Origin of the sequence: Nocardiopsis suaedae, from assembly GCF_027706745.1 — a bacterium.
Taxonomy (GTDB): domain Bacteria; phylum Actinomycetota; class Actinomycetes; order Streptosporangiales; family Streptosporangiaceae; genus Nocardiopsis_A; species Nocardiopsis_A suaedae.
In genome coordinates this window covers 1-55,635 of record NZ_JAQFWP010000032.1, presented here as the reverse complement: position 1 = coordinate 55,635, position 55,635 = coordinate 1, and the positions used below count along the sequence as shown (strand labels likewise).

At 73.8% G+C, this 55,635-nt stretch carries 52 protein-coding genes and 2 pseudogenes (1 of these 54 only partly in view); 22 read left to right on the top strand and 32 right to left on the bottom strand.

The features are described from left to right. The 5 genes from O4U47_RS17415 to O4U47_RS17395 form a co-directional block, all read right to left on the bottom strand. On the bottom strand, positions 1–267 hold the 5' end (the start) of the coding sequence (locus O4U47_RS17415; RefSeq protein ID WP_270678934.1) for an ABC transporter ATP-binding protein. It extends 912 nt beyond the left edge of the window; the window shows 267 of its 1,179 coding nt (coding positions 1–267); the start codon lies at positions 265–267; its stop codon lies beyond the left edge, outside the window. Between the two features lie 11 nt (positions 268–278). Further along, a complete protein-coding gene (locus O4U47_RS17410; RefSeq protein ID WP_270678933.1) occupies positions 279–1,730 on the bottom strand; it encodes an aminobutyraldehyde dehydrogenase in 1,452 nt (483 codons plus the stop codon). 296 nt (positions 1,731–2,026) lie between these two features. Continuing rightward, complete coding sequence (locus O4U47_RS17405) at positions 2,027–3,088, bottom strand: CDP-alcohol phosphatidyltransferase family protein (RefSeq protein WP_270678932.1); 1,062 nt, start codon at positions 3,086–3,088, stop codon at positions 2,027–2,029. 451 nt (positions 3,089–3,539) lie between these two features. After that, positions 3,540–4,175, bottom strand: coding sequence for a response regulator (locus tag O4U47_RS17400; RefSeq protein ID WP_270678931.1), 636 nt, complete (start codon positions 4,173–4,175; stop codon positions 3,540–3,542). Next, a complete protein-coding gene (locus O4U47_RS17395; protein ID WP_270678930.1) occupies positions 4,172–4,624 on the bottom strand; it encodes a sensor histidine kinase in 453 nt (150 codons plus the stop codon). Before O4U47_RS17395 ends, O4U47_RS17400 begins: the two co-directional genes overlap by 4 nt. A 112-nt stretch (positions 4,625–4,736) precedes the next feature. Here O4U47_RS17395 and O4U47_RS17390 point away from each other — a divergent pair, with 112 nt between their 5' ends. From O4U47_RS17390 to O4U47_RS17365, 7 genes and pseudogenes are all read left to right on the top strand, one after another. Next, complete coding sequence (locus tag O4U47_RS17390) at positions 4,737–6,011, top strand: beta-ketoacyl reductase (protein WP_270678929.1); 1,275 nt, start codon at positions 4,737–4,739, stop codon at positions 6,009–6,011. Then, positions 5,971–6,252, top strand: a pseudogene (locus tag O4U47_RS31305) (hypothetical protein); the annotation flags it as partial. The gene O4U47_RS17390 and the pseudogene O4U47_RS31305, both read left to right, overlap by 41 nt. Next, positions 6,134–6,739, top strand: coding sequence for a thioesterase II family protein (locus O4U47_RS17385; RefSeq protein WP_408638990.1), 606 nt, complete (start codon positions 6,134–6,136; stop codon positions 6,737–6,739). The pseudogene O4U47_RS31305 and the gene O4U47_RS17385, both read left to right, overlap by 119 nt. A gap of 111 nt (positions 6,740–6,850) precedes the next feature. Beyond that, positions 6,851–7,117, top strand: a complete 267-nt coding sequence (locus O4U47_RS17380; RefSeq protein ID WP_270678927.1) for a hypothetical protein — start codon at positions 6,851–6,853, stop codon at positions 7,115–7,117. 82 nt (positions 7,118–7,199) lie between these two features. Further along, positions 7,200–7,826 carry a flavoprotein gene (locus O4U47_RS17375; RefSeq protein ID WP_270678926.1) on the top strand — a complete coding sequence of 209 codons (627 nt, stop codon included), beginning with the start codon at positions 7,200–7,202 and terminating at the stop codon, positions 7,824–7,826. A gap of 10 nt (positions 7,827–7,836) precedes the next feature. Continuing rightward, a complete protein-coding gene (gene lanKC, locus O4U47_RS17370; RefSeq protein WP_270678925.1) occupies positions 7,837–10,485 on the top strand; it encodes a class III lanthionine synthetase LanKC in 2,649 nt (882 codons plus the stop codon). Between the two features lie 57 nt (positions 10,486–10,542). Continuing rightward, complete coding sequence (locus O4U47_RS17365; protein ID WP_270678924.1) at positions 10,543–11,256, top strand: GAP family protein; 714 nt, start codon at positions 10,543–10,545, stop codon at positions 11,254–11,256. 393 nt (positions 11,257–11,649) lie between these two features. On the opposite strand, the gene O4U47_RS17360 is transcribed toward O4U47_RS17365, so the two are convergent. The 3 genes from O4U47_RS17360 to O4U47_RS17350 all read right to left on the bottom strand — a co-directional run bounded on the left by O4U47_RS17360 (position 11,650) and on the right by O4U47_RS17350 (position 13,609). Then, on the bottom strand, positions 11,650–12,432 hold the full coding sequence (locus O4U47_RS17360; protein WP_408638988.1) for a crotonase/enoyl-CoA hydratase family protein: 783 nt from the start codon (positions 12,430–12,432) through the stop codon (positions 11,650–11,652). 8 nt (positions 12,433–12,440) lie between these two features. After that, positions 12,441–13,214 (bottom strand): SDR family NAD(P)-dependent oxidoreductase, encoded by a 774-nt coding sequence (locus O4U47_RS17355; protein WP_270678923.1) that lies wholly within the window; start codon positions 13,212–13,214, stop codon positions 12,441–12,443. 113 nt (positions 13,215–13,327) lie between these two features. Then, the gene (locus O4U47_RS17350; protein WP_270678922.1) at positions 13,328–13,609 is read right to left on the bottom strand and encodes a hypothetical protein; all 282 of its coding nucleotides are present in this window, start codon (positions 13,607–13,609) and stop codon (positions 13,328–13,330) included. A 413-nt stretch (positions 13,610–14,022) separates the two neighbouring features. Between O4U47_RS17350 and O4U47_RS17345 the strand changes: the two genes are divergently transcribed. Continuing rightward, positions 14,023–15,732, top strand: a complete 1,710-nt coding sequence (locus O4U47_RS17345; protein WP_408638987.1) for an ABC-F family ATP-binding cassette domain-containing protein — start codon at positions 14,023–14,025, stop codon at positions 15,730–15,732. 112 nt (positions 15,733–15,844) lie between these two features. Beyond that, entirely contained in the window at positions 15,845–16,423 is a 579-nt protein-coding gene (locus O4U47_RS17340) for a Uma2 family endonuclease (protein ID WP_270678949.1), read from the top strand. A 290-nt stretch (positions 16,424–16,713) separates the two neighbouring features. Here the strand turns inward: O4U47_RS17340 and O4U47_RS17335 are convergent, their stop codons facing one another. Continuing rightward, complete coding sequence (locus tag O4U47_RS17335) at positions 16,714–17,241, bottom strand: ATP-binding protein (protein ID WP_270678921.1); 528 nt, start codon at positions 17,239–17,241, stop codon at positions 16,714–16,716. Positions 17,242–17,465: 224 nt separating this feature from the next. On the opposite strand from O4U47_RS17335, the gene O4U47_RS17330 reads away from it, so the two are divergent. Both O4U47_RS17330 and O4U47_RS17325 read left to right on the top strand, forming a co-directional pair. Further along, positions 17,466–18,329: a helix-turn-helix domain-containing protein gene (locus O4U47_RS17330; protein WP_270678920.1), complete on the top strand. Its 864-nt coding sequence runs from the start codon at positions 17,466–17,468 to the stop codon at positions 18,327–18,329. Between the two features lie 14 nt (positions 18,330–18,343). Continuing rightward, on the top strand, positions 18,344–18,535 hold the full coding sequence (locus O4U47_RS17325) for a DUF397 domain-containing protein (RefSeq protein WP_270678919.1): 192 nt from the start codon (positions 18,344–18,346) through the stop codon (positions 18,533–18,535). A 96-nt stretch (positions 18,536–18,631) separates the two neighbouring features. Here O4U47_RS17325 and O4U47_RS17320 read toward each other — a convergent pair whose 3' ends face one another. The 11 genes from O4U47_RS17320 to iolC form a co-directional block, all read right to left on the bottom strand. After that, on the bottom strand, positions 18,632–19,507 hold the full coding sequence (locus O4U47_RS17320; protein ID WP_270678918.1) for a sugar phosphate isomerase/epimerase family protein: 876 nt from the start codon (positions 19,505–19,507) through the stop codon (positions 18,632–18,634). Between the two features lie 40 nt (positions 19,508–19,547). After that, positions 19,548–20,552 carry a Gfo/Idh/MocA family protein gene (locus O4U47_RS17315; RefSeq protein WP_270678917.1) on the bottom strand — a complete coding sequence of 335 codons (1,005 nt, stop codon included), beginning with the start codon at positions 20,550–20,552 and terminating at the stop codon, positions 19,548–19,550. 69 nt (positions 20,553–20,621) lie between these two features. After that, positions 20,622–21,530 (bottom strand): ATP-binding cassette domain-containing protein, encoded by a 909-nt coding sequence (locus tag O4U47_RS17310; protein WP_270678916.1) that lies wholly within the window; start codon positions 21,528–21,530, stop codon positions 20,622–20,624. Positions 21,531–21,535: 5 nt separating this feature from the next. Beyond that, positions 21,536–22,600, bottom strand: coding sequence for an ABC transporter permease (locus O4U47_RS17305; protein ID WP_270678915.1), 1,065 nt, complete (start codon positions 22,598–22,600; stop codon positions 21,536–21,538). Positions 22,601–22,606: 6 nt separating this feature from the next. Then, on the bottom strand, positions 22,607–23,593 hold the full coding sequence (locus O4U47_RS17300; protein ID WP_270678914.1) for a substrate-binding domain-containing protein: 987 nt from the start codon (positions 23,591–23,593) through the stop codon (positions 22,607–22,609). Between the two features lie 143 nt (positions 23,594–23,736). Beyond that, positions 23,737–24,657 (bottom strand): TIM barrel protein, encoded by a 921-nt coding sequence (locus O4U47_RS17295; RefSeq protein ID WP_270678913.1) that lies wholly within the window; start codon positions 24,655–24,657, stop codon positions 23,737–23,739. A 50-nt stretch (positions 24,658–24,707) separates the two neighbouring features. Beyond that, positions 24,708–26,204: a CoA-acylating methylmalonate-semialdehyde dehydrogenase gene (locus O4U47_RS17290; protein ID WP_270678912.1), complete on the bottom strand. Its 1,497-nt coding sequence runs from the start codon at positions 26,202–26,204 to the stop codon at positions 24,708–24,710. 35 nt (positions 26,205–26,239) lie between these two features. Further along, a complete protein-coding gene (gene iolD / locus O4U47_RS17285) occupies positions 26,240–28,141 on the bottom strand; it encodes a 3D-(3,5/4)-trihydroxycyclohexane-1,2-dione acylhydrolase (decyclizing) (protein ID WP_270678911.1) in 1,902 nt (633 codons plus the stop codon). Further along, positions 28,141–29,052, bottom strand: a complete 912-nt coding sequence (gene iolB / locus O4U47_RS17280) for a 5-deoxy-glucuronate isomerase (RefSeq protein ID WP_270678910.1) — start codon at positions 29,050–29,052, stop codon at positions 28,141–28,143. Before iolB ends, iolD begins: the two co-directional genes overlap by 1 nt. 43 nt (positions 29,053–29,095) lie before the next feature. Beyond that, positions 29,096–29,971: a Cgl0159 family (beta/alpha)8-fold protein gene (locus O4U47_RS17275; RefSeq protein WP_270678909.1), complete on the bottom strand. Its 876-nt coding sequence runs from the start codon at positions 29,969–29,971 to the stop codon at positions 29,096–29,098. Continuing rightward, positions 29,961–30,947 carry a 5-dehydro-2-deoxygluconokinase gene (gene iolC, locus O4U47_RS17270; RefSeq protein ID WP_408638986.1) on the bottom strand — a complete coding sequence of 329 codons (987 nt, stop codon included), beginning with the start codon at positions 30,945–30,947 and terminating at the stop codon, positions 29,961–29,963. Before iolC ends, O4U47_RS17275 begins: the two co-directional genes overlap by 11 nt. Before the next feature lie 296 nt (positions 30,948–31,243). Between iolC and O4U47_RS17265 the strand changes: the two genes are divergently transcribed. Continuing rightward, positions 31,244–32,290 (top strand): LacI family DNA-binding transcriptional regulator, encoded by a 1,047-nt coding sequence (locus O4U47_RS17265; RefSeq protein ID WP_270678908.1) that lies wholly within the window; start codon positions 31,244–31,246, stop codon positions 32,288–32,290. A 273-nt stretch (positions 32,291–32,563) separates the two neighbouring features. Here O4U47_RS17265 and O4U47_RS17260 read toward each other — a convergent pair whose 3' ends face one another. Then, on the bottom strand, positions 32,564–33,586 hold the full coding sequence (locus tag O4U47_RS17260) for a Gfo/Idh/MocA family protein (protein WP_270678907.1): 1,023 nt from the start codon (positions 33,584–33,586) through the stop codon (positions 32,564–32,566). Positions 33,587–33,833: 247 nt separating this feature from the next. Between O4U47_RS17260 and O4U47_RS17255 the strand changes: the two genes are divergently transcribed. Continuing rightward, positions 33,834–34,574: a GntR family transcriptional regulator gene (locus tag O4U47_RS17255; protein WP_270678906.1), complete on the top strand. Its 741-nt coding sequence runs from the start codon at positions 33,834–33,836 to the stop codon at positions 34,572–34,574. 36 nt (positions 34,575–34,610) lie between these two features. On the opposite strand, the pseudogene O4U47_RS31220 reads toward O4U47_RS17255, so the two are convergent. Further along, positions 34,611–34,895, bottom strand: a pseudogene (locus O4U47_RS31220) (DUF397 domain-containing protein); the annotation flags it as partial. A gap of 144 nt (positions 34,896–35,039) precedes the next feature. On the opposite strand from O4U47_RS31220, the gene O4U47_RS17245 reads away from it, so the two are divergent. Beyond that, positions 35,040–35,321 (top strand): SEC-C metal-binding domain-containing protein, encoded by a 282-nt coding sequence (locus O4U47_RS17245; RefSeq protein ID WP_270678905.1) that lies wholly within the window; start codon positions 35,040–35,042, stop codon positions 35,319–35,321. Positions 35,322–35,348: 27 nt separating this feature from the next. Here the strand turns inward: O4U47_RS17245 and O4U47_RS17240 are convergent, their stop codons facing one another. From O4U47_RS17240 to O4U47_RS17225, 4 genes are all read right to left on the bottom strand, one after another. Further along, positions 35,349–35,636, bottom strand: coding sequence for a helix-turn-helix domain-containing protein (locus tag O4U47_RS17240; protein WP_270678904.1), 288 nt, complete (start codon positions 35,634–35,636; stop codon positions 35,349–35,351). After that, positions 35,636–36,244 (bottom strand): DUF2975 domain-containing protein, encoded by a 609-nt coding sequence (locus tag O4U47_RS17235; RefSeq protein WP_270678903.1) that lies wholly within the window; start codon positions 36,242–36,244, stop codon positions 35,636–35,638. The genes O4U47_RS17240 and O4U47_RS17235 overlap by 1 nt, the downstream gene beginning before the upstream one ends. A 287-nt stretch (positions 36,245–36,531) precedes the next feature. Beyond that, positions 36,532–37,821 (bottom strand): M20 metallopeptidase family protein, encoded by a 1,290-nt coding sequence (locus O4U47_RS17230; RefSeq protein ID WP_270678902.1) that lies wholly within the window; start codon positions 37,819–37,821, stop codon positions 36,532–36,534. Positions 37,822–38,227: 406 nt separating this feature from the next. After that, positions 38,228–38,998, bottom strand: coding sequence for an SDR family NAD(P)-dependent oxidoreductase (locus tag O4U47_RS17225; RefSeq protein WP_270678901.1), 771 nt, complete (start codon positions 38,996–38,998; stop codon positions 38,228–38,230). A 183-nt stretch (positions 38,999–39,181) separates the two neighbouring features. On the opposite strand from O4U47_RS17225, the gene O4U47_RS17220 reads away from it, so the two are divergent. Beyond that, positions 39,182–39,658: a hypothetical protein gene (locus O4U47_RS17220; protein ID WP_270678900.1), complete on the top strand. Its 477-nt coding sequence runs from the start codon at positions 39,182–39,184 to the stop codon at positions 39,656–39,658. A 200-nt stretch (positions 39,659–39,858) separates the two neighbouring features. Next, a complete protein-coding gene (locus O4U47_RS17215) occupies positions 39,859–40,893 on the top strand; it encodes a cytochrome c oxidase assembly protein (protein ID WP_270678899.1) in 1,035 nt (344 codons plus the stop codon). A 71-nt stretch (positions 40,894–40,964) separates the two neighbouring features. Here the strand turns inward: O4U47_RS17215 and O4U47_RS17210 are convergent, their stop codons facing one another. Continuing rightward, a complete protein-coding gene (locus tag O4U47_RS17210) occupies positions 40,965–41,921 on the bottom strand; it encodes a LysR family transcriptional regulator (RefSeq protein WP_270678898.1) in 957 nt (318 codons plus the stop codon). 39 nt (positions 41,922–41,960) lie between these two features. Here O4U47_RS17210 and O4U47_RS17205 point away from each other — a divergent pair, with 39 nt between their 5' ends. Further along, positions 41,961–42,722, top strand: a complete 762-nt coding sequence (locus tag O4U47_RS17205; RefSeq protein WP_270678897.1) for a CTP synthase C-terminal region-related (seleno)protein — start codon at positions 41,961–41,963, stop codon at positions 42,720–42,722. 45 nt (positions 42,723–42,767) lie between these two features. Here O4U47_RS17205 and O4U47_RS17200 read toward each other — a convergent pair whose 3' ends face one another. Both O4U47_RS17200 and O4U47_RS17195 read right to left on the bottom strand, forming a co-directional pair. Further along, the gene (locus O4U47_RS17200) at positions 42,768–43,637 is read right to left on the bottom strand and encodes an ABC transporter permease subunit (RefSeq protein ID WP_270678896.1); all 870 of its coding nucleotides are present in this window, start codon (positions 43,635–43,637) and stop codon (positions 42,768–42,770) included. A gap of 101 nt (positions 43,638–43,738) precedes the next feature. After that, complete coding sequence (locus O4U47_RS17195) at positions 43,739–44,668, bottom strand: ABC transporter ATP-binding protein (RefSeq protein ID WP_270678895.1); 930 nt, start codon at positions 44,666–44,668, stop codon at positions 43,739–43,741. Positions 44,669–44,839: 171 nt separating this feature from the next. Here O4U47_RS17195 and O4U47_RS17190 point away from each other — a divergent pair, with 171 nt between their 5' ends. Then, positions 44,840–46,210 (top strand): sensor histidine kinase, encoded by a 1,371-nt coding sequence (locus O4U47_RS17190; protein ID WP_270678894.1) that lies wholly within the window; start codon positions 44,840–44,842, stop codon positions 46,208–46,210. Beyond that, positions 46,207–46,857 (top strand): response regulator, encoded by a 651-nt coding sequence (locus tag O4U47_RS17185; protein ID WP_270678893.1) that lies wholly within the window; start codon positions 46,207–46,209, stop codon positions 46,855–46,857. The genes O4U47_RS17190 and O4U47_RS17185 overlap by 4 nt, the downstream gene beginning before the upstream one ends. A gap of 23 nt (positions 46,858–46,880) precedes the next feature. On the opposite strand, the gene O4U47_RS17180 is transcribed toward O4U47_RS17185, so the two are convergent. Continuing rightward, the gene (locus O4U47_RS17180) at positions 46,881–48,398 is read right to left on the bottom strand and encodes an APC family permease (protein WP_270678892.1); all 1,518 of its coding nucleotides are present in this window, start codon (positions 48,396–48,398) and stop codon (positions 46,881–46,883) included. A gap of 212 nt (positions 48,399–48,610) precedes the next feature. On the opposite strand from O4U47_RS17180, the gene O4U47_RS17175 reads away from it, so the two are divergent. After that, positions 48,611–49,084 carry a hypothetical protein gene (locus O4U47_RS17175; RefSeq protein WP_270678891.1) on the top strand — a complete coding sequence of 158 codons (474 nt, stop codon included), beginning with the start codon at positions 48,611–48,613 and terminating at the stop codon, positions 49,082–49,084. 233 nt (positions 49,085–49,317) lie between these two features. Here O4U47_RS17175 and O4U47_RS17170 read toward each other — a convergent pair whose 3' ends face one another. After that, the gene (locus tag O4U47_RS17170) at positions 49,318–50,358 is read right to left on the bottom strand and encodes an ROK family glucokinase (protein WP_270678890.1); all 1,041 of its coding nucleotides are present in this window, start codon (positions 50,356–50,358) and stop codon (positions 49,318–49,320) included. Between the two features lie 285 nt (positions 50,359–50,643). On the opposite strand from O4U47_RS17170, the gene O4U47_RS17165 reads away from it, so the two are divergent. Continuing rightward, a complete protein-coding gene (locus O4U47_RS17165; RefSeq protein ID WP_270678889.1) occupies positions 50,644–52,269 on the top strand; it encodes a DHA2 family efflux MFS transporter permease subunit in 1,626 nt (541 codons plus the stop codon). A gap of 94 nt (positions 52,270–52,363) precedes the next feature. Here the strand turns inward: O4U47_RS17165 and O4U47_RS17160 are convergent, their stop codons facing one another. Beyond that, positions 52,364–53,704 carry a KamA family radical SAM protein gene (locus O4U47_RS17160; protein WP_270678888.1) on the bottom strand — a complete coding sequence of 447 codons (1,341 nt, stop codon included), beginning with the start codon at positions 53,702–53,704 and terminating at the stop codon, positions 52,364–52,366. 443 nt (positions 53,705–54,147) lie between these two features. On the opposite strand from O4U47_RS17160, the gene plsX reads away from it, so the two are divergent. Beyond that, positions 54,148–55,173: a phosphate acyltransferase PlsX gene (gene plsX / locus O4U47_RS17155; protein ID WP_408638989.1), complete on the top strand. Its 1,026-nt coding sequence runs from the start codon at positions 54,148–54,150 to the stop codon at positions 55,171–55,173. The last annotated feature ends 462 nt before the right edge of the window (positions 55,174–55,635 follow it).

Genomic DNA, 55,635 nt, shown 5'->3' with positions numbered 1-55,635 from the left:
GCCCTTGAGCCGGACGGTCCCCTCGGTGGGGTCCTCGAACCCGGCGATCATCCGCATGGTGGTGGTCTTGCCGCACCCGGAGGGGCCGAGGAGGGAGAAGAACTCGCCCTGGGCGATCTCCAGGTCGATCCGCGAGACCGCGTGCACCTCCTCGCGGCCGGAGCGGTAGGTCTTGGCGACCCCCTCCAGCGCGATGGCGGGCACGTCGGGGGTCGGGGGCGGCGCCTCGGCGGCGCCGGCGGGGGTGGGCTCGGTCATGCTCTCCATCGTGCCCTCACCTAGTCCCGGCCGATGTGGCTCATGACGTGCTTGACGCGGGTGTACTCCTCCAGGCTGTACAGGGAGAGGTCCTTGCCGTAGCCGGAGTGCTTGAACCCGCCGTGCGGCATCTCGGCGATGAGCGGGATGTGGGTGTTGATCCACACGCACCCGAAGTCCAGGCGGCGGGAGACGCGCAGCGCACGGGCGTGGTCGCGGGTCCACACGCTGGAGGCCAGGCCGTAGCGGACCGCGTTGGCCCATTCGACGGCGGTGTCCTCGTCGGGGACCTGCTGCACGGTGATGACCGGGCCGAAGACCTCGTCGGTGACCATCTCGTCGCCCTGGCGGAGCCCGGCGACGACGGTGGGCTCGAAGAAGTACCCGGCCTCGCCCGAGCGCCTCCCGCCCGCGAGCACCTCGGCGTGGCCCGGCACCCGGTCGAGGAAGCCGGAGACGCGGGCGAGCTGGTCGGGGTTGTTCAGCGGGCCGAAGTCGGCGCCGGTGTCGTCGGGGCCGCCGGTGCGGGTCGTGCGCGCCCGCTCGGCGAGGGCGGTGCAGAGGCCGTCGTAGACGCCGGGCGTGGCCAGCACGCGGGTGGCGGCGGTGCAGTCCTGCCCGGCGTTGAAGAACCCGGCCTCGGCGATGCCCTGGGCGGCCTTGGCCGCGTCGGCGTCGTCGAAGACGACGACCGGGGCCTTGCCGCCCAGCTCCAGGTGGAGGCGCTTGAGGTCGGTGGAGGCGCTCTGGGCGACCTCGAACCCGGCGCGGGTGGAGCCGGTGAGCGAGATGAGCCGGGGGACCGGGTGCTCGACCAGGGCGCGGCCGGTGCCGCGGTCGCCGCAGACGACGTTGAACACCCCGGCGGGCAGGAACTCCGCGGCGATCTCGGCGAGCAGCAGGGTGGACATGGGGGTGGTGTCGGAGGGCTTGAGCACGACGGTGTTCCCCGCCGCGAGGGCGGGGCCGATCTTCCAGGCGGCCATCGCCATCGGGTAGTTCCAGGGGGTGATCTGCCCGACGGGGCCGATGGGCTCGCGGCGCACCCAGGAGGTGTGGTCGGCCAGGTACTCGGCGGCGGCCCGGCCCTCCAGGGTGCGGGCGGCGCCGGCGAAGAACCGGAGCGCGTCGGTGACCTGCCACAGCTCCTCGTCGCGGGTGGAGGCCACCGGCTTGCCGCAGTTGGCGACCTCGGCGGCGACCAGCTCGTCGGCGCGCTCCTCCACGGCGTCGGCGAACCGGTTGAGGGCGATCTGGCGGTCGGCGGGGGTGCTGTCGCGCCAGGAGCCTTCGAAGGCGGCGAGGGCGGCCTTGAAGGCCGCGTCCACGTCGGCCGCCGAGGAGACCGGCGCCTGCGCGACGACCCGCCCGGTGGCCGGATCGACGATGTCGCTCGTGCGCCCGTCGGCGGCCTCGGCGTGGTCGCCGTTGACGAAGTTCCGCAGCTGGCGCGGCCTGGCCTGCTCGGTCATGCGTGGCACTCCCTGACGAAGGTGATGCAAGGCACATTTGCTGTCCTCGGTACCTTGACAGAGCACACAGGCCTACGACAAGGGATTCCGTTGTAAAAATCGAGTTTCGCCATCGATCCCTCACGCGACGGCGACACCAACCACTGTTTCCTTTAGCGTGCGGGGTCACCGTCACGCTTCGCGGTGCTCAGGCCGCGCGGCGGGCACCCGCGGGGCCGCGCCCCGGCGCCGCGGAGACGCGCGGGGCGGGCGCCGGCAGGGTGCCGGTGCCCGCCCCGCGACGGCTCGGACCGCCCTTACACGGCGGCCTTCTCCCCGGCCCGGCCCGCGTTCGGCGGCTCGGCGCCGTCGCCGGCCGCGCTCAGCACGAGCTCGTCCAGGACGACCGCCTCGCGCTCATAGCGCCGCGACGCCTGCCAGAGCCGTCCCACGATGAAGGACTCGAAGAACAGCAGGCCCGCACAGGAGGCGCCCACGACCCACAGCATGGCGCCCGGGAAGAAGGCGCCCACCAGCGGGGCGACGATGAACACGCCCATCTGGAACTCGATGCCGCTGAACAGGTGGGGGCGGACGCGGTGGCGCAGCAGCGCGTCCCGGAAGCGGGCGTAGGCGGGGAAGCGCTCGGCGAGGCTGCCCGACGGAGGCTCCTCGGGCACGTAGGAGAGCCTGGAGGCGCCGAGACCGTCCGCCTCTCCGCCGACGGCGCCACCGCCGTCCCCGGCGGCCTCCTCGTCGGGCACCTCGTCGAGGAAGCGGGGCCGCAGCTCGCCGTACCGCTTCTCGCCGAGCACCCGGACGAAGGCCTCGTCCCCGATATCCGCCTCCGTCAGCCCGCGGCGCACCCGCGCCCTCTGCGCGCGCCGCATCTTCTTGCGGACCTTCGCCATCTGGGGCGAGTTGAGGTAGCGGAACATGTCCGTGAAGACGACGACGAGCGCGAACCAGATGTAGACGGTGTCCCCGGTGGCGGCGAACTGCCCGCCCATCAGGCCGAGCGTGCAGATGAGCACGCGCACCCGGTCGAACACGTAGTCCAGCCAGGACCCGAAGACCGTGCCGTTGCCCTTCAAGCGGGCGATCTTGCCGTCCATGCAGTCCAGCAGGAAGCTGACATGGAAGACGACCGCCCCCAGGACCAGCCCGAGCACGTCGGCCCGGCCGAAGGAGAACGCGGCGGCGCAGCCCAGCAGGAGCGCGGCGGTCGTCAGGTGGTCGGGCGTGAGGGAGGTCCGGTTCGCGGTGAACAGGACCAGGCGTGCGGCGACGGGGTCCACGAGGTAGACCGTCCACCACGAATCACGCTTCTTATATGTCCTCTCGCGGACGTCGGCGAGAGTGAACCCGTCAAAGGGCATCGATGACTACTCCGTGTGATTGAAGGCGGGCACGGAAAAGACAGCGTCGGGCACCCTGGAAACGGGGGATGGAACGGCGCAGCGCTCATTTGAGCGCGGACCGTCGAGGGATGCGCTTCACCCTTTCTCTTCGCTGTGCGGACCTCTGACCTGCGCATCCCAGAGCACTCGGCACTGCCGGGAGATCGGTGGTCCGCCCGCCTCTCCCCGGGACTCGGCGAACACGGAACTCTCGTCCCCCAGATTTCACCCGTAAGACGCCCTTTGTCGGAGATGGGTTTACTAACCGGTGAAGGTTCCTTACATCCCTGCCCGCGCACCCGTTCCTCGCCTACGCCGACGGGCCGCCCCGGCGTCCCGGGGCGGCCCGCCTCCTCCTCGCGGCCCGGGGCCGTCCGCCCTTCCAGCCCGGCTCACGCCGCGCGGCGGGGAGGCGCCCACGCCGACGGGCTCACAGCCCCCGTTCCTGTTCCTGGGCGACGATGGCCGCCTCGACCCGGCTCTTCAGCTCCAGCTTCGACAGGATCCGGCTGACATGCGTCTTCGCGGTGGCGTCGGCCATGTCCAGCCGCTCGGCGATCTCCAGGTTGGACAGCCCGCGGCCGATGCACCTGAGCACCTCGCGCTCGCGGCCGGTCAGGCGCTCCAGCCGGGGCTCCGGGGAGGCGTCCGCGGGCGAGGCCGCGAAGGAGCGGATGAGGCGGCGCGTCACGGCCGGGGCGATCATGCCCTCGCCCCGGGCGACGAGGCGCACGGCGTGGATGAGCGTGTCACTGTCGGTGCTCTTGAGCAGGAAGCCCGCCGCACCGGCGCGCAGCGCGGCGAAGACGTACTCGTCGAGGTCGAAGGTGGTGAGGATGAGGACGTCGCAGGTCGGTCCGATCTCCCGGGTGGCGGAGATCCCGTCCCTGCGCGGCATCCGGATGTCCATGATCAGCACGTCCGGGACCAGCTCGTGCGCGAGGTCGACGGCCTCCTGGCCGTCGGCCGCCTCGGCGACCACCTCGATGTCCTCGGCCCCGTTCAGGATCAGCGACAGCCCGGTGCGGACGGCGTCCTGGTCGTCGGCGAGAACGACGCGGATCACCGGCCCGCCCCCACGGGCGCGGGCAGGACCGCGCACACGCGCCACACCCCGTCCCCGGCGGGGCCGACCGTGATGCGCCCGCCCAGGAACTCGGCGCGCTCCCGCATGCCGGGGACGCCGAATCCGCCGCCGGGCGGCCCCGGCCGGGCGCCCCCGCAGAGCGTGTTCTCTATGGACAACTCGACCTCTTCCTCACGGTAGGCGATGCGGACGGAGACGGGTCCCCCGCAGTGCTTGAGCGCGTTGGTGATCGCCTCTTGGGTGATGCGGTAGGCGGCGTGCCCGGCCGCGGCCGACAGGGGGCGCACCGTCCCCGACACCTCAAGGTCCACGTCCCCGCCGTGGCTCCGCGCGAGGGACCCGATGTCCTCCGCCCCGCCGAAGGCGGTCACGGAAGGCTCGTCGCCGCCGTCCTCGCCCGTCTCCCTGCGCAGGACGTCGATCATCATGCGGAGTTCCTCGAGCCCCTGCCGACCGTCGTCGTAGATCCGGGTGAGCAGCCGCGTCCGGGTCTGTGCGTCCAGGTCGTCCCGGCGCAGCAGGGCGCTGGACTGGACGACGATGACGCTGAAGCGGTTGGCGACGGCTGTTCGACGAACTCGCCGCCCTGTCCGCAGGGGCCGGGCCGCTCCCCGCGAACAGGTCGGCTACGCCCGCGAGCGGCGCCATGTCGCCCGCGTGCACCCGCGGCGCCCCGCACCGGGCGGCGCCCCCGCCCCGGTCCGGCCCGACGGCACCTACCTGATCACCGGAGGGACCGGCGGCCTGGGGCTGGAGGCGGCGCGGACCCTGCACGCGGCGGGCGCCCGCCACCTCGTCCTGGTCGGCCGCGGCGCACCCGGCGCCGAGACGGCGCGGGGCATCACACGGCTCCGGGACGCGGGCGCTTGTGTCCGGACGTTCACCGCCGACGCCGCCGACCTGGAGTCGATGACCGCGGCCTTCGACGCGGTCGGGCGAGAGGCGGAGCTGCCGCCCCTGGCCGCCGTGCTGCACCTGGCCGGAGCGCTCGACGACGGCGCCCTCCTGCTCCAGACCCGCGACCGCGTCCGCCGCGCCATGGCGGCCAAGGCCGTCGGAGCCTGGAACCTGCACCTGCTGACCCGCGACACGGACCTGGACGCCCTGGTCCTGTACTCCTCCGCGTCCGCGCTCCTGGGGACGCCGGGGCAGGCGGGCTACGCGGCGGGCAACGCGTTCCTCGACGGCCTGGCCTCCTACCGGAACGCGCTGGGCGCCCCGACGGCCGCCGTCCAGTGGGGGTCGTGGGCGGGCACCGGGATGAGCCACCGCGCGGGGCTGGACGAGGACCTGGAGCGCAGCGGTGAGGGCACCATCCCCGTCGAGGAGGGCGGGGCCGCGCTCCTCGGGCTGCTGGCGGAGCGGCCGTTCGCGGATCCGGTCGCCGTCCTGCCGACCGACTGGCGGCGGCTGGCCGACCACGCCGCCGACACCCTGCCCAGCCTGCTTCCCCTGCTGCCGGACCGGCCCCCGGCGGGTGCCGCGGCCCGTCCGGCGGACTTCCGGGCCGCCCTGGACGCGGCCCGTGGGGAGGAGCGCCGCGCGCTGCTGGTGCGGGAGGTGCGGCGGCAGGTCGGCACCGTGCTCGGCCGCGCGGAGGAGGTGGACGGCGACGGCGACCTGTTCGCCAACGGGCTCGACTCCCTGACGGCCATCCGGCTCCGCCACGGCCTGCAGCAGGCGGCGCGCGTCGGCCTGCCCCAAGCGGTCGTGTTCGAGCACCCCACCATCGACGCCCTCGCCGGCCACCTGCTGCGGGCCGTCGACGGGGACGGTGGGGCCGAAGAGGACGGAGAGGAGGGGTCCGCGTGCTGACACCGGGCCCGACGGGGCCGCCCGTGACCCTGGTGTGCCTGCACCACGCGGGCGGGCACCCCTCGCTGTTCCGGCCGTGGAGCCGGGCCGCCCCCGACGGTGTCGAGGTGGCGCCGGTGGTACTGCCGACGACCGGGGGCGGGTGCGCCGGCGCCGCCACCGCACGGCCGACGGGCTCGTCCCCGTCCTCGCCGACCGGCTGGAGCGCGAGGTGGACGACGGCGGCTACGTCCTGTTCGGGTACAGCATGGGCGGCCTGCTGGCCTACCTGCTGGCCCGGCGCTTCTGCGAGGGGGGGCGGGCCGCGCCCGGCGGCGCTCGCCGTCGCCGCCTTCGGGGCCCCGCACCTGCCCCGTCCCGACCTCGGTTCCACCGGCGACGACCGGGAACTCGCCCGCCGCCTGTACGAGATCGGAGGGATCCCGCAGTGGCTCTTCAGGAACCCGGAGTGGCTGGAGCCGTTCCTGGGGCTGGTACGCGACGACGCCGGCCTGTGCGCCTCCTACCGCCACCGGCCGCAGGAGCGCCCGCTGGGCGTGCCCGTGCACGTCTTCGGCGGCCAGGAGGACCGGCTCTTCCCGCCCGAGGCGGTCCGGCCCTGGACGGAGGTGGCCGAGGAGGTGGAGGTCGTATTCCACCCGGGCGGCCACTTCCTTCTGGCGGAGGACTCCGGCCGCATACGGAACGCCGTTTTCGGCATCGCCGCCCTGTGCCGCCAATACGCATAAAGATGTACACCGGCCCGGCCGGATCTCCTCGGATCGCAGGAGTCCCCGCCTCCCGGGACCGCGCTAGGCTGCGGGAGGCAGTGGTGGACGACGATTCCGAAGGGGGGAGCCATGGGCTTCAAGACGGTCATCGGACTTGCACTCGTGGCCGCCGGCGCGATTCTTTCCATTTTCTTCTGGGACCTCGAATTCTATTGGTTCCAGGGCGGTCCGCTGGGCCTTCTGCTCATCCTGATCGGCGTTTTGGACCTGGGCGACGAGTTCCGCCGCTCCCGGGGCCACAAGCCCAAGTCCCTGTTCGAGGACGTCAAGGACGACATCGGCTTCGGCGGCCGGTCGTCCGGGTCCGGGGACCGCCGGGACGACCGGGACCGGTGAGCCCCGGGGCGGTCGGTTCCGCACCGGGAGAGAGGAGTCGCAGAACACCCCGGGAGACCGGGCCGACCGGTTGGAGAACCGCATGGCCGAATTCCGCCACGACGATGAGGCCCGGTCCCGCAAGGCCGACCTCTTCCTCATCGCGACGGGCACCCTGTCCACCGCCCACCTGCCCTTCTGGCTCAACTGGCTCGCGACGAACCGGCCGGACTACACGGTGACCGCCGGGCTCACCGACTCCGCGAAGGAGTTCGTCAGCCCGGCCGCGCTCACGGCGCTGACCGGTTCACCGGTGGTCTCCAACACCTGGACCACCCCGGACGGGCTGCGGCCGGTGCACACCTCCATCGCCGAGGGCCACGACGGGATCATCGTCTACCCGGCCTCCGTCGCCTTCCTGTCCGCACTCGCCTCGGGGTCCGGGGACAAGCCGTTCACCCTGGCCGCGCTGGGGGCCCAGGTCCCCGTGGTCCTGGCGCCGTCCCTGCCTCCGGGCGTCGCCGACAACCCGATCGTGCGCGGCGTGCTCGCCCGCCTCGCGGAGGTCCCCGGGTACCGGCTGGTGCCCACCCGGAAGAAGGCGAGCAGCAGCGTCGGCCGCGAGGCCGACGTCGCCGCGCCCCTGTGGGAGGCCGTCAGCGCGTTCGAAGAGGCCGGGCAGGGGACGGGCGGTCCGCAGGACGGCCCCGCCGCCGGCCCCGCCTCCTGAGGAGCCCGGTGTGGAACGCTTCTACTTCACCTTCGCCGACCCCGACTTCTACGACGACATCGGCCGCTGGCGGTGCGACCCCGGCGACCCGCGCTTCACCCGTGTGCGCAAGGGGCCGGTCCCCCTGCCCTACGCCGAGGGCTGGACCCGCTCGGGCACCGGGATCTGGACCCTGTGCCGCCCCGAGGACCGGCCGCTGCCCGACCAGGGGTGGAAGCTGCACATCGCGGTGACGCCCGACACCTTCGAGCCGCTCCTGCACACCGTCGCCGACGTGTGCCGCCGGTGGCGCGCCCCCTTCAAGTTCCTCTCCCGGTACGAGTACGCCTGGCTGGTCAACGCCAAGTACGCGGCGCGGTCGGGAAGCGGGAAGGGCATCGCGGTCTACCCCGCCGACGAGCACGAGTCCGTCGCGCTGGCGGCCGAGCTGGCGGAGCGCACACGCGGGACCGAGGGGCCGCGGATCCTGTCCGACGCCCGGGTGGGGGACACCGTCGTGCACGCACGGTACGGCGCCTTCGTGCGCCGGTACTGCCGCGACGAGCGGGGCCGCGTCCGCCAGGCGATGACGGGGGGCGACGGGCGGCCGGTCCCCGACCCCCGCACGGTGCCGTTCAAGGCCCCCGACTTCGTGAGCGTCCCCTCCCTCTTCCGGCCGCCCCCGCGATCCCGCGACGGCGGCGACCGCCTGCCCTACCGGATCGACAAGGCCCTGCACTTCAGCAACGGCGGCGGCGTCTACCTCGCCTCGGAGGGCGCCTCGGGCTCAGGGCGCAGGGTCGTGCTCAAGGAGGCGCGCCCCTACGCCGGGCTCGACCTCGTCGGCGGCGACGCCGTCCGGCGGGCCGCCCGCGAGTACGAGGCCCTGCGCGCCCTCTCCGGCCTGCCCGGCTTCCCCGAGGTCTACGACCGGTTCACCTGGCAGTCGCACGTCTTCACCTCCATGGAGTACATCCGCGGCACGACCCTCCAGGAGTGGTCCGCCGCCAACCACCCCTACCTGCTGCGGCCCGACCCCTTCGCGCCTCCGGCGCCCGCCGAGGCCAAGGACTACCGGGAGCGGATCGAGGCGGTCCTGGAACAGGTGGCCCAGGCGGTGGAGGCGGCCTGGGAGCACGGCTACGCCATCGGGGACCTGCACCCCGGGAACATCATGGTCTCGCCCGAGGGCGAGGCGACCCTCATCGACCTTGAGGCCTGCGTCCCCCTGGGCGAGCATCGGCCGTTCCCCGGGGCGCCCGGCTTCAGCGACGTGCGGCGCCAGGGCCGGGACGGCGACGAGTACGGGCTGCGCCTGCTGGAGCTGTCGTGCTACCTGCCGCTGACCCCGCTCCTACGGCTCGACCCGGCCAAGCTCACCCCGTTCTTAGCGGCCGCCCGGGAGATGTTCGACCTCTCCGCCGAGTGGGCGGAGCGGATCCGCCGGACCTTCGTCGGCACCGGGACGCCCGACGCCGCGCCCGCACCGGACCCCGTTCCAGCCACGACGGGCAGGGCCGCGGGGGCGCCCCCGGCGGCCTCCGGCCACCTCGACGGCGCCCTCGGGTTCGAGGGGTGGGCCGGGCAGGTCGTGGAGGGGTTCCGCGCCTCCATGTCCGAGGAGAGGACCGACCGCCTGTTCCCCTGCGACCCCACGGGGTTCTCGCTGTCCCCGGTGTCGCTGGCCACCGGGAGCGCCGGTGTCCTGTGGTCCCTCCTGGGCACCGACGGCGTGTACGAGCCCGGCCTCGTGCGCAGGATCGCCGAGTGGACCCTCGCCAACGCCCGCGGCGCGACGGACCGTCCGCACTGCGGGCTGTACGACAGCGAACTCGGCGCGGGCTACGCGCTGTGGAGGGCGGGATGGCCCGACCACGCGCGCTGGTGCGTGGACGCCGCCCTGGCCAAGGACCGCTCCGGCTGCGGCAGCGGCGTCTTCGGCGGGACGGCCGGCATCTTCCTCGCCGTCGCCGCGATGGCCGGGGGCCCCGACCCGATCGTGGAGCGGGCGGAGGCCGAACGGATCGGCGCCGAGCTGGCCGACCGCGCCCACGGGCTCGCCGCCCGGCCGCACTCCTCCGACGGCGGGCCGGGGGCCGCCCACGGGCTGATGCACGGCCTGGCCGGGATCGGCCTGGCCGCCCACCGGTACGGCGTCCTGGCCGACGACCCCTCGGCCGTGGACACGGCCCGGGAGCTGGTGGAGCGCGAACTGGCCGCCTACGTGCGGTGCACGGACGGGTCGCTGCAGTACAACGAGCAGGGCAGGCGCACCCTCGCCTACCTGGAGGAGGGATCGTGCGGCACGGCGCTCGCCGTCGCCGAGCTGGGCCGCCGCGACGGGTGGCGCCCGCGCGGCGCCTCGGTGCCGGACCTGATGCGGGCGCTGGGCCCCGAGCTCATGGTGCAGGCGGGGCTGTTCCGCGGCCGCGCCGGGTTCCTCGCGGGGCTGGCCCAGCTCGCGCGGGACGGCCACGGCGCGTCGGCCGACCCCCTGGTCCGGCGGCACGCCGACCGGCTCGGACTGCACGAGCTGCGGCCGAACGGCCGCGGCCTCCACTACCCGGGCTCCGGGAACTTCCGGATCTCCGGCGACCTGCGGACCGGCGGCGCCGGGGTTCTCACCGGCGTCGCGTTCGCCACCGGCCGCCGCGACGACTGGCTGCCCGGGCTCTTCTGAGGCCGCCGTCGGGGCGCCCCGCCCCGGCGGGACCGCCCGACCTAGGAACGGCACCACGTGGAAACCCTCGGACAGCTTCTCCCGCTCGCACTCCTGGACACCGTCAGCGTCGCCACGCTGGCGATCCCGGTCTGGTTCCTGCTGGCCCCCCGGGGCCCCCGGATCGGCAACGTCCTGCTCTACCTGGCGCTCGTCGGCGGCGGCTACCTGCTGCTCGGCGTGCTGCTCACGGGCGCGGTCGACCGGCTGCGCGATCCGCTGGGCGACGTGCTGGCCTCACCGGCCGCCGACACGGCGCTCGGGGCAGCCGGGGCCGCGCTCATCCTGGCCGGGCTGTGGTACGGAATGCGCAGGCGGCCCGCCTCCGGTCTGGGCCGCCTGACCCGGTGGCGCGAGTCCGCGGTCGGCGAGGACGCGTCGGCGGGCGGGGTCCTCACGGTGGCGCTCCTCGCCGTGGCGCTCGAGGTCCCCACCATGTTCCCCTACCTGGCCGCGATGGACATCCTGTCCGGGCAGGGGCTCACCGGGGCCGGCGCCGCCCCCGTCCTCGCGGTCTACTGCCTGGTCATGGTCGCCCCCGCCCTCCTGGCCACCCTGCTGTTCCAGGCCTCGCGCGGGGCGCTGCGCCCGGTCCTGGACCGGGTCGACACCTGGCTGCGGGACAACGCGCAGGAGAACACGGCGTGGCTGCTCGCGATCGCCGGATTCCTGCTCCTGTCGGACTCCACGCTCTTCCAGCGGTTTCTGGACGCCCTCAGAGACGCCGCCTGAACGGCGTGCCTACATATTTCTCATGACACAGAGATCCTCTCGGGGAACGATGCGCAAGGCGGCCGGGTGTTCCATAGTTGTCTTCTCCGGACCGACATCGACCCCCGCATCGCCCCCCACGGATCTGAATACGAAGACGTGACCGAAATCCTTGATGCAACGGTGGGCATCGGCCCGTGGGAGGTCAATATCGGCGCCCTCGGCCTGGTCCTCACCGTCGTCGTGATCGCACTCGTCATCATCGTGAAGGCCAAATAGCGGCCCCGGTGGGCGGCGCGCTCCGTCCGCCGCCCGTCCCTCCCACCGGGGCCGCGCCCGCTTCCGCGCGAGGACGCCGACGGGCCGCCCCGGTGTCCCGGGACGGCCCCGCCGAAAGGGTCGAAAGACCTGCGGCTACTCGCCCTTCCAGTTCGGCTTGCGCTTCTCGGCGAAGGCGGCCGCGCCCTCCATGGCGTCGTGGCTCACGAACACCGGGCCGGTGACGGCGTCCTGGCGGGTCCACATCTCCTCGGTGGACCAGTCGTCGGAGGCCGTCATGACCTCCTTGGACACCTGCACCGCCATCGGGGCGTTCCCGGCGATGCGCGCCGCCAGAGCGCGGGCGCCCTCCAGCGCCCCGCCGCTCGGGACGACCGTGTTCACCAGCCCCAGTTCGGCCATCCGCTGCGCGCCGACGAAGTCGCCGGTCAGCGCGAACTCCATGGCGATGTTGCGGGGGATGCGCCGGTGCAGCCGCAGCAGGCCGCCGCCCGCCGCCACCAGTCCCCGCTTGGCCTCGGGGATGCCGAACTTCGCGCCCTCGGCCGCGACCACCAGGTCACAGGCGAGCACCGCCTCGAACCCGCCGGCCAGGGCGTAGCCCTCCACCGCGGCGATGAGCGGCTTGCGCGGCGGGCGCTGGGCGAAGCCCGCGAAGCCGCGCCCCTCCACCACCGGCACCTCGCCCTTCATGAAGGCCTTCAGGTCCATGCCCGAGCAGAACGTGCCGCCCGCGCCCGCGAGGATCCCGACCGTCAGGTCCTTGCGTGCGTCCAGCTCGTCCAGGGCCTCGGCGATGCCCTTGGCCACCGCGGCGTTCACCGCGTTCTTCGCCTCGGGCCGGTCGATGGTGACCACGGCGACGCCGTCGGCCGCCTCGAACCGGACCTCGGGCCCCATCGCCTCTTCCGCTGCCATGCGCCCTCCTATTTCGGCGGCATGCGCAGGCCGCCGTCGATGCGCACGACCTCGCCGTTGATGTAGCTGATCTCCAGCAGTGAGCGCACCAGGCGGCCGAACTCGTCGGCGGTGCCCAGGCGCTTGGGGAACGGCACCGGCGCGGCCAGGCGCTCCTTGAACTGCTCGGACTCGGGGCCCTGCCCGTAGATGGGCGTGTCGAGGATGCCGGGGGCCACCGTGTTCACGGTGACGCCGATGGCCGCCAGGTCGCGCGCGGCCGGGAGCGTCATGCCGATGACGCCGCCCTTGGAGGAGGAGTAGGCGATCTGCCCGATCTGGCCCTCGATCCCGGCCAGGGAGGCGGTGTTGACGATCGCGCCGCGCTCGCCGTCCTCGTTGACCGGCTCGGTCTCGGACATGGCCGCGGCCGCCAGCCGCAGCAGGTTGAAGGTCCCGATCAGGTTGACGTCGATGACCTTCTTATAGCTGGCCAGGTCGTGCGGCTGCCCCTCGCGGTTCACGGTGCGGGTCGCCCATCCGATCCCGGCGCAGGCCACGGCGGCGCGCAGGGGGCGGCCGGTGTCGACCGCGGCCTGCACGGCGGCCTGCACCTGGGCCTCGTCGGAGACGTCCGTGGCGACGAAGACGCCCCCGACCTCCTTGGCCACGGCCTCGCCGCGCTCGGCGTTGAGGTCGGCCACCACGACGGTGGCGCCGGCGTCGGCAAGCTGCCGGACGGTCGCTTCGCCGAGCCCGCTCGCGCCGCCGGAGACGACGGCGGAAATTCCGTTGAGATCCATGTGCGGAACACTACAGACCCGCCGCGCCGACGACTAGAACCGGGTTCGGTTTTCGTGCGGGCCCGGCGCGGAGACGGGCGCGCCCTGCCCCGCACCGGGCCCGAACCGGTCCGTCACTCCTGGTCGGAGCCGCTCTGCCAGCGCTCGTACACGGCCTCGTCGACCAGCTCGGCGGCCAGGGTGTAGGCGTGCGTGCGGTTGAAGTCGGCGGCGCCCGCGCCGACCGCGAACGGCAGCACCTCGTCGTCGGCGAGGGCGATCTCGTACCCGTGCGCCGTGGTGATCCGGTGCACCCGGCCGCGGTCGGTGCGCTCGGTGCCGTGGTACTCGACGACCTTGGCTCCGGCCAGGTCCATGAGGATCCTGCCGAGCGGGTCCGTAGGGGGCCAGGCCATGCTCTCTCTCCTCCGGAGGGGGTCCGTTCGCGGCCGTCCCCCGGGGTCCCAGAGCCCCGGGGGACGGCCGCTGCCCTGAAGCCTGCCATCCGGCATCCGCCGTGCGCAGCCGCTCCGCCCCACCGGAAAAATCCGTTGCCCTCGCCCCGGGGCCGGGGTAGCGTCTCCGGCGATGCGCAACTGACCGTCGAGACCACGCGCCGGGAGCCGCGGCCGCTCGCCCTCTGAGGCTGGAGCGGCCCCTCCCGGCGCCTCCCGTCCGTTTCGGCCCGTCCCCTGTCCGGGACGTGCTCTTCGCTGATCCGGCGTGGTCTCGACGACGGCGTCCGGCGCGCTCCGCGCGTCTGGGCCCGCCCTCGGGCACCCATGGACGCCGGCGCCGCGGCCCGCCCCGACCTTTCTCGGAGGTGGCCTTGACCTCTCGTACGACCGAACCGCGATTCCGCCGCACCCACCGCTCCCCCGCCGAAGGGGGCGCGGCCGAGGGCCCGACCCCGCTGCTGAGCGCCCGCGACCTGTCCAAGGCCTACGGCGCCCGGCCCGTCCTCGACGGCCTGCGGCTCGACGTCGCCCCGGGGCAGCGCCTCGGGCTGGTCGGCGAGAACGGCGCGGGCAAGTCGACCCTGCTGGCGCTGCTGGCCGGGACCGCCGACCCCGACGTCGGCGCCGTGTCCCGGCCCCGCGACACCGGGTACCTCGCCCAGGAGCCGCCCTTCACCGAGACCACCACCCTGGGGGACGCGGTCGCCGAGGCGCTGTCCGAGCCGCACGCGGCCGAGCGGGAGCTCACCGCGTGCGCCCAGGCGCTGGAGGACGGCGGCGACGCGGCCCAGCGGGCCTACGCGGCGGCGCTGGAACGCGCGGAGGCCCTGGACGTCTGGGACGCCGACCGCCGTGCGGAACTGGTGCTCGCCGGGCTCGGCCTGGCCGATGTGGAGTCCGACCGGCCCGTGTCCGCCATGTCCGGTGGGCAGCGCAGCAGGCTGGCCCTGGCCGCGCTGCTGATCCGGCGCCCGCGCGCGCTGATCCTGGACGAGCCGACCAACCACCTCGACGACGAGGCGGTGGCGTTCCTGGAGGGGTTCCTGTCCGACCTCCCCGGCGCCGTCGTCCTGGCCAGCCACGACCGCGCCTTCCTGGACGCGGTCTGCACCGGCCTGCTCGACCTGGACCCGTCCTCCGATCAGGGCCCCACCTACTACGGCGGGGCGTACACCTTCTACCTGGAGGAGAAGCGCAAGGCCTACCAGCGCTGGGAGCAGCGCTACCGGGACGAGCAGGAGGAGCTGCGGGCCCTGCGCGTGTCGGTGGACGTGACCGCACGCCAGGTCGCCCCGGGGCGGCCGCTGGGCAACAACAGCAAGATGCTCTACGACTTCAAGGGGGCGCGTGTACAGAAGCAGTTGTCCCGCAGGGTGCGCAACGCCCAGCGCCGCCTTGAGGAGCTGGAGGGCACTCAGGTGCGGAAACCGCCCAAGCCCTTGGCGTTCGCCGGGACGCTCACCGGCGGCGCGGCCGCGGGCGCGGGCACGGCGCTGAGCGCGCGGGGCCTGGAGGTGCCCGGCAGGCTCCGCCTCGACCGCCTGGACCTGCTCTCGGACGGGCGGCTGCTGGTGACCGGGCCGAACGGTGCCGGGAAGTCGACGCTGCTGCACGTCCTGGCGGGGCGCATCGCCCCCGTGTCGGGCAGTGTCGAGGTCCGCAACGGGACCCGGGTGGCGCTGCTGGAGCAGGACGTGGAGTTCCCCGACCCGGAGCGCACCCCGCGGGAGATCTACACCGCGGAGCTCGCCCGGCTGAACGAAGAGGGGGTGCTGAGGATCGCGGACGCGCCGTCGCTGGACGAGCTGGGACTGATGGCGCGCCGCGACGTCCGCCGCCCGGTCGGCGAGCTGAGCGTGGGCCAGCGCCGCCGTCTGGCGCTGGCCCTGATGGTGGCGGCCGCCCCGCACGTGCTGCTGCTGGACGAGCCGACCAACCACATCTCCCTGGCGTTGAGCGAGGAGTTGGAGGAGGCGTTGAAGACCGCGCCCGGAGCGGTGGCGGTCGCCAGCCACGACCGCTGGCTGCGCCGCAGCTGGGAAGGGGACCACCTCTACCTGGAGAACGGGGAGCGGGGGTAGGAAGTCGTAGGACGTCGTCGCGAGCGGCCCGGGATCGTGCGAAGACCTCGTACACCCGGGCCGCTCCGTGGCTAACATGTGGATACAGGCCACGACATGGGAGGTGGCGGCTGTGTGCGCTCAGCCGGTCCCCGACTGGATGATCCCGCCGCCTGACGGGTTCACCGCCGAAGACCTCGACAGGCTTTCCGACCTTCCCCCGCACACCGAGCTCATCGACGGGAGCCTCGTTCTCGTGAGTCCGCAGAAGAGGTTCCACACGCTCATACTCGACATCCTCGTCCCAGGGCTGCGGTCGAGTTGCCCTGGCGATCTCAAGGTCCGCAGGGAGATGACCACGGTTCTCGGGCCCCGTCAAAGGCCGGAACCCGACATCATGGTCGTCCAGGCGTCCGCCGATACAGAGCAGGACCAGACCTCTTATCCCGCCGACTCGGTCGAACTCGTCGTCGAGGTGGTCTCCCCCGAATCGCGGGTCCGGGACCGCGAGCGCAAGCCGCAGCTCTACGCACACGCGGGCATCCGGCACTTCTGGCGCGTGGAGACGGACGGCGGGAGGCCCATCGTCTACGTATACGAACTCGACCCCGCCATCTCGTCATACGTCCCCACCGGGATCCACCACGACCGGTTGAAGGTGGCCACCCCGTTCCCCGTGGACATCGACCTCACCGAGGTCGACCGGCTGTAAGCGATCGGGGGCGGGAGCATGGGCGGTCCGCCCGTCCCCCTCCTGGATACGGGCGGACCGCGGTTCCGGTGGTCAGGCGGGCGCCGGGGCAACAGCGCCCAGGAGCCACACGGGGGCGGGGCGGACGGGGGCCGCGCCCCGCATGACGCGGTGCCGCACCGGGGCTGAGGCCGGACCGGCCGCCGGGGCCGGGTTCGTGTAGCGACGGACCCGGGAGCAGGCGCGTCGGCCGCGATGCGCCAGGGGCGGAGACGGGGTCGGGGTGCGGAGAGCGGTCCTGGTGCGCCGCATCAGAACCACCGCTCCCCAGCGTCCGCAGAGCGCGTGGAAGGGGCGAATTCGGCCCAGACCGAGTAGGCGGACTGCTCGGGCGGAGCGGTGAACCCGTAGCCGATGGAACTGAGCGCGACGAGAGCGATGCCCCGGCCCGACTCGGCGGCGTGCATGTCCAGTGCGTCGAGCTCCGGGGGCGGAGGCGCCGGACGGGTCGGGAGTTCGCGGCGTGGGCCCTCGTCGTAGAGGCGGAGGGCGACGCGGTCGTGCGGGGTGAAGAGCGCGGCGACCATGAAGCCGCCGTCGCGGCCGGAGGCGGAGTGGCGGACGGCGTTCGAGGCGAGCTCGCTGGCGACGAGTTCCAGCCGGTCGCGCAGGTCGGAGTCGTTGCGGTAGGGGCGCGGGCAGCCGGTGAGGCGGCGGGCGGCCCACACCCGCAGTTCGGCGGAGGCGTCGGGGGTTCCGGCGAGGGCGATCCGGTCGAGCGCGGGCCCCCAGCCCTGGCCCGGGTGCGTGGTGGACGGGCGTGGTACTACCGTGGACACGGTTCTACTCCCTGGTTACGGCAGGCGAGTGGGACAAGGCCCTGCCCAGGTGCTCCACCACCCGGGCAGGGCCGTTCTGTTGTCGCGCTCCTGGCACGACTTCACGGGTAACGCTGCGAAGTCGAACGAGTACAGCGATAGTGAGAGTATGACCCGCACTAGCTTTACCTGCAATAGATTCAGTACTACTAGTGCAGATAAATATTGCTGACGGGAGCCGCCGGATGACGCGACGAGGACCCACGGTCGCCCGCAGGAGCCTGGCCCGCCTCCTGCGCGAGCGCCGCAAGGAGCTGGGGATCAGCAGGGAGCAGGTGGCCAAGCACGCCGGGATCGCTCCGCCGACGGTCAACCGCATCGAATCCGCGTCCGTGCGCGTCGAGGTCGGCACCGTGGCGATGATGCTGGACCTCTACAACGTCACCGCCGAGGAGCGCGAGGAACTCCTCGACATGGCCCGCGCCGCGAAGAAGCGGGGCTGGTGGCAGCGGTACTCGTACAAGATTCCGTCATGGTTCTCGGTATACGTGGGGCTGGAGCACGAGGCGAAGTCGCTGTTCCAGTACCAGATCGAGGTCATCCCCGGCCTTCTCCAGACCGAGGCTTATACGCGCGCCCTCATCGATGCCGAGCCCGCAGCCGTGTCCCCCGAAGAGGCCGATCGCAGGGTCACGGTACGGAAGGCACGTCAAGCACGTCTGACCGGCGATACCCCGCCAAAACTGTGGGCCATCATCAATGAGGCCGCCCTGTATCGTCAGATCGGCGGCCATCAGGTCATGCGCGACCAGCTTGACCACTTGGTCGCCCTCGCACAGTTGGACAACGTGACGATCCAAGTGCTTCCGAACGCGGCAGGTGCACACCCCGCAGGTGAAACGCCTTTCACGATCCTGGGCTTCGCGGACACACGTGACCGCGATGTCGTTTACATCGAGTATCGAATGGGAGCGATCTACCTCGAAGCTCCCGAGGAGGTGGAGATGTACACGACACTCTTCGACCACCTCACTATGAAGGCACCTGACCGTGAGAGGTCGATCGCCCTGCTCGACAGGGCAGCCGCAGCGTTCACGGACAAGCGTTAGAAAGTCTGCACACGATGGACATCACTCCCAGAGTTTGGCGCAAATCGTCGTACAGCACAGGTCAGGGAGGCGAGTGCGTCGAAGTCGCCCCTTCCCCCGCCTTCCAGGGCATGAGGGACTCCAAGCACCCAGACGCCTCCGCCCTCTTCCTCCCCTCCTCCGAGTGGGCCGCCTTCCTCACGGCCGCCCGACGCCACGCGCTCTGACCACTCACCGCACCTCATCGCGCTCGAACACGACACGGCCGCCGGCGAGGGAACCCCTCTCTCCGGCGGCCGTCGTGCGCCGTCTCCTCTCAGTACCTACGCCACCAGGGCCCCCAGTTCCTTGGTGACGCGCTCCAGCATGAACGCGCTCGACTCGCGGGCGCGCTCCTCCCAGGCGAAGACGCACACGGTGGCCACGCCGTCGAACCCGATGTCCCTCAGCGTGCCGAAGAACGCGTCCCAGTCCACCTCTCCCTGGCCGATGTCCAGGTGCTGGTGGATCCGGGCGGGGGTGCCGGGCGGGTTGAGGATGTAGCGCAGCCCGCTCGACCCCTTGTGGTCGAAGCTGTCGGCGATGTGCACGTGCTTCAGCTTGTCCCCCGCGTAGGCCATCATTCGCCGCACGTCCGCCCCCGGGGCGTCGCCCGACAGGTGGAAGGTGTGCGGAGCGCAGTACAGGTAGTTCACCCACGGCTTGTTGATGGCCCGCACCAGGTCCACGGCGGGCTCGTTCACTTCGCAGAAGTCGTCGGGGTGGGCCTCCAGGTTCAGCGCGATCCCCTCGCGCTCGAACACCGGGAGCAGCTCCTCCAGCGACCTCCAGAAGGCGGCCTCGCTCTCCGCCGCCCGCTCCGGGCGCCCGTTGAACTCGGAGTTCATCAGGGTGCACCCGAGCTCGACGGTCACCTCGACCATGCGCCTCCAGTAGCGCACGGCGGCGCGCCGCTCCTCCTCGTCCGGGCTGGACCACTTGTACAGCGGGAGCACGCTGGCCAGCTCCACGCCCGTCTCCCGCAGCACCCCCTTCAGCTCGGCGACCCTCTCGTCGTCGGCGCGGGGGTGCAGGAAGAAGGGCATGAACTCGTCGCGCGGGGACAGCTCGATGGAGGAGTAGCCGATGTCGGCGACCGTGCGGACCATCTCCGCCATGGGCAGCTTGCGGAACATGTAGGGGTCGAGCGCGATCTTCACGGTCGGCTCCTTTCCGAATGGGGCGGCGGGGCGGTCGGCATCAGGCGTAGAAGTCCGGGCGCTCCTCCACCTTCGTCGGGACGACCTCGCCGGTCTCCAGCGACCGCACGGCCGCGTCGCCGACCATCGCGGCGGCGTAGCCGTCCCAGGCGCTCGGCCCCTCGATCCGCCCGGCCGCGACCGCGTCCGCCCAGGCCTGCACCTCGGCGTCGAAGGCCGCGCCGAAGCGGCGCTTCCAGTCCTGAGGCACGGACGAACCGCTGCGCCCGGCCGCATGCAGGACCGCCTCCCGGGGTTCGGGCAGGCGCACCGCGCCGTCCTCGCCGACGACCTCGCAGCGGATGTCGTAGCCGTACTGGCAGTTGACGAAGACCTCCAGGTCGATGCGCGCGCCCGACTCCGTCTCGAAGAGCAGCAGCTGCGGGTCCACCAGGTGCGCGAACCGCTTGGAGGTGCGGCGCGGCCGGATGATCTGGGCGGTGGCCAGCTCCTCGCCGAGCAGCCAGCGCAGCGTGTCGATCTCGTGGATGGCGGTGTCCTTGGTCGCCATCTCCGAGTGGTAGGCCTCGGGCACGGTCGGGTTGCGGTGCGCGCAGTGCGCCATCAGCGGGGCGCCGATCGCGCCCTCGTCGATGAGCGCCTTCATCGCCCGGTACCCGGTGTCGTAGCGGCGCATGAAGCCCACCTGCACCAGCCGGGAGCCGTGCGCGCGCTCGGCCTCCATGATGCGGCGGCAGTCCTCGGCGGTGGTGGCCAGCGGCTTCTCGCACAGCACCGGCTTGCCCGCCGCGACGGCGGCCAGCACGGAGGCGGCGTGCGCGGGCCCCCAGGAGGCGACGAGGACCGCGTCCACCTCCGGGGCGGCGACCACCTCGGCGTCGGTGGCCAGGGCGCGGGCGCCGACACCGGCGGCCGCCTCGGCGGCCCGTGCGGGGTCGATGTCGGTCACCGCCGCGACGCGGGCGCCGCTGACCACCCGGTCCAGTCTGCGCATGTGGTCGGTGCCGATCATCCCGGCGCCGATGACGCCGACGTTCACGGTCATCTTCTCGTTCCTCTCACAGGGGTGCGGGTATCGGGCCCGGCCGGTGCCGTGCCAGGCACCGGCCGGGGGTCAGGAGCCGCCATCGGCCGGTGCGGTCGGGTGCGGCACCGCCGGTCCCCCGCCGGGGCCCTCGCTCCGGGCGAGCTCGTGCTCCAGGGCGTCGAGTTCGGCTCCCCCGGCCATGTGGTGGGTCAGGTCCTCCAGGGTCAGGTCCGCGCGCGGCGCGTCCAGCTCCGTCTCACCGAGCCGGAGGATGACGAAGTGGTCGCCGACCATGTAGGCGTGGTGCGGGTTGTGCGTGATGAACACGACCCCCAGCCCCGCCTCCCGGGCGGCGCTGACGTACTTGAGCACCACCCCGGACTGCTTGACGCCGAGCGCGGCGGTGGGCTCGTCCAGGATCAGCACGCGGGCGCCGAAGTAGACGGCGCGGGCGATGGCCACGACCTGCTTCTGGCCGCCGGACAGGTTGGCCACGGGCGCGTCGATGTCGGGCAGGTCGATGCCCATCTTCTTCAGCTCCTCGTCGGTGACGCGCCGCATCGCCGCCACGTCGAGCCGGGAGAAGGGGCCCCACGCCCTGCGGATCTCGGAGCCGAGGAAGAAGTTCCGCCACACCGGCATCAGCGGGACCATGGCCAGGTCCTGGTAGACGGTGGCGATGCCGCGGTCCAGGGCGTCGCGGGGCGAGGCGAAGGCGACCTCCTCCCCGTCCACCCGGTAGGTCCCGGCGGTGGGGGCGTGCAGCCCGGCCAGGATCTTGATCAGGGTGGACTTGCCCGCCCCGTTGTCGCCGAGGATGCAGGTGACCTCTCCCGCGCCGACCCTGAGGTCGACCCCGGACAGGGCCCTGATGTTGCCGAAGGACTTGCCCACGCCGCGCAGCTCCAGCAGCGGCGCGTCGGCCCCGGCCGGCCCGGCGGTGCCGGCGGTGCCGGCGGCGGTGTCCGCGGTGCTCCGCGGTGTCGTGTCGGTCATGGTCCTCACCTCTTGCTCGCCTGGCGGCGGACCCAGGCGTTGACGACCACGGCCAGCAGCAGCATCGCGCCGACGAAGAACATCACCCAGTTGTTGTCCCAGCCGGCGTAGACGATGCCCATCGTGGTCATGCCGTAGATGAACGCGCCGATCGCGGCGCCGATGACGGATCCGAAGCCGCCGGTCAGCAGGCACCCGCCGACGACGGCGGCCATGATGTAGAGCAGCTCCATGCCCACGCCCTCGCCGGACTGCTGGCGCCCGGAGGCCATGAGCAGGTGCATGCCGCTGAACCAGGCGAAGAAGCCGACGGTCATGAACAGGCCGATCTTGACCCGGGTCACCGGGACGCCGACGGCGCGGGCGCTCTCGGCATTGCCGCCCACCGCGAAGATCCAGTTGCCCACGCGGGTGCGCATCAGCACCCAGGTGGCCAGGGCGACGAACACCAGCCACCAGACCACGGTGATGCGCACGCTGCCCAGCACCGGGACCGGCACGAAGGAGGCGAACACCGCCCGCGCGGAGGCGTAGCCGTCCATGTCGGAGATGTTGGGCCCGGACACGCTGCCGGTGACGAGCTTGGTCACGGCGATGTTGAGGCCCTGGAGCATCAGGAACATCGACAGGGTGACCAGGAAGCTCGGCAGCTTGGTGCGCACCAGGATGGCGCCGTTGGCGAACCCGATGGCCAGGGCCGCCAGCAGAGCGATCCCGGCGGCCGCCCACACGTTCAGGTTCAGGTAGTAGCCGGCCATCCCCGCGGTCAGCGCCGCGGTCACCACCGCCACCCCGGCGGACAGGTCGAACTCGCCGCCGATCATCAGCAGCGCGACGCCGACCGCCATGATGCCGACCACGGAGGAGGCGTACAGCACGGTCGCGAAGGAGTCCCCCTGGCGGAAGGTGGGGGCCATCGCGAAGAAGACGGCGAAGACCGCCACCGCGCCGATGAGCGAGCCCAGCTCGGGGCGGCTCAGCAGGCGGTTGAGCAGCGGGCGGCGCCCGGCCCGCAGCTCCTTCTCAGTGGTGGCCGCGGGCGCCGGCCGCGGTGCGAGGGTGCTCGCCATCGCGCGTCACCGGGTTCCCTTCTCGGCGAACTCGGCGACCTCGCCGACGTTGTCGGCGTCCACGAAGCTGGGCCCGGTCAGGACCGGCTCGGTGCCGCCGCCGATGTCGTTGCCGTTGGCGTTGATCAGCCACAGTCCCTCGACGGACAGGTAGCCCTGCAGGTAGGGCTGCTGGTCGACGGCCCACTCGATGGTGCCGTCCTCGATGGCGGCCACGACCTCCTTGTTCAGGTCGAAGGTGGCCACCTTCGCGTCGCTGCCCGCGTCGGACACCGAGTCCAGCGCCGCCATGGCGAAGGGGCCGCCCAGGGTGACGACGTGGTCGATGTCCTCGTCGGACTGCAGCTTGGAGGTGATGGAGGACTTCACGTCCGGCATGCTCGACCCGTCGACGTACAGGGTCTCGGTGTCGCCGTCGAAGGCCTCCTCCAGCGAGGAGCAGCGCGTCTCCAGCGCCACGTGGCCCTGCTCCTGGATGACGCAGAGCGCCTTCTCCGCCCCGGCCTCGTTGAGCCGTTCCCCGAAGGCCTCCCCGGCCAGGGACTCGTCGGTGCCGAAGTACTCGGTGACGCCCATGTCCTGCCACTCCTCGATGCCGGAGTTGAAGGCGACCACCGGGATCCCGGCGTCCTCCGCCTCCTGCACCGCCCCCTGGAGTTCGGCGGGCTTGGCGAGGGTGACGGCGATGCCGTCGACGCCCTTGTCGATCGCGGTCCGCACCAGGGTCGCCTGCTCGGAGGCGCTGGGGTCGGAGTTGTAGTCCAGGGTGATGCCGTGGTTGGCGGCCGAGTCCTCGGCACCGGCGCGGATCCGGTCCCAAAAGGTGTCTCCGGGCACCTCGTGCGTGATCATCGCGATCGTCAGGTCGCCGGCCTCGGCGTTGGCGCCCGTGTCTTCCTGCTGTGCACCGCCTCCGGAGCTGCACGCGGCCGCGGCCAGGGCCAGGACGGACGCCGCTGCCAGGTAGGCGGAGAGCTTGGGGGTGCGGTTCATGGGTGGTACCTCTGTCTGCTTCCGGAAACTGCTGGGGTGGGTCCTTTCTCGGTCGCCGGCGCTGTCCGGTCGTCCCGGTCGTTCCGATAGGGGGATGTCCGGGCCCGCCGTCGCGGGCCCGGGGGCCGGTGTGTCCGCGTTCCTCAGGCCTGCTGGTAGCGGGCGCCGAGACCGCAGCTGTTCAGGTATTCGCGCGTGCGCACGGCGATGGGCAGCGGCACGTCGGGCTCGCACGGGTAGAGGTCCTGCTCGACGATGACGAACACGCGCGCGTCCACGTCGTCCAGGGCGTCGAGGACCGTGGAGGGCACCGGCTCGCCCGCGGGCGGCTCGACGCACACCCCGCGCTTGACGGCCTCGCCGAAGGACAGCTCCTCGGCGTCCTTCTGCCGCAGCACCTCCGGGTCCATCTGCTTGATGTGCACGTATCCGATGCGCTCGGAGTAGCGGCGGATGAGGTCCACCGCGTCGCCGCCGCCGTAGGCGACGTGGCCGGTGTCCAGGCACAGCGAGACGTGCTCGGAGTCGGTGCCGTCCAGGAACCTCTCGATCTCGGGCTGGGTCTGGATGTGGGAGTCGGCGTGGGAGTGCAGGCACAGCCGCACGCCGTACTCCTCCATCAGCAGCTTTCCGAGACGGTCGGCGTTGCGGTGCAGGGTCCTCCACTGCCCGTCGTCGAGGGTGGGCGACTCGGTGAACCCGCCGGTCCTCTCGTCGCGGTACATGGGCGGGATGAACACCAGGTGGTGCGCGCCCATGGCCTGGGTCAGCCCGGCGACCTTGCGCACCGTGGAGACCATGCCGTCCCACTGGGCGTCGTCGTGCAGGGCACCGAAGACGGTGCCGCCGGACACCTTGAGGCCGCGCCCGCCGACCTCGTCGGCGAGACGGGCGGGGTCGGTGGGCAGGTAGCCGTAGGGGCCCAGCTCCACCCACGCGTAACCGGCCTCGGCCAGCTCGTCGAGGAAGCGGTTCCACGGGGTCTGGTACTCGTCCTCGGGGAACCACACGCCCCAGGAGTCGGGGGCGGATCCGAGGACGAGCTTGTCCTTCACGGTGCTCATTGCTGCCGTCCTTTGCTGGAGCTGAAGGGGTGCGGGTCGGCGGGCCGGGCTCAGCCGTGGGTCGGGAAGTTGAAGGCGGCCTGGACCGAGCGGTCCACGCGCGGCCACCGGCTGGTGACGGCCTTGGCGCGGGTGTAGAACCGCACGCCCTCGGGGCCGTGGATGTGGGTGTCGCCGAAGAGCGAGTCCTTCCAGCCGCCGAAGGAGTAGTGCGCCATGGGCACCGGGATCGGCACGTTGACGCCGATCATCCCGACGCTCACCCGGCGCTGGAAGCGGCGGGCGGCCTCGCCGTCGCCGGTGAAGACGGCGGTGCCGTTGCCGTACGGGTTGGCGTTGACGATGTCGATGGCCTCGTCCAGGTCGGCGGCCCGGACGACCACCAGCAGCGGGCCGAACACCTCGGTGGTGTAGACGTCCATGTCGGTGGTGACCTTGTCGAGGACCGACGGGCCGATGAAGAACCCGTCCTCGTGGCCGTCGACCTTGAGGCCGCGCCCGTCGACGACGGCGACCGCGCCCTGCTCGGTGCCGGAGGCCACGTAGGAGGCGACGCGCTCGCGCGCCTCGGCGGTGATGACCGGGCCCATGTCGTTGCCCGCGTCGTGGCCGGGGCCGACCTTGACGGCGCGGGCCTGGTCCGCCAGCACCGGTACGAGGGCGTCGGCGGCCTCGCCGACGGCCACCGCGACCGAGATCGCCATGCACCGCTGCCCGGCCGAGCCGAAGGCGGCGGCGGTCAGGTGGGAGGCGGCGTCGTCCAGGTCGGCGTCGGGCAGCACGACCGCGTGGTTCTTGGCGCCGCCGAGGGCCTGGACGCGCTTGCCGGAGGCGGTGGCGCGCTCGTGCACGTACTTGGCGATCGGGGTGGAGCCGACGAAGGACACCGCGGAGACGCCGGGGTGGTCGAGCACCGCGTCGACGGCGGTCTTGTCGCCGTGCACGACGTTGAACACGCCGTCGGGCAGCCCGGCCTCCTTGTACAGCTCGGCGACGAGGTCGGAGGCCGACGGGTCGCGCTCGCTGGGCTTGAGCACGAAGGTGTTGCCGCAGGCGATGGCGATCGGGTGCATCCACAGCGGCACCATGATCGGGAAGTTGAACGGGGTGATCCCGGCGACGACGCCGAGGGGCTGGCGGAAGTCGAAGGCGTCGACGCCCGTGGAGATCTGGTCGGAGTAGCCGCCCTTGAGGGCGGAGACGATCCCGCAGGCGTACTCGACGACCTCGCGGCCGCGGACGATCTCGCCGCGGGCGTCGTCGACGACCTTGCCGTGCTCGGAGGCGATGGTGCGGGCCAGCTCGTCCTCGTGCTCGACCAGCAGCTCGCGCAGGCGGAACATGACGCGGGCACGCTTGGTGAGGGAGGACTCGCCCCAGGTCTCGAACGCCTTGGCGGCGGCGGCCACAGCGGCGTCGACGTCGGCCGTCTCGGCCATGAGCACCTTCGCCTGCTCGGCGCCGGAGGCCGGGTCCCACACGGGCTGTGTGCGGGTGGAGACCCCGGTCGTGGCGGCCCCGTCGATCCAGTGCTGGATGTATTCCATGGTCTTGCCTTTCAGAGGCACGGCTTCTGCGCGCTTCACAGGTAGTGGCGCTGCTCGCGCTTGTGCTCGGCGTAGGCGCGGTAGGCCCGGCGGGTGCTGTCCAGCTCGGACACCTCGCTCACCGGGACGTCCCACCAGCCGTTCGAGGGCGGGTTGGGGCCGGTCGGGTCGGTCTCGATGTGCACGACCGTCACGGTGTCGGCGGCCTTGGCGGCCCCGACCGCCGCGCGCAGCTCCTTGAGGCCGTCGGCGCGGATGGTCCGCGCACCGAGGCTGGCGGCGTTGGCGGCCAGGTCGACGGGGAGCGTGGACCCGTCGAGGAGCCCGGTCCCGGGGTCGCGGTAGCGGTAGCGGGTGCCGAACCGCTGCGAGCCCAGGTCCTCCGAGAGCGCCCCGATGGAGGCGAACCCGTGGTTCTGCAGGACGACGATGACGACCTTGACGCCCTCGGCCACCATGGTGGTGATCTCCTGGGAGAGCATCAGGTAGGAGCCGTCGCCGACGAGGACCACGACCTCGCGCTCGGGGGCGGCCATCTTGGTGCCCAGTCCCGCCGCGACCTCGTAGCCCATGCAGGAGTAGGCGTACTCGACGTTGTAGGCCTTAGGGTCGCGGGCGCGCCAGAGCATCTGCATGTCGCCGGGCAGGCTCCCGGCGGCGTTGATGATGACGTCGGTGTCGTCGAGGGCGTCGTTGAGGACGCCCAGGACGGCGGTCTGCGCGGGGAGCGGCCCGTTGTCGACGGCGTAGCAGGCGTCGGTGGTGCGGGCCCACTCCCCGGCCAGCGCGCGGGCGCGCTCCCGATGGGCGTCCTCGGCCTTCCACCCGGACAGCTCGCGGCGCAGCGCCTCCAGGCCGGAGCGCGCGTCGGCGACGATCTGGTGAGCCGAGTGCTTGGCGGCGTCCAGGCGCGCCACATTGAGGTTGACGAACTCCACGTCCGGGTCGGCGAACACGGTGTGGCTCGCGGTGGTGAAGTCGCTGTAGCGGGTGCCGATGCCGATGACCAGGTCGGCGTCGCGGGCCAGGGCGTTGGCGGCCGAGGTCCCGGTGGAGCCGATGCCGCCGACCGCGCACGCGTGGTCCCACGGCACCGCGCCCTTTCCGGCGTGGGTGTCGGCGACGGGGATGCCGGTCTCCTCGGCGAAGGCGCGCAGCTCCTCGGTGGCGCGGGAGTAGACCGCGCCGCCTCCGGCGATGATCAGCGGACGCCGGGCGTCACGGATCGCCTCGGCCGCGCGGCGCACGGCCGCCGGGTCGGGCTGCGGGCGGTCGATGTGCCAGGTGCGGGGGCGGAAGAAGTCGACCGGCCAGTCGTGCGCCTCGGCCTGGACGTCCTGGGGCAGGCACAGGGTGACCGCGCCGGTCTCGGCCGGGTCGGTGAGCACCCGCATCGCGGCCAGGGCGGCCGGGACGAGCTGCTCGGGCCGGACCACCCGGTCCCAGTACTTGGAGACCGGGCGCAGGGCGTCGTTGACCGTCACGTCGCCGCCGCGGGTGTCCTCCAACTGCTGCAAGACCGGGTCGGGGCCGCGGGTGGCGAACATGTCGCTGGGCAGCAGCAGGACCGGCAGCCGGTTGGTGGTGGCCAGGGCGGCTCCGGTGACCATGTTGGTGGAGCCGGGGCCCGTGGAGGCGGTGCAGGCGAAGGCCTGCAGCCGGTCGCGCATCTTGGCGAAGGCGGCCGAGGCGTGCACCATGGCCTGCTCGTTGCGGGCCGGGTAGTAGGGCAGGTCGGCCTCGCCGGTGGTGGCGGCCTGCAGCAGGGCCTGGCCGAGCCCGGCGACGTTGCCGTGGCCGAAGATGCCCCACACGCCGGGGACGAGGCGCTGCCGCTCGCCGTCGCGCTCGCTGTACTGGGCGGCGAGGAAGCGCACGAGCGCCTGCGCGGTGGTCAGGCGGACGGTGCCGGTGCCCACGGTGTCGTCGGTGGCCATCACTCCCCCTTTCCCGCGCGGGAGGCACGGCCGGGGTTCGGGCCGTCGGCGGTGTACAGCGGCAGGCGGGGGTCCATCTCCTGGTGCTCCCAGGTGCGGCGGACCCACCCGTGGGCGGGGTCGTCGCAGATGCGCCAGGCGCGCTCCTCGCCGGGGCCGGCCATGACGTTCAGGTAGTAGAGGTCGTAGCCGGGGACGGCCATCGACGGGCCGTGCCAGCCGTGCGGGATGGTGACCACGTCCCCGGTGCGGACCTCGGCGAGGACGTCGATCGGGCGGTCCTCGGTGCCGTAGACGCGCTGGTAGGCCATGCCCGGACCGACGGGGCCGGAGCCGACCTCGAAGTAGTAGATCTCCTCCAGCTCGCACTCGGTGCCGGTGGCCTCGTCGTGCTTGTGCGGCGGGTAGGAGGACCAGTTCGACTCGGGGGTGAGCACCTCGCAGGCGATGAGCTTGTCGGCCTCGAAGGCCTGCGGGGTGCAGAAGTTGTTCACCTGGCGGCTGGATCGGCCCGCGCCGCGCAGCTCGACCGGCACGTCCTCGGCCTTGCCGTAGCGGAACGGCAGCCGCCGTTCGCAGCGCGCGGACGGCAGGGCGAACCGGCCGCCCCCGGCGCTGGTGACGGTCGCGGCGGCGTCGCGGGGCACGTAGGCGAAGTCGGTGACGCGGGAGAACACGTCGGGGCGGCCGACGAGGTCGTAGCGCTCGCCCCCGCACTCCACCGTGCAGGAGCCGTTCAGCGGGAGGACCAGGGTCTCGGCGTCGCCGGTGGAGACCTCGGCGCTCTGGCCGGGGGCCAGCTCCAGCACCTTCAGGCCGGAGTAGCCCCACCCGGCGGAGGAGGGGGTCACGACGGCGGCGTAGGGGCCCTGCGCGGTCGAGCCCGCGGGGACATGGTGGTTCGCGGTCATCGGCGGCCTCCGGGCACGGTCTGCCTCCTCGGTCCTGGGCGCCTCACAGCAGCCCCACGGCGGTGTCGACGGCACCGACGACGTCGTCGTCGGCGGGGTAGAGCAGGGAGCGCCCGACGGTCAGGCCCTTGACCGTGGGCAGTTTCAGGGCCTCGGCCCAGCGGGCGTAGGCGGCGTCGGGGTCGGCGGACAGCTCGCCGCCCAGCAGCACCACCGGCAGCGTCGATCCGGCCACCACGCGCTCCATCTCCTCGACGACGGGCAGCTTGAGCCAGGTGTGGGCGGTGGTGCGGCCCAGGCCGGAGCCGATGGCCACCGACCGGGCGACGGCGTCGGGCGACAGGTCGTTCCTGACCGCCCCGTCGACGGTGTGCGAGATGAACGGCTCGACCATGGCCGTCAGCCCGGCGGTGTTGAGCTCGTCCACGGCGTGCGCGCAGGCCTCCATGGTGTCGGCGGTGCGCGGGTCGCCGTAGTGCAGGCGGAGCAGCATCTTGCCGCCCTCGAACCGCATGGACCGCAGCCCGGCGGCGTCGTAGCCGGTGAACCGGTCATCGATCTCCCAGGCGGCGCCGGTCAGGCCGCCCCGGTTCATGGACCCGATGGCGGTCTTGCCCTCCAGGGCGCCCAGCAGGAGCAGGTCCTCCAGGATGTCGGCGGTGCCGAGGACCCCGGTGACGCCGGGCCGGGCCAGGGCCGCGCACAGCCGGTCGAGCAGGTCGGCGCGGTCGGCCATGGCCATGGGGCGGTCCCCGGAGCGCAGCGCCCCCCGGGCGGGGTGGTCGGCGGCGATGATCATCGCCTTGCCGTGCTCGCCCAGCGGGGAGGCGGGGCGGGTGCGGGCGGCGGCCGCCTCGGCGATGGCCCCGGGGCGTTCGACGCGCGTGGCGGTCAGCTCGCGCAGGGTGTCAGCGCGCATCGGCCGCCTCCCGCATCCGGGCCTCGACCTCGTCGGGCGTGGGCATGGCGTCCGAGCAGGACAGGCGGGAGGCGACGATGGCCCCGGCGGCGTTGGCGAAGCGCATGGTGCGCCCGGTGTCCCAGCCGGAGAGCAGGCCGTGGCAGAGCGCGCCGCCGAACGCGTCGCCCGCGCCCAGGCCGTTGACCACCTCCACCGGCACCGGCGGCACGGTGGTGCGGCCGGAGGCGTCGGAGGCCATGACCCCGGCGGGGCCCTGCTTGACCACGGCCAGGGAGACGCCGAAGCGGTCGTGGGCGGTGTCGGCGGCGGCCGCGGGGTCGCGGGTGCCCACGGCGGTCTCCCACTCGTCGAGGTTGCCCACGGCGACGGTGGCCTGCGGGAGCGCCTCGGCCACCCAGCGGCGGGCCTCCTCGCGGGAGTCCCAGAACATGGGGCGGTAGTCGAGGTCGATGACGGCGGTGCCGCGGCGGCCGCGGGCGCGCAGCGCCTCCAGGGTCGCGGTGCGGCTGGGCTCGGCGCACAGGCCGGTGACGGTGACCCAGAGGACGTCGGCCGCCACGATCGCGTCCAGGTCCAGCTCCTCGGGGCGGATCTCCAGGTCGGGGGCCTTGGGGGTGCGGCCGTAGAAGTACAGCGGGAAGTCGTCGGGCGGGAAGATCTCGCAGAAGGTCACCGGGGTGGCGGTGCCGGGGACCGGGGTGGCGTAGCGGGGGTCGACGCCGTACGAGCCGAGCGCCTCGCGGACGAAGCGGCCGAAGGGGTCGTCCCCGGTGCGGGTGACCACCGCGGCGCGGCGGCCGTGGCGGGCGGCGGCCACGGCCACGTTCGTCGGGCTGCCCCCGAGGAACTTGGCGAAGGAGCGCACCCGCTCCAGCCCGGCGCCGACCTGCTCGGGGTAGATGTCGACGCCCACGCGGCCCATGGTGACGACCTCGAACGGGTCGCCTCCGGGCCGGCGGTCAGTGGCACTCAACGCGGACCTCCGTCGGTCGCGGCGGACGCCGGTGCGTCCGCCCTGGTCGTGGCGGTCTCCGGACGGCGGATCTCCCCGGTGGGGCTAGCGCGCTCTACTAGAGCGCTCTAGTATTCCCCTATGGTGAGCCGCGTCACAGAGGGATGTCAATACATTCGGCCGGGCTTTGCCGTTCCGGCCGGTCCGGTCGGCGGCACGGCCGCCCGGATCGCCCGGGAAGCACGTGACCTGCGCCGACACGAAGACGGGGGCCGAGGGACGGCCCACCGGTCCATGAACGAGAAGGATGATCTGCCGTGACCACCACTCCCCGGCCGAGACGGGGCCGCCGCCCGACCATGGAGGACGTCGCCCGCCATGTGGGCGTGTCCCGGGCGCTGGTCTCGCTCGTCTTCCGCGACGCGCCCGGCGCGGGGCCCGAGACGCGCCGCCGCGTGCTCGACGCCGCGGAGGAGCTGGGCTACCGGCCGCACAACGCCGCGCGGATGCTGGCGCGCAGCCGCACCCGGGTCCTCGGGGTGGTGATGACCCCGGCCAACCCGTTCCACGCCGAACTCGTCGAGGCGTTGTACCCCCAGGCCGAGGAGGCCGGGTACGCGGTGCTGCTGTCCGCCCTCACCCGGACGCGCAACCCCGCCGAGGCCACCGAGGCGCTGCTGCGCAACCGGTGCGAGGCGCTGATCCTGCTGGGGCCGGTGGCGGCCCCCTCCGAGGTCGCCGCGCTCGCCCGGGAGCTGCCGGTGGTCACGGTCGGCCGCCGCTACCCGGGCAGCGGGGCGGACGCGGTGCACACCCGCGAGGCGCGCGGCATCCGGCTGGCCGCCGACCACCTGGTGGGCCTCGGGCACCGGGCGATCGCGCACATCGACGGCGGCAACGCCGCGGGATCGGCCGAGCGGCGGCGCGGCTACCGGGAGGCGATGCGGCGGCACGGCCTGGCCGAGCACGTGCGGGTGCTGCCCGGCGACCAGACCGAGGCCTCCGGTGCGGCGGCGGCGCGCACGCTCCTCGACGCACCCGGACGCGACCGGCCCACCGCGGTGATCGCGGGCAACGACCGGTGCGCCATCGGGTTCCTCGACGCGGCGACCCGGGGAGGGCTGGACGTGCCCGGGGACGTTTCGCTGGTCGGGTTCGACGACATCCCGGCGGTCGCGATGGCGCACGTCGCCCTGACCACGGTGCACCAGGACGCCGGAGGGCTGGCCCGCGCGGCCGTCCGCACGGCCGCCGCCCGCACCGAGGACCCGGACATGGAGCCCCGGGACGAGGTCCTCGAACCGGAACTGATGGTGCGCGACACCACAGCCGAGCCACGGGGGCAGGAGGCGCGGGGCGGATGACACCGGCCGCGCGCCGGGGGCGGCCGCATCGCCCACCCCGTCCTCACAGGCCCACCGCGGAGGAGCACCGGCAGTCGGCTCCATCCACTGATCAAGCACGGCCGACACCTCCTCCACCGGGCCCACGCGACCGTGCGGCTCCATGTCGCGCCGGGCCTGCCGTGGCCTGCCCTGCGGTGCGCGCGGCCTCTTCCACCGCCATCACGTCGCATTCCCGCCGGATCAGGGAGACGACGCGTTCAGCGGCGCCCTTCAGCGGGTCCGGATCCGGGTTCATGCGGCGACCGCCTCCTCGCGCACCTCGGCCACGCGGACCGGGCGGCCCAGGCGCATCGAGCGGTCGGCCGCGTCGGCCACGAGCACGGCCTCCAGGGCGTCGGCGACGGTGCACGGGCTGGGGCCGCCCTCGGCGGCCATGCGCAGGAAGGCCGCGATCTCGGCCTCGTAGGCGGGGGTGAAGCGGGACCAGAACTCCTGCCACGGCTCCCCCTCCGGGAAGGCGGCCCCGGGCTCGGCCGAGGCGAGGGCGGTGCGCTCGTCCAGGCCGACGGCGATGGTCCCGAGGGTCCCCGCCACCTCCATGCGCACGTCGTACCCGGCCCCGTTGTAGCGCGACCCCTGGAGGGTGGCCAGGGTGCCGTCGTCCAGGCGCATCACGGCGGCGCTGGTGTCGACGTCCCCGGCCTCGGCGAAGTAGGCGGCGCCGCGGTTGGCGCCGTAGGCGTGCACCTCGTCGACCTCGCGGCCGGTGACCCAGCGCAGGATGTCGAAGTCGTGCACGTGGCAGTCGCGGAAGATGCCGCCGGAGGAGGGCACGTACCCGGCGGGCGGCGGCGCGGCGTCGCAGGTCACGGCGTGGACGCGGTGCACGTCGCCGAGCTCTCCGGCCCGCAGGGCCTGCCGGGCTCGGGCGTACCCGGCGTCGAAGCGGCGCATGAAGCCGATGTGCACGGCGGCGCCGGTCCGCTCGACCTCGCGCAGGACCCGCACGGTCCCGGCGACATCGGGGGCGACCGGCTTCTCGCAGAACACGGGGATCCCGGCGCGCACGCCGCCCAGGATGAACCCGGGGTGGGAGGCGGTGGCGGAGGTGATCACCAGGGCGTCGACGGCGCCGGGGACGAGCAGGTCGTCCGGGGCACAGGCGGGGTGGGCCCCGGGGACGGCGGCGGCGACCGCACCGGCGCGCCCGGGGACGACGTCGGCCACCAGCAGCTCGTCCACCTCGGGGCGCGCGGCGACGGCCGCGGCGTGCGAGGCGCCGATCCGGCCGGCGCCGACGAGTCCGATGCGCATGTGCCGCCTCCTCCCGGTTCCGGGCCGGATGGCCCGGGTCACAGGGGGCCGTCCCCTGCGTCACGCCTGGGGAGATTTCTACGCCCCGTCGACCTGCCTGTCAATAGTATGTCTAGACATATGCACGTAGTGATCTGCCATCAACCGGACGGAGACGTAGACTGAAGTGGTGCGCGCGGGCGCCCCGTCACGGGAGACGCGCCTTCCCGCGCCGACCCGCACCCGTCCCCCGACCGATCGGAGCCGCGTGGCCGAATCGCAGCCGCAGGTGGCGCTCGACCGCACCAGCCCGGTGCCGCTGTACTTCCAGCTGGCCCAGGAGCTGGAACGGCGCATCCGCGAGGGCGAGATGCCCCCGGGGACCCGCCTGGAGAACGAGATCGTGCTCGCCGACCGGCTCGGCCTGTCCCGCCCGACGCTGCGCCGCGCCATCGAGTACCTGGTCGACCAGGGGCTGGTGGTGCGCAAGCGCGGGGTCGGCACCCAGGTGGTCACCCCGCGGGTGCGGCGCCCGGTGGAGCTGTCCAGCCTCTACGACGACCTGGCGCAGGCCGGGCAGCACCCGTGGACCGAGGTGCGCGAGCTGAGCGTGCGCCCGGCCCCGGAGTCGGTCGCCCGGGCGCTGGAGGTGGACCCCGGGGCGGACGTGTACGTCCTGGAGCGCCTGCGCCACGTGGGCGACGAGCCGCTGGCGCTGATGCACAACTACCTGCCGCTGGGCCTGGTGGACTTGACCCGCGAGAGCCTGCTGGAGACGGGGTTGTACCGGCTGCTGAGGACGGCGGGGGTGACCTTGAAGATCGCCTCCCAGAGCATCGGCGCCCGGGGGGCGACCGCCGCCGAGGCCAAGGCCCTGGGCGAGGCCAAGGGGGCGCCGCTGCTGACCATGGACCGCACGGCCTACGACGACATCGGCCGTGTGGTGGAGGTCGGCTCGCACGTCTACCGCGCGTCGAGGTACTCCTTCGAGCTCACCCTGACGAGCTGAGCCGCAGGGGCCCCAGAGGCGATCGAGGCCGGAGAGGAAGGCGGCCCGCTCCGAGGCAGGGAAGGCGGGACGGCCGAGGCCCGGCCGCTTCGAGTCCCGGACAGCGGCCCCGGAGGGGAGATCGGCGACCTCCGCGCACTCGCCCTTGCCACCGCTGTAGCCCGAATTACGCCAATCCGGCTTCGTCTCCTCCTTGACTGCTCGTACCGCTCGTCCAAGACCTTCTGGGCCAGTTCCCGGGTTCGATCGGGTGGGAGAGCAGCTTCCTGAACCCCCTTCATGGAGGGCCCTGTACTCCGGGGTCTCCTCCTCACGCTCCAAGAAGAGGGCACCGATCGCCTACTCGATGCAGACCGCTCCTCCTCGGTAGCACGGCCGTCAGCACCGCAGCCGCCGGATTTCGACCGCCTGCTCACGGCCCGGCCCGAGCCGGCCGGGCACTACGGAACGGACCACGGTGAGCACATGGCCGGGGTGGAGGACGAGCTGCGCCACCTGTCGGCCCAGGGGACGCAGCGGCTGTCCGTGGGGCACGGCTGCGTCGAGGGGTTCGAGCGCTTCGGGACGGAGGACGGCGCGTCGGCGGTCGACGGCCAGGTCCTCGCCCGGTACGGGACCGAACTGGCCCGCACCGGGAAGGCGGCACCCTGGCCGCCGGAGCGCAACGCCTCCTGCTGGTGCGGGGCGGGCCGCGAGTACAAGAAGTGCTGCGGGGACCCGTCCCGCCGCGGCGGGGCTCAGCGGTAGGCCCATCTGGACCGGTCCGCCCCGGGGTCAGCTCCCCGCGGGCGGCTCCGCGGGCCCCGCAGCGGAATCGGGCGGCCCGTCGCCCGGGCGGTAGGAGAGCAGGTCGCCCGGTTGGCACCCGAGCGCTTCGCAGATGCGCAGCAGGGTGGAGAACCGGATCGCCCGCGCCCGGCCGTTCTTCAGGACCGACAGGTTCACCACCGTCACGTCCACCCTGCGCGCGAGCTCGGCGAGCGTCATTCCGCGCCGTTCCAGCAGCTCGTCCAGGTGGACCACGACCGCCGGCCCCCCGTTCGCACCGTCGGGGACCCCCATCACACGGTCCCTTCCAGGTCGTCCCGCATCTCGGCGCCGACGCCGAGGATGGCCGCGACCGCGAACATCCCCACGCCCATGAGCAGGAACGGCAGCGGGAGCGTCATTCCGGCGAACCACCCGTCGGCGTCGACGACCGTCGACGCCAGCACCGCGGACGCGACCGACTCCAGCAGGGCGCCGCCCAGCGACCCGAAGACGGCCAGCCACCCGATCACGCGCACGCGCCGGGCGACGTCCGGGGCGAACGGGTCGGTCCGCGCCTTGCCCACGGCGGAGGCGAGGACGAGCGCGCCCGCCAGGAGCAGGAGGACCTGCACGAGGTCGGGGCCGGCCGACAGGAGCACCTGCCCCGCGGTGGGGTCGGTGACGGCGACGTCGACCGACCCGTAGGCCTCTCCCCCGCTGGCGGGGGCGCCGAGGTCGGCCTCCGCCCAGTCGACGGGGACGGAGACCACCGTCTCGGCCAGGGGGATGCGGACGCCCAGCGCGGCCCCCGCGATGACGGCGGCCAGGGCGGCGGCCGCCGCCCCGAAGGCGGCTCCGGCGACGGCGATGAAGGCGTACAACCGTTGCAGCCAGACGCGGGCGTGGGTGAGTGACGGCATGCTCCGCCTCCACAGGCATATCGATGATCGATGTTATCGATAAAGGATAATAACGACTATCGATATGTCAATGCCCGGCCGCGGCCACCAGCGCCGCAGCGGCGGGCGGGAAGGGACGGGGCCGCTGGAGTGGTGCGGCATCCGGCGGCCGCCGCCGTCGCCGGGTGGGGCCCCGGCAGGGGCGCTTGCGGGCCGGTCCCGCCCCCAGCACCGCGCCGACCGCGCTGACCTGGTCGGATGGAGTGCCCGAGGACACGAGCCGAGGACGCGGCCCGAGAGCGGGGCCCTCAGGCGGTGAGGCGGCCCTCCAAGTGGTCGGCGGCCACGTTGGCGTGCAGGCGCACGCCCGTCGCCAGCACCGAGTCGTCGGCGTAGAAGCCGGGGTTGTGGTTGAACACCGTCCCCCGCCCTCCGCGCACGGCCTCCATCGTGCCGTCGTCGCGGTACCGCAGGTCCTGGCAGCCGAGGTTCACGTACAGCCCGCCGTAGCGGTCGATGAACTCCGAAACGTCGTCGTAGGGCAGCCCCGGGGGCGTCTCGTGGACGTTCCCGGCGCCCGCGACCCGACGGAGCGTGGGCAGGGCCGCGTCCACCCACTCCGGAGCGTTGTGCACCGGCGGCACCCGCTGCAGGAACTCCGTGGTCGCCGTGCACCCGTACGCCCGCGCCATGTGGTCGGCCGTGCGGCGGACGTGGTCCTGGACGGTGTTCATGTCCGACTGGATGAGGCACCGGATCGTGCCCCACAGGGTGACCTTGCCGCCGATGATGTTGAACCGGCCCACGTCCTCAACGTGCCCGATGGACACCGTCACCGGAGAGGTCGCCGGGACCTGCCGGTAGACCTGCCCGAGCGCGGAGATCGTGTCGGCGGCGGCGGGCATCGGGTCGGTGCCCTCCCAGGGCGTGGAGCCGTGCACCTGCTTGCCGTCGATCCTGATCCTGATCACGCAGGAGGCGGCGTAGGAGTTGCCGCTCCGGTAGCCGACGGTGTTCACCGGGAGCGGGGCCACGTGCATGCCGAAGGCCATCGTCGGCACCGGATCGGCCAGGGCCGGGTCGCCCACCATCGCCCGCGCGCCGCCCTTCTCCTCCACCGGTGGGCCCTCTTCGGCGGGCTGGAAGATGAACACCACCGAGCCGGGCAGGTGCTCGCGCAGCCCGGACAGCACCTCGGCGGCGCCCATGAGCATGGCGGTGTGGCAGTCGTGTCCGCAGGCGTGGGCGACGGGGAACGGGCCGCCCGGGTAGTCGGCGTCGACGGCGGTGGAGGCGAAGTCGACCCCGGAGGTCTCCTTGACCGGGAGGGCGTCGATGTCGGCGCGCAGACCGGCCGCCCGGTCGCCGGGCCGCCCGCCGCGCAGCACCCCGACCACTCCGTGGCCGGCGATGCCGGTCCGGACCTCGTCCACGCCGACCGAGCGCAGGTGGTCGGCGATGAGCGCGGCGGTGCGCTCCTCCCGGTTGGAGAGCTCGGGGTGGCGGTGGATGTCGTGCCGCCAGCCGACCACCTTGTCGGTGATCCTGTCGGCGGCGTGGTCGATCGCGCCCGCGATGTCGACGTCTGCTGTGGTCATGCGTCCCCCAGCCGATGGGCGTGCCCTGGGCCCTGCCTCCGGCGGCCCGGCCGCTGCCCGCACCGCCGCCGTCCTCCGCCGTCCTGCCCCCGAACGGCGCATCATCACCCCACCGGAATCCCCTGCCTGAGCAAAGGGGCCGCCAGGCCCGGGTTCGCCGACGGCGTCGGCGGAATCCCCGGCGGCCGCGACCACCGCCGCCCTCGCCGGGCTCCCCCATGACCCGGCCGACGAACCGCACCCCGGAGGACACCACCAACGAACGCGGCGGGGCCCACCCGGACGTCCTGCTCCGCATCTGCCCGCCTCCGAGTGTCCGGCCGACGCCCGCGCTTCGGTGGGCGGCCGGAGGCCGCCCACCGAAGCGCGGAACCGTGGTCTCACCGGGCCCGGTCGGATCGGCCCGTCAGGCGGTGAACCCCGCGTCCACGTACACAGCCGTGCCGGTGGTGGCGCTGCCGCCGGGCCCTGCCAGGAACGCGACGGTCTCGGCCACCTCCTCCGGGCGGACATAACGGCCCAGGGCCGTGAACCCGCTGATGGCCTCGGCCATCGGCCCGTCGGCCGGGCTCGTCTCGGTGTCGGTCGGACCGGGCACCACCATGGCCGACGTGATCCCGCGCGGGCCGCCCTCCCGCGCCAGGCCCTTGGTCAGGCCGACCATGGCCGACTTCGTCGTCGAGTACAGGGTCAGAACGGGGAACGGCAGCCGTTCGGAGACGTTGCTGCCGACGTTGATGATCCTGCCGCCCTCGCCCATGTGGCGGAGCGCCTCGCGGGCGGCGGCGAACGGCGCCTCGACGTTGGCCGCCACCATGCGGTCCAGATCCTCGTCCGAGGTCTCCTCGGTGGCCGCCATCAGGAAGGCGGCGGCGTTGTTGACCAGGATGTCCAGGCGGCCGAAGGCGTCGGCGGTCCGGCGCACCGCCCCGGTGACGGCGCCGAGGTCGGCGGCGTCGGCGCGGATCGCGAGCGACCGCCGACCGGCGGCCTTGACCCGGTCGACGACCTGGGCGGCGCTCTCCTCCCGCTCGCGGTAGGTGATGGCGACGTCGGCCCCGAGCCCGGCGAGCCGGACGGCCGTGGCGGCCCCGATCCCCCGGCTGCCGCCGGTGACGAGCGCCGCTCCGCCGAGGAGGGGCAGGTGGTTCGTCTCGGTGTTCTGTGCGTTGTCCATGCCCTCGATCCTGCCGAGGACCGCGGCCGCCCACCGGCGGGAATCGGACAGGGCACCGGGTGGGGCGGCTCCCCGAGCGGGGAGGGCGCAGAGGCGTGGCCGGGCCGTACGGCCGCCCCCGGCCGCCGGTCATTTTCGGGGGGTGTCCCGGCCGCTCTGACGAGGGCGGATAGTCTGCGGGCCGTGAAGGAGGCGACCAGGACGCACGACCGCGCGGCCCCGCGGCGCGTCGCCCTGCTCTCGTTCCTCGTCCTCGCGCACTTCATCGGCGCCATCCTGCACGGCGGCGTCTCCCTCGCCGCAGTCGGCGGCGTCCCCGCCGCCCACGCGGCGGACACCGTGGTGGGGTCCGTCTCCCCGCTCTTGGCCGCCGACACCGCCGACACCGCCGGAACCTCCGGTGCCACCGACGACGGCACCGGAACGGCGTGCTCCGCCGACACCGGAAGGGCCTCTCCCTGCCCGGCCGACGACGGCGCCAACACCGATCAGCGCGCCGGAGACCTGCAGGTCCTCCTGGGCACCTTCCTGGGCGCGCTGCTCATCGCCGCCTTCTGGCCGCCGCCACCGCGCTCGGCGCTCCGTCCCGTCCGCCGCGGCGCCGTCCCCGCCCGCCCGGGTGTCCCCCTGCTCCGATCCCTCTGCATCCAGCGGGTATAGGCCGAGCCCGCCGCACGCGGCGCTGACGCCACGCCCGGCTCCGCCCCGTCCGTCAAAGCGGGCGGCCCAGCGACCGGGCACACGGCTGTGCGCGCCGCGGCTCCGCCTGCCGGGCGCCCCCTCTTCCGGCGCCCTCCCTCCGTACCGCCACCGCACCGCGCCGACGCGGTGCCGTCGATCCGTGCCCTTGGAGACACGCCTTGGACGACCAGATGCCCATGGACACCATGGACCACGGCATGACAGGCCCCATGTGGATGCCGAGCGATCCCCCGACGCTGAGCGGCCTCCTCGCCTGGCAGCCCCAGCCGTACGCGATCCTCCCCATCCTCTGCGCCGTATTGGCCGCCTTCTACGCCATCGGCCTGGTGCGCCTCCGGCGGCGCGGCATCCGCTGGCCCCTCGGCCGGACCGTGAGCTGGTACGTCGGAGTGGCCATGGTCCTGTGGGTGACGGCCACCGGCATCGAGGCCTACGGCATGGCCGTCTTCAGCGTGCACATGTTCCAGCACATGATCCTGACCATGCTCGCCCCGGTGTTCCTGCTGATGGGCGCGCCGGTGACCCTGGTCCTGCGCGCCCTGCCCGCGGGAAGGGGCCGCCGCGGCGCCCCGCGCCGGGGCCTGGTGCGGTTCCTGCACAGCCCTGTCGCCAAGGCCGCCTCCCACCCGGCCTTCACTCTGTCGGCGTTCGTGTTCAGCCTCTACGGCATCTACCTGACCCCGCTTTTCGACATCCTGATGAGCAGCGTGTGGGGGCACTACCTGATGCTCCTGCACTTCCTGCTGACCGGGATCGTCTTCTTCGGCCCGGTGCTGATGGTCGACCCCTGGCCCGGCAACCGGAGCCACCTGCTGCGGATGATGCTGATGATGGCCGGGCTGCCGTTCCACGCGTTCTTCGCGATCGCCGTGATGATGTCCGAGTCGCCGATCGTGGGGTTCTTCGCCTCGCCGCCCCCGGCGTGGGACATCGACGTGATGGACGACCAGCTCTGGGCGGGCGGCCTCACCTGGGTATTCGGGGACGTGCCCACCCTGGTGGTGATGATCGTGCTGGCCGTGCTGTGGATGCGCTCGGACGCGCGGCTCGCCCGCCGCTCCGACCGGAAGGCCGAGCGCGACGGCGACGCCGAGCTCAACGCCTACAACGCCTACCTGCAGCGGCTCGCCGACCACGAGGCCGTGGCGGCGCGGAGCGGGCGCACCGTCCAGGGCCCCTTCCGAACCCGGTGAGCGGTGCCCGGCGGCACACGACGGGTGCGGGGGCGGACCGCACCGGCCCGCTCCCCCGCTCCCCTCCTCCGCTACCGCGTGGACGCGTCCGCCAGGAGGCCGACCAGTCTCTGGGCCGGGCCATGGGTGTTCAGGTGGAGCAGTTCGACCCGGTGCACCAGCCTGGGGGCGGCCAGCGGGACCGCCGGGACCCCGCCGAGGGTCCCCTCCGGCACCAGCGCCACCCCGTGCCCCTCCGCGACCAAGGCCTCCAAGGCGCCCGCGTCACCCCCGTCGAGCCGCACCCCGGCCCGCGGCGCCGCGTTGGGCACCATCTCGCGCAGCGCCGACAGCGGGACCGCCGCCCCCGGGGCGTCGACCCACAGGGCGTCCGCCAGCTCGGCCGCGCTCACGCCGCCGCGCCCGGCGAACGGGTGGCCGTGCGGGACCGCCGCCACGAGCGGCCGCTCCCGCACCACCACCGACCGCATCACCTCCACCGACTCGCCCTCCCCGGCGCCGAGCCGCAGCGGGTCGGTCGGCGCGGCCACCCCGCCGACCAGGCCGGCATCGAACTCCCCGGAGGCGACCCCGGCGACCACCGCGTCCAGTCCCGCCGTCCGCACCCGCGGCTCCAGGCGGGGGTCGGCCGCGCGCACCGCCGCCAGGGCGCGGGCCGCCTCCGGCACGAACGCGCCGGGGCAGGCCCCCACCGCCAAGCGGGGGACGCCCGGCCCACGGACCCGCGCCACGTCGGTCCGGGCGGCGTCCAGCCGCAGCAGGATCGGTACGGCGTGTTCCAGCAGCCGCTCGCCCGCCTCGGTCGGCTCGACCGGCCGACGGCGCAGCACGGCCGCGCCCAGCTCCCGCTCCAACGCCGCGACCTGCTGCGACACCGCCGACTGGGTGTAGCTCAGCTCCTCGGCCGCCTCCGAGAACGACCCCAGGCGGGCCACGGCGGCGAAGGTCCGCAACCACTGGGCGTTCAACGGGTCGCGCGCCTGCGACCGGCCGGTATCAGCAGCACTGATCGAGGGATCCGAAACCATCGTTGGATCTTCTCACCCCCGGCAGGCGATGCTGGGCCGATGCAGCACACCACCGAACCGCGGGCCGCCCTGCCCGCCGCCCGCCTCGCCCTGGTCGCCGACCGCTCCCCGCACGTGCGGGCCCATGCCCGGGTCCCCGGACTGCTGGAAGGGGTGCGGCGGCACGAGGACCTGCTCGCCGACGCCTATTGGGTCCCGACCGAGGAGGCCGCCGCCCCCGGTCGGCTGGACGGGTTCGACGGGGTCTGGCTCATGCCCGGAAGCCCGTACCGGAGCGAGGCGGGCGCGCTCGCCGCCGTGCGCACCGCCCGCACCAGGGGTGTGCCGTTCCTCGGCACCTGCGGCGGCTTCCAGCACGCGCTCCTGGAGTTCGCCCGGGGCGTGTGCGGGCTGTCGGAGGCCCGCCACGGCGAGTCGGACCCCGACGCGGAGGAGCCCTTGATCGCGCCGCTGGCCTGCTCGCTCGTGGGGCACGAGGGGGAGATCCGATGCACGCCGGGGTCGCTGGCCGCACGAGTGCTGGGGACCGAGCGGAGGATCGAGCGCTACCACTGCTCGTATGGGCCCGCGCCGGAGGCCGCCGGACTGCTGGAGGGGCGCGGCCTGCGGTTCACCGGCCACGACGAGCAGGGGAGGGTCCGGGTCGCCGAGCTGGAGGGGCACCCGTTCTTCCTGGCCACCCTGTTCCAGCCGGAACTCGCCGACGGCCCGCGCCCCCACCCTGTGGTGCGCGCCTTCACCGGGGCGGCGGCCGACCGGGCCGCCGGGCGTACGGCCGCCGCCCCGGAACCGGTCCGCTGACACCTCGGGACCGGCAGGGCGGCAGTTCCGCGCGGGCGGCCGCGTTCACGCGTCGCGGCGCTCGAACACGGCCGTCGCCACCGCGAGGAACAGTGCCGTCCAGCCCAGCACGACGAGCGCCGCGGGCAGCGTCGGCAGGAAGCCCGGTGTCCCGGGGACGGCGATTCCCGCCAGGCTCTCGGTCGCCGCGCCCGTCATGTACCGGGGGATGTTCTCCCCCCACCAGCCGCCCAGCACGGGGGCCACGGCGATCGGGAGCAGGCCGAGGAGCAGCACCGACACGAACGCCGCCGGTCCGCTGCGGAGCACCGCCGCCGCAGCGGCCGTCAGGAGCGACTGCACCGCCATGCCCACCGGGATGTAGACCAGCACCGCGCGGAGCATCCCCGGTTCGGCCAGGGTGAGGACGTCCTCCCCGGCGCGCGCGAGCACGGTCTGGGTGACCCAGAAGTTCGCCAGGGCGATCACCAGGCCCGACGCCGGCGCCGCGGCACCCACCACGAGGAACTTGGCGCCCAGGACCCGGGCACGGCGCGGGGTGGCGGTCAGGGTCCACGCGATGGCGCCGGTGCGGTATTCGGCGGCGACCACGTTCGCGGCCAGGGCCGAGAAGGTCCACACACCGAAGGACGCACCGAAGAAGATGACGCTGTACCTCCCGTCGGCCTGCTCGCGCGCGATGGCCCCCGTGTCACCGAAGAGGCCGGTCAGGGCGGTGATGCCGACCGTGAGGAAGACCGTGGCCGCGATGATGGCGCGGTTGGAGGGCAGCGCCAGGAACTTGGCCCATTCCGAACGCAGCGCCGCCCCGAACCCCGGTGCTCCTCGTTCCGTGCGCTCGCCGCCACCGGTTCCGGCCGTTCCGCCGTCCCCGCTCCCGCCCGTCGGTGCCGACGCCGTCCGCCCCACCGTCATCTCCCCACTCCCACCGGATCGTTCACGTACGCCCGGGGCGCTGCTGCCGGTCGGAACCGGCGGTCGGCTCCCCGCCTTCCGGCCCCGGTGGTCGGCCGCGCTCACCGTCGGTCTCCGTTCATCCCGGCGGACGCGAAGGTGTGGCGCGCGCTGTCCCGGGTGAGCTCGAAGAAGACCTCCTCCAGGTCGGGGCTCTCCTGTCCCAGCCCGTGCAGGACCACCCCGTGGCGGGCGGCCAGCTCACCCACGCGCCGCGCGTCCAGCCCGCGCACGGACACCCTTCCTCCCGGGCCGGGCTCGGCCTCGGCGCCCTCCTCGGCCACCAGCCGCGCCAGCAGGCCGGCCTGCGGCGTCTCCACCGAAACCGGCCCCGACCCGCGCCGGACCACCTCGTCGATCCCGGCCTCGGCGATGAGCCGTCCGCCGCCGATCACCACCACGCGGTCGGCGGTCGCCGCCGTCTCGCTCAGCAGGTGGCTGGAGAGCAGGACCGTGCGCCCCTCGTCGGCCAGCCGCCGCAGCAGGGTGCGGATCCACCGCACGCCCTCGGGGTCCAGCCCGTTCACCGGCTCGTCGAGGACGAGCACCCCGGGATCGCCCAGGAGGGCGGCGGCCAGCCCCAGCCGCTGGCGCATGCCCAGGGAGAAGTCCTTCACCTTGCGCCCCGCCTCGTCACCGAGCCCGACCATGCCGAGCACCACCTCGGCCCGGCCCCGGGGCAGGCGGCCCGCGCGGGCGAGCCACCGCAGGTGCGCGGCGGCAGTCATGCCCCCGGGCACGGACTCGGTCCCCAGCAGCGCGCCGACCGCGCGCATGGGCGCCTCGAACGTCCGGTAGGGCCGTCCGTGGATGAGCGCCGTCCCCGCCGTCGGCCGGTCCAGCCCCAGGACCAGCCGCATCGTGCTGGTCTTCCCTGCGCCGTTCGGCCCGAGGAAGCCGGTGACGGCCCCGGCCGGAGCGGTGAACGTGAGCCCGTCCACCGCCCGGACGCCGCCCCGGTACTCCTTGGTCAGGTCCGCCGCTTCGATCATTCCGCCCCCCGTTCGCCGGGCTCCGTGCCCTCTCCTGCTCCATGTGCTCCTCCAGCCAAGCGCGCACGGGCGGCGGCGGGCGAGCATACAAAGCCGTCGGCACCGACAACCAAAGTTGCGACTTCGGCGCTGGAGGAGCCGCCCCGGGCCGCCAGGGCCTAGCCTCGGAGCATGGTCGATCCCGGTCGCGCCCCGAAGGGCCGCTCCGGCCGCGGGCAGGTGGCGGTGTGCGCGCTGCTGGTCGCCGCGGCGCTCGGGACAGGGCTGCTGTGCGCGGCGGCGCTGCCCGGCGCCGACGCGGTCGCCGTGGTCGCGGGCACCGGAGCAATGGCGGTCGCCTCGCTGGCGGCGCTGGTCGGGCCGCGCCGTCCGCTCACCGCCGCGGCGGCGGCCTCCGGGACGGCGATCGCCGTCTCCACCGTCGACCCGGCCTGGCGGGAGCTGACCGCGGCGGGCGGGCTGGCCTGGGCCCCGCTCGCCATCGCGGGGGCGGCGGTCGGGTTGGTGTCGCATGAGCGCCGCAAAGCCCGGCTGGCCCTGGGCATGGCGGCGCTCGCCGCGTACGCGGTGGTGACCACCGTCGTGACCACCCCTCCGGAGGGCTCCTACCTGTTGAGCGCGCTGGGCGCGGCCTCCCCGGTCCTCGGGGGGACGACGCTGGCTCTAACGTTCCGCCTCACGCAGGCGCGCCGCGAGCGGATACGCCAGGAGGCGCGGGAGCGCGAGCTGATCGCCGAGCGGGCACGGGTGGAGGAGCGCAGGCGACTGGCCGCCGAGATGCACGACACCGTCACCCACCAGGTCAGCCTGATGGTGCTGCAGGCCGGTGCCCTGTCCGTGGCCACCGACGACCCCGAGGTGCGGTCGGCCGCCGACGGGATCCGCGGTGCGGGCGGCAGGGCGATCGAGGAACTGCGGAGCCTCATCGGGGTCCTGCGCGGGGACGACGCCGAACCCGCCGGGCGTTCCGCGGAGGTGCCCGCGTCGGGCAACGCGGCCGCGGTCGGCGCCGGGGCCGGGGCCGGGACCGGGGAAGCGAACACGACCGGCGGCGGGGGCGAACCCGTGCCCGACCCCGCAACCCTCGCGGAGGAGGCCCGCGCCGCCGGGCAGCAGGTGGACTACACCGCCTCCGGCGGCCCCGAGGGGCTCGCGCCGCACACCGCCCGCACGCTCTACCGCGTCGTCCAAGAGGCGCTGACCAACGCGCGCAAGCACGCCCCGGGAGCGGCCGTGGAGGTGCGGATCGACCACCGGCCGGACGCGGTCGCGGTGGCGGTGGAGAACGGGCCTCCGCCACCGGACGCGGAGACCGGGCGGCTGACTGCGGGAGCCGGCACCGGGCTGGACGGGCTGCGGCACCGCGTCGAGCTGGTCGGGGGCTCCCTGGAGGCGGGGCCCACCGCCGGAGGCGGCTTCGCCGTCCGGGCCGAGCTCCCCCGCGGGGCCTCCGGCGGCGCCGGACGGGGCCCCGAATACCGCGCCGACCAGAACGAGCGGACGGGCGGAGCGGACCGGACGGTCCGGGAGGAGAACGCGTGATCAGGGTCCTCGTGGTGGACGACGAGCCGATGGTCTGCGCCCACCTGCGCACCATCCTCGGGTCCGCCGCCGACGTGGAGGTGGTGGCCGAGGCCCGGGACGGCGCCGAGGCCGTGGAGGCGGTGCTGCGGCACCGGCCCCGCGTGGTCCTGATGGACCTGCGCATGCCGGGGGTGGACGGCATCGCGGCCACCGGCCGCATCGCCGCCCTGAAGGACCCGCCCGCCGTGGTCGCGCTGACCACCTTCGACGACGACACGCACGTGGTGCGGGCGCTCTCGGCCGGGGCGCTCGGATTCCTGGTGAAGACCACCCCGGCCGAGGACCTGGTCAACCTGGTGCGGGTGGCGGCCGACGGCCACACGGTGATGTCCCCGGGCGCCGCGCACCGCCTGGTCCGCGGCCCGGGGCGGGGCCGCTCCGCCGAGGTGCGCGGGCGCATCGCCGCGCTCTCCGCCCGCGAGCGCGACATCCTCGGGTGCCTGGGCGAGGGGATGTCGAACGCCGGCATCGCCCGCCGCCTGTTCCTGGCCGAGCCCACCGTGAAGAGCTATGTGTCGCGGATGCTGACCAAGCTGGGGTGCGCCAACCGCACCCAGGCGGGCCTGCTGGCGCACGAGGCGGGCGTGGCCGCCCCGGACGCCTGACCGGGGCGGCGGCCCCGGCGGCCCTACCGCCCCCGCGCCCGGCGGTCGATCTCGGCGACCAGGCGCTCCTCCGCGTCCGCTCCCGGGGCGACCCGCGGCAGGCGGGCCATCATCGCCAGCCCGGCGATCCACCACGCCCCCACGATCACCCACTCCCAGGGCCACACCAGCGCGGCGGGCATGCCCGGCAGGTAGAGCGCCAGCAGCCCGAGGCTCAGCACCAGCGCCGCCACGCCGACCGCCGGTCCCGCCGGGGTGCGGAACGGGCGCTCCATGCCCGGTTCGCGCCGCCGCAGCACCAGGAAGGAGACGGCGACCACGATGTAGGCGACGACGATGTTCACGCCGCCCGCGTCCACCAGCCACACCAGCATCGGCCGGCCGAAGAGCGGGGCCAGCACCGACAGCGCGCCGATGAACAGCAGGGCGTTGCCGGGCGTGCGGAAGCGGGGGTGCAGGCGGCCGAACCAGGCGGGGACCATGCGCGACTCGGCCATCGCGTACAGCAGGCGGCTGCCCCCGATCAGGAACGCGTTCCAGCTGGTGAGCAGCCCGGCCAGGCCCCCGACGACCAGCAGGTTCCCCATGGCGGGGCTGTTCCACAGCGCCGCCATGGCATCGGCCGAGGCCAGGTCGGAGGCCATCAGCTCCTCCGGGCCGAGCGCGGCCCCGGCGGTCAGCATGATCATCACGTACCAGGCGGCGGCGCAGGCCACCGAGACCACGAGCAACCGGCCGACCTGCCGGAAGGGCAGCCGGATCTCACTGGCCGACTGGGGGATGACGTCGAACCCGACGAACAGGAACGGCACCGCCACCAGCACGACGAACATGCCCGGGACGCCGCCGGTGAACAGCGGCTCCATGGTCGCGGCGGAGCCGCCCACGGCGGCGCCCGCGACCATGGCCGCGCCCGCCGCCAGCAGGAACAGTACCGCGATGGTCTGGAAGACCCCGGCGGGGCGGATGCCGACGTAGTTGACGCCGGTCATCACCGCCGCCGCCAGGACGCCGACCGCGACCTGGGCGGCGGAGACGTCGTAGTCGGCGACGGTCCACAGGTGTCCGGCCTCCATCGCCCCGGGCAGCAGGTAGCCGAGGGTCTGCGGGACGGCGACGGCCTCGAACGCCACGACGGAGATGTAGCCGAGCACCATCGCCCAGGAGGCGGTGAAGGCGCCCCGGGGGCCGAGCGCGCGCAGCGCGTAGTGGTGCTCGCCTCCCGCCCGGGGCATGGCCGCGACCAGCTCGGCGTAGGTGAGCCCGACCAGGGCGATGACCACGCCGCCGAGGACGAAGGCGAGGGCGGCGCCGACGCTGCCCGCCGCGTCGATGAAGTCGCCGGTCAGCACGATCCAGCCGAAGCCGATCATGGCGCCGAAGGCGAGCGCGAGCACGTCGCCGCGGCCGAGGACCTTGAGGAATCCGTCCCCTCCCGCACCGGGCGGCCCGGCGGCCCCGGAAGGTGTGCCGGGCGTGCCGGAGGGGCCGGGGGAGCCGGAGGCTCCCGGGGAGTCAGGGGTGTTCGGGGCGTCCGACATGGGGGACCCCTCCGTCTCGGGGGTAGCGAGGGTGACCAGGGGACCTTTAAACCACCGCCGCCACGGAGTGATCAAGGTCCCGAAACGGCGCAATCAGCGCGAACGTATGTCCACGGTGCACAACGGACGCCGCGGGGACGCCCGGCCGGCGCACCGGAGGCGCGGGGGCGGCGCCCGGTGTGCGGTCGCGGCTCCGGGGTAGGGACGGCCGCATGGGACGCTTTCCGACGACCGCCCTCCTCGCCGGAGCCCTCCTCACGGCCGCCGCGTGCACCGGGCAGGAGTCCTCGCCGCCCTCCGGCACAGGCGGCGGCGCGAGCCCCCCGGCCGACGTGTCCGACCCCGCGGGCACCGGCGGCTCGGAGGACGGAGCGGCGCAGGACCAGGAGTTCCCCGACGTCGTCGACGTGGCCGTCACCCAAGGGAACGCGGGCTACGACTTCGCCGTCACCATCAGCTCCCCCTATGACACGCCCGAACGGTACGCCGACGGATGGCGGGTGCTGGGTCCGGACGGCACGGTTCTCGGCGAGCACGTGCTGGCCCACGACCACGCGGATGAACAGCCCTTCACCCGGACCCAGCGCGGAGTCGAGATCCCGGACGACACCGAAGAGGTGACCGTCGAGGCCCGGGACAGCACCAACGGGTACGGCGGCGAGACGATGACGGTCCCTGTGCCGTGAGGCCCACCGGCGTCGGCCTACCGCCGGGCGACACCGGAAGGACCGCTTCCGCGCTCCGCCCCTGACGGCGGCGACGAAGGGCGGCGACCACCGAAGAGGGGTGGTGTCCGCTGGAGTGGTGGAGTCCCCGTTGATCTCGGGGAAAACGACGCTAAAACCGCGCTTGTAGCGTCGTTTTTCCCGAGATCAACGGGAATCCGGGGGCCGAGACGCCGGAGGACTCCGGACGGGGCCTACCGGGCCCTCCGGCGGGTGATGCGGCGGGATCCGCGGCCCGCGCCCCGGATCCGTTGGGGCGGATCCTCCCGCGCCAGCAGTGCCGCGCCCACCAGGCCCGCCTCGTTGCCCAGCTCGGCCCGGACGATCCTCGCCTCCGGGCGGTAGCCCCGCCCCGTGAGGTTCCTGCGGTAGGCCGTGCGCGCCGGCCCCAGGAGCAGGTCGCCGCACTCCGACACCCCGCCGCCGATCACGAACACCTCCGGGTCGAAGGCGGCCGCCAGGTCGGCCAGGCCCTTGCCCAGCCACCGGCCGACGTCCTCCAGCACCTCCACGCACGCGCGGTCGCCCTCGGCCGCCAGCTCGGCGACGAGTGGGCCGGTGATGCGCGACGGGTCGCCGCCGACCGCCTGCAGCAGCCCGCGGGCCACCGGCGAGTCGGCCGCCGCCAGTTCGCGCGCCTCACGGGTGACCGCGTTGCCGCTGGCGTACTGCTCCCAGCACCCCCGGTTGCCGCACTCGCAGCGGTGCCCGTCCGGCACCGCCACCATGTGCCCGAACTCCCCCGCGATGCCGTGCCGCCCCCGGTACAGCGCCCCGTCCAGCACCACGGCTCCGCCGATGCCGGTGCCCAGGTTCACCACCACCGCGTCGGAGGAGCCGCGCCCGGCGCCCAGCCGCATCTCCGCCCACGCCGAGGCGTTGGCGTCGTTCTCCACCGCCACCGGCAGCCCCAGGCGGGCGCTCAGCGCGGTGCGCAGCGGCTCACCGCGCCACGACAGGTGCGGGGCGAACAGCACCGAGGAGCGGTCCCGGTCGACGAACCCGGCCGCGCCCACGCCGACCGCGGTCACCGGGTACTCCCGGCGCAGCTCGTCGACCACGCCGGCGATGGTGTCCTCGACCACCTTGGGGCTCTTGCTGCGGTTGGGGGTATGCGCGCGCCCGCGGGCCAGCACCCGCCCCGCCGGGTTGACCACCCCTGCGGCGACCTTGGTGCCCCCGATGTCGACGCCGATGACGAGCCCGCGCCGACGCCCCCTGCTTCTCAGTGCCATGGCCTGCCCACTTTACCGCCGCCGCACCCCCGCTCCGGCCATTGGTCCTGACGTGCATTTGTCTTGACAACACCCCGTGCACTGTCGGCCTTCCGTCGGCGGTGGGGCGCACGTCACCCACCCCTGGAGGAGGACCTGCGCGACGCAGGCACCCCCGCCGCTGCCCCCGGGGCGCGGGTGCGGTGATCCCCCAGACGGGCGCGGCGCGCCGACTCCGGCCGCATCCGCCCGGGCCGCCGCGCCCCGCGCACATAGGATGACCGGGTCCGCGCAGGAGGGGGCCGAATGCGTTCGATCCGGGGCGATCCGTGGGCCGTACTGGCGGCCCTGTGCCTGGGGTTCTTCATGACCCTGCTGGACCTGACGATCGTCAACATCGCGATCCCGGACATGATCCGGCGCTTGGGCGCCGCCGCCGACGAGGTCCTGTGGGTGGTCAACGTCTACACCCTCGCCCTGGCGGTCCTGATCATCACCTCCGGCCGGCTGGGCGACCTCTACGGCCAGCGCCGCCTCTTCCTGGTCGGGGTCGCCGCGTTCACCACCGCCTCGGTGCTGTGCGGGCTCGCCCCCGGCGCCGGGTGGCTGATCGCCGCCCGCGCGGTGCAGGGGATCGGCGCGGCGGTGATGATGCCCCAGACCATGGCCCTGCTGGTGCGGGTGTTCCCGCCGGAGCGGCGCGGCACCGCCATGGGCGTGTGGGGCGCGGTGGCGGGCCTGGCGACGGTCGCCGGGCCGACGCTGGGCGGGCTGCTGGTGACCGCCTTCGACTGGCGGTTCATCTTCTTCGTCAACATCCCCTTCGGCGCCCTCGCGCTCGTGCTGGGCGCGGTCCTCATCCCACCCGACCCGAAGCCCGAACGCCGCCCGCGGTTCGACCCCGCCGGGGTCGCGCTGGCCACCGGGGCCCTGGGGCTGCTCGCCTTCGCCCTGGTCGAGGGGGAGCGCTTCGGCTGGGGGACGGTCTACGGGCCGATCAGCATCCCGCTGCTGTTCGCCCTGAGCGCCGTGCTGTTCGCCGCCCTCCTCCTGCAGCAGCGCGCGCGGCAGGGCCGTGACCCGCTGGTGCCCTTCGGGCTGTTCGGCGACCGCAACTTCAGCCTGATGAGCCTCAACGCCGCCCTGGTGTCGGTGGCGATGATCGGGCACTCGCTGCTGTTCACCATCTACCTGCAGTCGGCCCTGGGCATGACCGCGCTGGCCGCCGGGCTGACGATGGCGCCCATGTCGGTGCTGTCCATGGTGGCCGCGCCGGTGGTGGGCCGCTGGGTCGACCGGCTGGGCGGCAAGTACCTGCTGATGGGCGGATTCGCGCTGTTCTGCGTCGGCCTGGGGTGGCTGCTGCTGGGCGCCCGCCCGGACTCGCGCTGGTGGGAGTTCGCGCTGCCGCTGGCGCTGATGGGGCTGGCGGTGGCCTCGGTGTTCGGGCCGATGAACTCCCTGGCGATGTACCGGGTCGACCCGCGCATGGCGGGGGCGGCCTCGGGGGTGCTCAACACCCTGCGGCAGCTCGGATCGGTGCTGGGCGGCGCCGTGGTGGGGGCGCTGATGCAGGCGTCCCTGGCGGCGAACACGGTGCGCGAGGCACGGGCGGCCGCCGACGCGCTGCCGCCGGAGGACCGCGACGCGTTCGTCACGGCGGTCGAGCCGGAGCACGGCGCCGGGGTGGAGCTGGGCGGCCCGGCCCCGCCGACGCCGCCCGAGGGCGTGTCCCCGGCGGCGGCCGACCGGCTGGCGGAGCTGGCCGGGCAGGTCTTCTCGCAGGCCTTCACCGACACCTTCCGCGAGGTCGGCTGGGTGGCGGTGGGCGCGATGGCCGCCGGGCTGGTGGCCACCGCCTTCTCCCGCAACATGCGCGGGCCGCCGGAGAGGACGCCCCCTGCGCGGGCGCGGCGGCCGTCGCAGGACTAGATCCGGCCTTGTCCAGCAGGGCGCCCCGCCCGCGGAAGCGGACGGGGCGCCCCGGGTGGGGAAGGTCCGATGTGGGGTCGTGCCCGGCCCCCGGTCAGGCGCGGGCGGGGTCCACCAGCGCGGAGACGTCCGCGGGAGGGGCCTCCTCGTAGGGGAAGTGGGTCGCGCCCAGGGCGGGTTCGAGGTCGAAGAGCCAGGCCGCCTTCTCGTCGTACTTGGCGAAGAACGGCTTGCCCACCAGCTCCGGGTCGCGCGCCTGGATGAAGTGGAGCACGAACACCTTCTCCCCGGCGATCTCGGTGACGCCGTCCACGCACACCTTGCCCGGTGTGGCCGACATCGACGGGCCGCGCACGGTGCGGGCCAGGCCGGAGACGTTCTTGTAGGCGTCGCGGAAGATGTCGTAGGCCCGGGCCAGCGGCACCGCGAAGTAGTCCTGCGGGCCGGTGTCGCGCTCGACGAACATGTAGTAGGGCACCATGCCCATCCGGAGCTGGGTGCGCCACATGCGCTCCCAGATCTCCGGGTCGTCGTTGATGGTGCGGATCAGCGGCGCCTGGGTGCGGATGATCGCCCCGGTGGCGCGGATCCGCCGCACGGCCTCCTGCACCAGCTCGGGTTCGAGCTCGTTGGGGTGGCTGAAGTGGGCCATGAAGGCCAGGTTCTTGCCGGACGCCTCGACCTTCTCGAACAAACGCAGGGTGTCGTCGGCGTCCGGGTCGGTGACGAACCGCTGCGGCCAGTAGGCCAGCGCCTTGGTGCCGATCCGGATGGACTCGAGGGTCTCGACCTCCAGCAGCGGCTCGATGTACTTGGAGATCACCCCCTCGCCCATGATCATCGGGTCGCCGCCGGTGAACAGCACGCTGGTGACCTGCGGGTTCTCCTTGAGGTAGCGGACCAGGTGGTCCACCTCCCCGGAGGCGAACTTCAGGTCGGGCTCGCCCACGAACTGCGCCCACCGGAAGCAGTAGGTGCAGTAGGCGTGGCAGGTCTGCCCCTGCTTGGGGAAGAACAGCACCGTCTCGCGGTACTTGTGCTGCATGCCCTCCAGCGGGTCCTGCCCGTCGACCTTGGGCACGTTGAGATCCATCTGGCCGGCGGGGTGCGGGTTGAGCTTGGCCCGCACCTCGTTGGCGGCCGCGTTGATCTCCTTCCTCGGCGCGTCCTGGCGCAGAAGATCGGCCATCCGGGCCACGTCCTCGGCGGGCAGCATGTCCGCCTGCGGGAAGACGAGCCGGTAGATCGGGTCGTCGGGGGCGGCGTCCCAGTCGATCAGCTCGTCGATGACGTAGCTGTTGACCCGGAACGGCAGCACCGTGGCGACGGCGCGGACGGCGAGCCGCTCGTCCTCGCCGAGGCCGGCCCGCGCCGTCAACTCGTCCAAGTGCTTCGAGGTGTAGGCACGGAAGCGACGTCCCGCGGACGGGGACATAGCCGCGTCTTGCGTCAAGCTCACGCGTCTCCCTTCAGGGTGCGGCAGGCGCCCCGCCGTCGGCAGGGCAGGCCTGATCCGGGCGCCCCCGGCGAAGGAGGGGGGGCGCCCGGCGAGATCTCGTATGGGTTGTCGGGCCCGGAGTGGTCACCCTCCTGACCAGCGGACCGATATACCCGATCTTCGCTGATTCTTACCCACTTTCCACAAATACCCTCCTGACCTCGAACGACCGGGGCGCCCCGCGCGCTCCCGACGGCCGAGGCATACGCTTGCCCCCTGGGCGGGCACACCCCCCACCACGTGCGAGAAGACGTCGGACCGGGGCACGGCGGGCCACCGCCGCACCCCGGCGGAGCAGTGAGGATCCACACGTGAACCAAGCCGGACCCGCGGGCACCGCCGGGCCGCCGCGCGGCGGCCCGGTCATCGCCCTGGACGCCATGGGCGGTGACCACGGCCCCGCCGAGACGGTGGCCGGGGCGGTGTCCGCGGTGCGCGAGCACGGGCTGCGGGTCGTGCTGGTGGGACGGATCGCCGAGCTCACCGGACTGCTGGCCGAGCACGGGGCGGCCGGCGAGGTGCCGGTGGTGCACGCCGAGGACACCCTGGCGATGAACGAGGGCGCGCTGGCGAGCTGGCGGCGCCCGCGCTCCAGCGTCGCGGTGGCCTGCAAGCTGATCCGGCAGGGGGACGCGTCGGCGCTGGTGTCGGCCGGGTCGACGGGGGGCGTGGTGGCCACCTCCACCGTGCGGTTGCGGACCCAGCCGGGGGTGCTGCGGGCGGCGCTGGCGGTCGTGCTTCCGACGCGGCCGCGCCCGACGGTGCTGCTGGACGCGGGGGCGAACGCCGACGCCAAGCCGGAGATGCTGGTGCAGTTCGCGCACCTGGGCGCCGCCTACGCGCACACGGCGCACGGGGTGGACGAGCCGCGGGTGGGGATGCTGACCATCGGCGCCGAGCCGGGCAAGGGCAACCGGTTGGCGCGCAAGAGCTCCGAACTGCTGGCGGCGACGGCCGCCGAACCGCCGCGGCTGGACTACCGGGGGCACATCGAGGGCCACGACCTGCTCGCCGGGGAGGTGGACGTGGTGGTGACGGACGGCTTCACGGGGAACGTGGCGCTGAAGACCGTCGAGGGCACGGTGCGCTTCGCCTTCGACGCGGTGCACGAGGCGCTGACCTCCACCCGCCGCGCCCGGGCGGGGGCGCTGCTGCAGCGCAAGGCCCTCCGGGGGCTCCGGGAGAGCCTGGACAGCGAGAGCACTGGAGGGGCGGTGCTGCTGGGCCTGAACGGGACGGTGGTCATCGCCCACGGGGCGAGCCGCGCCCGCGGCATCGAACGGGCGTGCATGCTGGCGGCGGACCTGGCCGCGGGAAGGATCGTGGACCAGATCAGGCGTCGAGTGACCCCACCGGGCCGCAGCACGGGCTGGCTGCACCGCCTGGGCCACCCCGACGACCACTGAGACGACCACCGAGACGACCACCGAGGGGGGTCGGCGGCACGGCGGGTACCCCGCTCACGGCCTCGGCCGAGCGCCGGGCCGTCGGAGTGTGAGGTGGAGGGCGGCGACGACGGAGGTCAGCGGCCCTAGCGGCGGCGCTGTCGGCCGCCGGGCGTGTGCGTGGTCGCCGTGATGGGCGGCGACGACGCGAGCGGAGCGGTTCCCCGGGCCTGCCTGCCGGGCGGCGGGTTCCTCGCGGTGCGGGTGGGCGGCGGCTCGGCCGGTACCCCGCTGCCGGGCCCCGGCCGGGCGCCGGGGCACCGGAGTGCCAGGTAGACGGCGGCGACGACAAAGGCCAGCGGCCCTAGCGGCGGCGCTGTCGGCCACAGGGCGTGTGCGTGGTCGCCGTGATGGGCGGCGACGGCGCGAGCGGGGCGGTTCCCCGGGCCTGCCTGCCGGGCGGCGGGTTCCTCGCGGTGCGGG

Excerpts from the sequence above, each read along its gene's own strand:
- O4U47_RS17410 (WP_270678933.1), bottom strand. The coding sequence starts at position 1,730 with ATGACCGAGCAGGCCAGGCCGCGCCAGCTGCGGAACTTCGTCAACGGC.
- O4U47_RS17405 (WP_270678932.1), bottom strand. The coding sequence starts at position 3,088 with ATGCCCTTTGACGGGTTCACTCTCGCCGACGTCCGCGAGAGGACATAT.
- O4U47_RS17395 (WP_270678930.1), bottom strand. The coding sequence starts at position 4,624 with ATGATGATCGACGTCCTGCGCAGGGAGACGGGCGAGGACGGCGGCGAC.
- O4U47_RS17390 (WP_270678929.1), top strand. The coding sequence starts at position 4,737 with ATGACGCTGAAGCGGTTGGCGACGGCTGTTCGACGAACTCGCCGCCCT.
- O4U47_RS17380 (WP_270678927.1), top strand. The coding sequence starts at position 6,851 with ATGGGCTTCAAGACGGTCATCGGACTTGCACTCGTGGCCGCCGGCGCG.
- O4U47_RS17375 (WP_270678926.1), top strand. The coding sequence starts at position 7,200 with ATGGCCGAATTCCGCCACGACGATGAGGCCCGGTCCCGCAAGGCCGAC.
- O4U47_RS17360 (WP_408638988.1), bottom strand. The coding sequence starts at position 12,432 with ATGGCAGCGGAAGAGGCGATGGGGCCCGAGGTCCGGTTCGAGGCGGCC.
- O4U47_RS17355 (WP_270678923.1), bottom strand. The coding sequence starts at position 13,214 with ATGGATCTCAACGGAATTTCCGCCGTCGTCTCCGGCGGCGCGAGCGGG.
- O4U47_RS17350 (WP_270678922.1), bottom strand. The coding sequence starts at position 13,609 with ATGGCCTGGCCCCCTACGGACCCGCTCGGCAGGATCCTCATGGACCTG.
- O4U47_RS17330 (WP_270678920.1), top strand. The coding sequence starts at position 17,466 with ATGACGCGACGAGGACCCACGGTCGCCCGCAGGAGCCTGGCCCGCCTC.
- O4U47_RS17325 (WP_270678919.1), top strand. The coding sequence starts at position 18,344 with ATGGACATCACTCCCAGAGTTTGGCGCAAATCGTCGTACAGCACAGGT.
- O4U47_RS17315 (WP_270678917.1), bottom strand. The coding sequence starts at position 20,552 with ATGACCGTGAACGTCGGCGTCATCGGCGCCGGGATGATCGGCACCGAC.
- O4U47_RS17310 (WP_270678916.1), bottom strand. The coding sequence starts at position 21,530 with ATGACCGACACGACACCGCGGAGCACCGCGGACACCGCCGCCGGCACC.
- O4U47_RS17305 (WP_270678915.1), bottom strand. The coding sequence starts at position 22,600 with ATGGCGAGCACCCTCGCACCGCGGCCGGCGCCCGCGGCCACCACTGAG.
- O4U47_RS17300 (WP_270678914.1), bottom strand. The coding sequence starts at position 23,593 with ATGAACCGCACCCCCAAGCTCTCCGCCTACCTGGCAGCGGCGTCCGTC.
- O4U47_RS17295 (WP_270678913.1), bottom strand. The coding sequence starts at position 24,657 with ATGAGCACCGTGAAGGACAAGCTCGTCCTCGGATCCGCCCCCGACTCC.
- O4U47_RS17290 (WP_270678912.1), bottom strand. The coding sequence starts at position 26,204 with ATGGAATACATCCAGCACTGGATCGACGGGGCCGCCACGACCGGGGTC.
- iolD (WP_270678911.1), bottom strand. The coding sequence starts at position 28,141 with ATGGCCACCGACGACACCGTGGGCACCGGCACCGTCCGCCTGACCACC.
- iolB (WP_270678910.1), bottom strand. The coding sequence starts at position 29,052 with ATGACCGCGAACCACCATGTCCCCGCGGGCTCGACCGCGCAGGGCCCC.
- O4U47_RS17275 (WP_270678909.1), bottom strand. The coding sequence starts at position 29,971 with ATGCGCGCTGACACCCTGCGCGAGCTGACCGCCACGCGCGTCGAACGC.
- O4U47_RS17260 (WP_270678907.1), bottom strand. The coding sequence starts at position 33,586 with ATGCGCATCGGACTCGTCGGCGCCGGCCGGATCGGCGCCTCGCACGCC.
- O4U47_RS17245 (WP_270678905.1), top strand. The coding sequence starts at position 35,040 with ATGGCCGGGGTGGAGGACGAGCTGCGCCACCTGTCGGCCCAGGGGACG.
- O4U47_RS17240 (WP_270678904.1), bottom strand. The coding sequence starts at position 35,636 with ATGGGGGTCCCCGACGGTGCGAACGGGGGGCCGGCGGTCGTGGTCCAC.
- O4U47_RS17235 (WP_270678903.1), bottom strand. The coding sequence starts at position 36,244 with ATGCCGTCACTCACCCACGCCCGCGTCTGGCTGCAACGGTTGTACGCC.
- O4U47_RS17230 (WP_270678902.1), bottom strand. The coding sequence starts at position 37,821 with ATGACCACAGCAGACGTCGACATCGCGGGCGCGATCGACCACGCCGCC.
- O4U47_RS17225 (WP_270678901.1), bottom strand. The coding sequence starts at position 38,998 with ATGGACAACGCACAGAACACCGAGACGAACCACCTGCCCCTCCTCGGC.
- O4U47_RS17210 (WP_270678898.1), bottom strand. The coding sequence starts at position 41,921 with ATGGTTTCGGATCCCTCGATCAGTGCTGCTGATACCGGCCGGTCGCAG.
- O4U47_RS17205 (WP_270678897.1), top strand. The coding sequence starts at position 41,961 with ATGCAGCACACCACCGAACCGCGGGCCGCCCTGCCCGCCGCCCGCCTC.
- O4U47_RS17200 (WP_270678896.1), bottom strand. The coding sequence starts at position 43,637 with ATGACGGTGGGGCGGACGGCGTCGGCACCGACGGGCGGGAGCGGGGAC.
- O4U47_RS17195 (WP_270678895.1), bottom strand. The coding sequence starts at position 44,668 with ATGATCGAAGCGGCGGACCTGACCAAGGAGTACCGGGGCGGCGTCCGG.
- O4U47_RS17190 (WP_270678894.1), top strand. The coding sequence starts at position 44,840 with ATGGTCGATCCCGGTCGCGCCCCGAAGGGCCGCTCCGGCCGCGGGCAG.
- O4U47_RS17180 (WP_270678892.1), bottom strand. The coding sequence starts at position 48,398 with ATGTCGGACGCCCCGAACACCCCTGACTCCCCGGGAGCCTCCGGCTCC.
- O4U47_RS17175 (WP_270678891.1), top strand. The coding sequence starts at position 48,611 with ATGGGACGCTTTCCGACGACCGCCCTCCTCGCCGGAGCCCTCCTCACG.
- O4U47_RS17170 (WP_270678890.1), bottom strand. The coding sequence starts at position 50,358 with ATGGCACTGAGAAGCAGGGGGCGTCGGCGCGGGCTCGTCATCGGCGTC.
- O4U47_RS17165 (WP_270678889.1), top strand. The coding sequence starts at position 50,644 with ATGCGTTCGATCCGGGGCGATCCGTGGGCCGTACTGGCGGCCCTGTGC.
- O4U47_RS17160 (WP_270678888.1), bottom strand. The coding sequence starts at position 53,704 with ATGTCCCCGTCCGCGGGACGTCGCTTCCGTGCCTACACCTCGAAGCAC.
- plsX (WP_408638989.1), top strand. The coding sequence starts at position 54,148 with ATGGGCGGTGACCACGGCCCCGCCGAGACGGTGGCCGGGGCGGTGTCC.